At 63.1% G+C, this 52,967-nt stretch carries 66 protein-coding genes and 3 tRNA genes (2 of these 69 running past the window's edge); 35 read left to right on the top strand and 34 right to left on the bottom strand.

Annotated features, from left to right (window positions below):
- From NKH16_RS02290 to NKH16_RS02395, 22 genes are all read right to left on the bottom strand, one after another.
- A protein-coding gene (locus NKH16_RS02290) for a hypothetical protein (protein ID WP_352828768.1) crosses the window boundary here: on the bottom strand, positions 1 to 204 show its 5' portion. The gene continues 84 nt to the left of window position 1, outside the view; 204 of the gene's 288 nt are visible here — the first part of the coding sequence; the start codon lies at positions 202 to 204; its stop codon lies off the left edge, out of view.
- Positions 204 to 1,811 (bottom strand): phage portal protein, encoded by a 1,608-nt coding sequence (locus NKH16_RS02295; RefSeq protein ID WP_352898164.1) that lies wholly within the window; start codon positions 1,809 to 1,811, stop codon positions 204 to 206. Before NKH16_RS02295 ends, NKH16_RS02290 begins: the two co-directional genes overlap by 1 nt.
- Positions 1,793 to 3,907 carry a phage terminase large subunit family protein gene (locus NKH16_RS02300; protein WP_352898167.1) on the bottom strand — a complete coding sequence of 705 codons (2,115 nt, stop codon included), beginning with the start codon at positions 3,905 to 3,907 and terminating at the stop codon, positions 1,793 to 1,795. Before NKH16_RS02300 ends, NKH16_RS02295 begins: the two co-directional genes overlap by 19 nt.
- Positions 3,904 to 4,533, bottom strand: coding sequence for a hypothetical protein (locus tag NKH16_RS02305; RefSeq protein WP_352898170.1), 630 nt, complete (start codon positions 4,531 to 4,533; stop codon positions 3,904 to 3,906). Before NKH16_RS02305 ends, NKH16_RS02300 begins: the two co-directional genes overlap by 4 nt.
- Positions 4,534 to 4,676: 143 nt before the next feature.
- Entirely contained in the window at positions 4,677 to 5,213 is a 537-nt protein-coding gene (locus tag NKH16_RS02310; RefSeq protein ID WP_352898172.1) for a phage tail protein, read from the bottom strand.
- 93 nt (positions 5,214 to 5,306) lie between these two features.
- The gene (locus NKH16_RS02315) at positions 5,307 to 6,143 is read right to left on the bottom strand and encodes a hypothetical protein (RefSeq protein ID WP_352898175.1); all 837 of its coding nucleotides are present in this window, start codon (positions 6,141 to 6,143) and stop codon (positions 5,307 to 5,309) included.
- Positions 6,144 to 6,502: 359 nt separating this feature from the next.
- Complete coding sequence (locus NKH16_RS02320; RefSeq protein ID WP_352898178.1) at positions 6,503 to 8,290, bottom strand: DNA primase family protein; 1,788 nt, start codon at positions 8,288 to 8,290, stop codon at positions 6,503 to 6,505.
- A gap of 20 nt (positions 8,291 to 8,310) precedes the next feature.
- Positions 8,311 to 9,546, bottom strand: coding sequence for a P4 alpha zinc-binding domain-containing protein (locus NKH16_RS02325; protein ID WP_352898181.1), 1,236 nt, complete (start codon positions 9,544 to 9,546; stop codon positions 8,311 to 8,313).
- On the bottom strand, positions 9,546 to 10,769 hold the full coding sequence (locus NKH16_RS02330; RefSeq protein WP_352898184.1) for a phosphoadenosine phosphosulfate reductase domain-containing protein: 1,224 nt from the start codon (positions 10,767 to 10,769) through the stop codon (positions 9,546 to 9,548). The genes NKH16_RS02325 and NKH16_RS02330 overlap by 1 nt, the downstream gene beginning before the upstream one ends.
- Positions 10,766 to 12,925: a DNA cytosine methyltransferase gene (locus NKH16_RS02335; protein WP_352898187.1), complete on the bottom strand. Its 2,160-nt coding sequence runs from the start codon at positions 12,923 to 12,925 to the stop codon at positions 10,766 to 10,768. The genes NKH16_RS02330 and NKH16_RS02335 overlap by 4 nt, the downstream gene beginning before the upstream one ends.
- On the bottom strand, positions 12,922 to 13,164 hold the full coding sequence (locus NKH16_RS02340; RefSeq protein WP_352898190.1) for a hypothetical protein: 243 nt from the start codon (positions 13,162 to 13,164) through the stop codon (positions 12,922 to 12,924). The genes NKH16_RS02335 and NKH16_RS02340 overlap by 4 nt, the downstream gene beginning before the upstream one ends.
- On the bottom strand, positions 13,164 to 13,412 hold the full coding sequence (locus NKH16_RS02345; protein ID WP_352898192.1) for an RNA polymerase sigma factor sigma-70 region 4 domain-containing protein: 249 nt from the start codon (positions 13,410 to 13,412) through the stop codon (positions 13,164 to 13,166). The genes NKH16_RS02340 and NKH16_RS02345 overlap by 1 nt, the downstream gene beginning before the upstream one ends.
- The gene (locus NKH16_RS02350) at positions 13,400 to 13,693 is read right to left on the bottom strand and encodes a hypothetical protein (protein ID WP_352898194.1); all 294 of its coding nucleotides are present in this window, start codon (positions 13,691 to 13,693) and stop codon (positions 13,400 to 13,402) included. The genes NKH16_RS02345 and NKH16_RS02350 overlap by 13 nt, the downstream gene beginning before the upstream one ends.
- Positions 13,686 to 13,985, bottom strand: coding sequence for a hypothetical protein (locus NKH16_RS02355; protein WP_352898196.1), 300 nt, complete (start codon positions 13,983 to 13,985; stop codon positions 13,686 to 13,688). The genes NKH16_RS02350 and NKH16_RS02355 overlap by 8 nt, the downstream gene beginning before the upstream one ends.
- Entirely contained in the window at positions 13,978 to 14,238 is a 261-nt protein-coding gene (locus tag NKH16_RS02360; protein ID WP_352898199.1) for a hypothetical protein, read from the bottom strand. Before NKH16_RS02360 ends, NKH16_RS02355 begins: the two co-directional genes overlap by 8 nt.
- Complete coding sequence (locus NKH16_RS02365; RefSeq protein WP_352898201.1) at positions 14,235 to 16,946, bottom strand: DNA methyltransferase; 2,712 nt, start codon at positions 16,944 to 16,946, stop codon at positions 14,235 to 14,237. Before NKH16_RS02365 ends, NKH16_RS02360 begins: the two co-directional genes overlap by 4 nt.
- A gap of 367 nt (positions 16,947 to 17,313) precedes the next feature.
- Positions 17,314 to 17,877, bottom strand: coding sequence for a hypothetical protein (locus tag NKH16_RS02370; RefSeq protein WP_352898203.1), 564 nt, complete (start codon positions 17,875 to 17,877; stop codon positions 17,314 to 17,316).
- Positions 17,874 to 18,410: a GcrA family cell cycle regulator gene (locus NKH16_RS02375; RefSeq protein WP_352828821.1), complete on the bottom strand. Its 537-nt coding sequence runs from the start codon at positions 18,408 to 18,410 to the stop codon at positions 17,874 to 17,876. Before NKH16_RS02375 ends, NKH16_RS02370 begins: the two co-directional genes overlap by 4 nt.
- Complete coding sequence (locus NKH16_RS02380; RefSeq protein ID WP_352898205.1) at positions 18,407 to 18,841, bottom strand: hypothetical protein; 435 nt, start codon at positions 18,839 to 18,841, stop codon at positions 18,407 to 18,409. The genes NKH16_RS02375 and NKH16_RS02380 overlap by 4 nt, the downstream gene beginning before the upstream one ends.
- Positions 18,838 to 19,329 carry a hypothetical protein gene (locus NKH16_RS02385; protein ID WP_352704971.1) on the bottom strand — a complete coding sequence of 164 codons (492 nt, stop codon included), beginning with the start codon at positions 19,327 to 19,329 and terminating at the stop codon, positions 18,838 to 18,840. The genes NKH16_RS02380 and NKH16_RS02385 overlap by 4 nt, the downstream gene beginning before the upstream one ends.
- A gap of 134 nt (positions 19,330 to 19,463) precedes the next feature.
- A complete protein-coding gene (locus NKH16_RS02390; protein ID WP_352704973.1) occupies positions 19,464 to 19,661 on the bottom strand; it encodes a hypothetical protein in 198 nt (65 codons plus the stop codon).
- Positions 19,658 to 19,978 carry a helix-turn-helix domain-containing protein gene (locus NKH16_RS02395; protein WP_352847454.1) on the bottom strand — a complete coding sequence of 107 codons (321 nt, stop codon included), beginning with the start codon at positions 19,976 to 19,978 and terminating at the stop codon, positions 19,658 to 19,660. The genes NKH16_RS02390 and NKH16_RS02395 overlap by 4 nt, the downstream gene beginning before the upstream one ends.
- Positions 19,979 to 20,015: 37 nt before the next feature.
- On the opposite strand from NKH16_RS02395, the gene NKH16_RS02400 reads away from it, so the two are divergent.
- From NKH16_RS02400 to NKH16_RS02495, 20 genes are all read left to right on the top strand, one after another.
- Positions 20,016 to 20,402, top strand: a complete 387-nt coding sequence (locus NKH16_RS02400; RefSeq protein WP_352898207.1) for a helix-turn-helix domain-containing protein — start codon at positions 20,016 to 20,018, stop codon at positions 20,400 to 20,402.
- Between the two features lie 420 nt (positions 20,403 to 20,822).
- A complete protein-coding gene (locus tag NKH16_RS02405; RefSeq protein WP_352898209.1) occupies positions 20,823 to 21,092 on the top strand; it encodes a hypothetical protein in 270 nt (89 codons plus the stop codon).
- A gap of 116 nt (positions 21,093 to 21,208) precedes the next feature.
- Complete coding sequence (locus NKH16_RS02410) at positions 21,209 to 21,703, top strand: hypothetical protein (protein WP_352898211.1); 495 nt, start codon at positions 21,209 to 21,211, stop codon at positions 21,701 to 21,703.
- A complete protein-coding gene (locus NKH16_RS02415) occupies positions 21,703 to 21,960 on the top strand; it encodes a hypothetical protein (RefSeq protein ID WP_352847444.1) in 258 nt (85 codons plus the stop codon). The genes NKH16_RS02410 and NKH16_RS02415 overlap by 1 nt, the downstream gene beginning before the upstream one ends.
- On the top strand, positions 21,953 to 22,471 hold the full coding sequence (locus tag NKH16_RS02420) for a hypothetical protein (RefSeq protein WP_352898213.1): 519 nt from the start codon (positions 21,953 to 21,955) through the stop codon (positions 22,469 to 22,471). The genes NKH16_RS02415 and NKH16_RS02420 overlap by 8 nt, the downstream gene beginning before the upstream one ends.
- Entirely contained in the window at positions 22,468 to 23,190 is a 723-nt protein-coding gene (locus NKH16_RS02425; RefSeq protein WP_352898215.1) for a hypothetical protein, read from the top strand. The genes NKH16_RS02420 and NKH16_RS02425 overlap by 4 nt, the downstream gene beginning before the upstream one ends.
- The gene (locus tag NKH16_RS02430) at positions 23,187 to 23,390 is read left to right on the top strand and encodes a hypothetical protein (protein WP_352898218.1); all 204 of its coding nucleotides are present in this window, start codon (positions 23,187 to 23,189) and stop codon (positions 23,388 to 23,390) included. The genes NKH16_RS02425 and NKH16_RS02430 overlap by 4 nt, the downstream gene beginning before the upstream one ends.
- A complete protein-coding gene (locus NKH16_RS02435; RefSeq protein WP_352898220.1) occupies positions 23,390 to 23,641 on the top strand; it encodes a hypothetical protein in 252 nt (83 codons plus the stop codon). Before NKH16_RS02430 ends, NKH16_RS02435 begins: the two co-directional genes overlap by 1 nt.
- 182 nt (positions 23,642 to 23,823) lie before the next feature.
- A complete protein-coding gene (gene ssb / locus NKH16_RS02440) occupies positions 23,824 to 24,303 on the top strand; it encodes a single-stranded DNA-binding protein (RefSeq protein ID WP_352898223.1) in 480 nt (159 codons plus the stop codon).
- Between the two features lie 16 nt (positions 24,304 to 24,319).
- Entirely contained in the window at positions 24,320 to 24,655 is a 336-nt protein-coding gene (locus NKH16_RS02445; RefSeq protein ID WP_352898225.1) for a hypothetical protein, read from the top strand.
- A 106-nt stretch (positions 24,656 to 24,761) separates the two neighbouring features.
- Positions 24,762 to 25,106, top strand: a complete 345-nt coding sequence (locus NKH16_RS02450) for a YfdP family phage-associated protein (protein ID WP_352704999.1) — start codon at positions 24,762 to 24,764, stop codon at positions 25,104 to 25,106.
- Positions 25,107 to 25,140: 34 nt separating this feature from the next.
- Positions 25,141 to 26,103, top strand: coding sequence for a DUF2303 family protein (locus NKH16_RS02455; protein WP_352898228.1), 963 nt, complete (start codon positions 25,141 to 25,143; stop codon positions 26,101 to 26,103).
- Complete coding sequence (gene dnaN, locus NKH16_RS02460) at positions 26,100 to 27,230, top strand: DNA polymerase III subunit beta (protein ID WP_352898231.1); 1,131 nt, start codon at positions 26,100 to 26,102, stop codon at positions 27,228 to 27,230. Before NKH16_RS02455 ends, dnaN begins: the two co-directional genes overlap by 4 nt.
- 4 nt (positions 27,231 to 27,234) lie before the next feature.
- On the top strand, positions 27,235 to 28,332 hold the full coding sequence (locus NKH16_RS02465) for a hypothetical protein (RefSeq protein ID WP_352898234.1): 1,098 nt from the start codon (positions 27,235 to 27,237) through the stop codon (positions 28,330 to 28,332).
- Complete coding sequence (locus tag NKH16_RS02470; RefSeq protein WP_352898236.1) at positions 28,325 to 29,482, top strand: DUF5131 family protein; 1,158 nt, start codon at positions 28,325 to 28,327, stop codon at positions 29,480 to 29,482. Before NKH16_RS02465 ends, NKH16_RS02470 begins: the two co-directional genes overlap by 8 nt.
- Complete coding sequence (locus NKH16_RS02475) at positions 29,479 to 29,757, top strand: hypothetical protein (RefSeq protein WP_352898239.1); 279 nt, start codon at positions 29,479 to 29,481, stop codon at positions 29,755 to 29,757. The genes NKH16_RS02470 and NKH16_RS02475 overlap by 4 nt, the downstream gene beginning before the upstream one ends.
- Positions 29,754 to 30,212 carry an ASCH domain-containing protein gene (locus NKH16_RS02480; RefSeq protein ID WP_352898240.1) on the top strand — a complete coding sequence of 153 codons (459 nt, stop codon included), beginning with the start codon at positions 29,754 to 29,756 and terminating at the stop codon, positions 30,210 to 30,212. The genes NKH16_RS02475 and NKH16_RS02480 overlap by 4 nt, the downstream gene beginning before the upstream one ends.
- Positions 30,213 to 30,428: a hypothetical protein gene (locus NKH16_RS02485; protein WP_352898242.1), complete on the top strand. Its 216-nt coding sequence runs from the start codon at positions 30,213 to 30,215 to the stop codon at positions 30,426 to 30,428.
- The gene (locus NKH16_RS02490) at positions 30,425 to 30,676 is read left to right on the top strand and encodes a hypothetical protein (protein ID WP_352859719.1); all 252 of its coding nucleotides are present in this window, start codon (positions 30,425 to 30,427) and stop codon (positions 30,674 to 30,676) included. Before NKH16_RS02485 ends, NKH16_RS02490 begins: the two co-directional genes overlap by 4 nt.
- Positions 30,669 to 31,883 carry a hypothetical protein gene (locus NKH16_RS02495; protein ID WP_352898244.1) on the top strand — a complete coding sequence of 405 codons (1,215 nt, stop codon included), beginning with the start codon at positions 30,669 to 30,671 and terminating at the stop codon, positions 31,881 to 31,883. The genes NKH16_RS02490 and NKH16_RS02495 overlap by 8 nt, the downstream gene beginning before the upstream one ends.
- Before the next feature lie 71 nt (positions 31,884 to 31,954).
- Here NKH16_RS02495 and NKH16_RS02500 read toward each other — a convergent pair.
- Together NKH16_RS02500 and NKH16_RS02505 are read right to left on the bottom strand one after the other, a co-directional pair.
- Positions 31,955 to 32,028, bottom strand: a tRNA-Gly gene (locus tag NKH16_RS02500).
- 67 nt (positions 32,029 to 32,095) lie between these two features.
- Positions 32,096 to 32,180: transfer RNA gene (locus NKH16_RS02505), tRNA-Tyr, on the bottom strand.
- Positions 32,181 to 32,382: 202 nt separating this feature from the next.
- Between NKH16_RS02505 and NKH16_RS02510 the strand changes: the two genes are divergently transcribed.
- Positions 32,383 to 33,234 carry a TrmH family RNA methyltransferase gene (locus NKH16_RS02510; RefSeq protein ID WP_352898247.1) on the top strand — a complete coding sequence of 284 codons (852 nt, stop codon included), beginning with the start codon at positions 32,383 to 32,385 and terminating at the stop codon, positions 33,232 to 33,234.
- A gap of 120 nt (positions 33,235 to 33,354) precedes the next feature.
- On the opposite strand, the gene NKH16_RS02515 is transcribed toward NKH16_RS02510, so the two are convergent.
- The 3 genes from NKH16_RS02515 to gcl all read right to left on the bottom strand — a co-directional run bounded on the left by NKH16_RS02515 (position 33,355) and on the right by gcl (position 37,091).
- Positions 33,355 to 34,245, bottom strand: coding sequence for a 2-hydroxy-3-oxopropionate reductase (locus tag NKH16_RS02515; protein WP_352746798.1), 891 nt, complete (start codon positions 34,243 to 34,245; stop codon positions 33,355 to 33,357).
- 243 nt (positions 34,246 to 34,488) lie between these two features.
- A complete protein-coding gene (gene hyi / locus NKH16_RS02520) occupies positions 34,489 to 35,286 on the bottom strand; it encodes a hydroxypyruvate isomerase (RefSeq protein ID WP_352746796.1) in 798 nt (265 codons plus the stop codon).
- Between the two features lie 23 nt (positions 35,287 to 35,309).
- Positions 35,310 to 37,091, bottom strand: a complete 1,782-nt coding sequence (gene gcl / locus NKH16_RS02525; protein WP_352746794.1) for a glyoxylate carboligase — start codon at positions 37,089 to 37,091, stop codon at positions 35,310 to 35,312.
- 202 nt (positions 37,092 to 37,293) lie between these two features.
- Between gcl and bhcR the strand changes: the two genes are divergently transcribed.
- Complete coding sequence (gene bhcR / locus NKH16_RS02530; protein ID WP_352746792.1) at positions 37,294 to 38,142, top strand: HTH-type transcriptional regulator BhcR; 849 nt, start codon at positions 37,294 to 37,296, stop codon at positions 38,140 to 38,142.
- A gap of 49 nt (positions 38,143 to 38,191) precedes the next feature.
- Here the strand turns inward: bhcR and NKH16_RS02535 are convergent, their stop codons facing one another.
- From NKH16_RS02535 to NKH16_RS02545, 3 genes are all read right to left on the bottom strand, one after another.
- Complete coding sequence (locus NKH16_RS02535) at positions 38,192 to 38,548, bottom strand: hypothetical protein (protein WP_352451067.1); 357 nt, start codon at positions 38,546 to 38,548, stop codon at positions 38,192 to 38,194.
- 427 nt (positions 38,549 to 38,975) lie between these two features.
- Complete coding sequence (locus tag NKH16_RS02540) at positions 38,976 to 39,275, bottom strand: BA14K family protein (RefSeq protein ID WP_352746790.1); 300 nt, start codon at positions 39,273 to 39,275, stop codon at positions 38,976 to 38,978.
- Between the two features lie 176 nt (positions 39,276 to 39,451).
- Positions 39,452 to 39,619, bottom strand: a complete 168-nt coding sequence (locus NKH16_RS02545) for a hypothetical protein (RefSeq protein WP_352492505.1) — start codon at positions 39,617 to 39,619, stop codon at positions 39,452 to 39,454.
- 156 nt (positions 39,620 to 39,775) lie between these two features.
- Here NKH16_RS02545 and NKH16_RS02550 point away from each other — a divergent pair.
- From NKH16_RS02550 to NKH16_RS02570, 5 genes are all read left to right on the top strand, one after another.
- Positions 39,776 to 39,851: transfer RNA gene (locus NKH16_RS02550), tRNA-Thr, on the top strand.
- Positions 39,852 to 40,004: 153 nt separating this feature from the next.
- A complete protein-coding gene (locus tag NKH16_RS02555; protein WP_156937488.1) occupies positions 40,005 to 40,244 on the top strand; it encodes a hypothetical protein in 240 nt (79 codons plus the stop codon).
- Positions 40,245 to 40,519: 275 nt separating this feature from the next.
- Entirely contained in the window at positions 40,520 to 40,717 is a 198-nt protein-coding gene (locus NKH16_RS02560; RefSeq protein ID WP_084641813.1) for a hypothetical protein, read from the top strand.
- Positions 40,718 to 40,852: 135 nt separating this feature from the next.
- Complete coding sequence (locus NKH16_RS02565; RefSeq protein WP_352746788.1) at positions 40,853 to 41,218, top strand: cupin domain-containing protein; 366 nt, start codon at positions 40,853 to 40,855, stop codon at positions 41,216 to 41,218.
- Positions 41,219 to 41,223: 5 nt separating this feature from the next.
- A complete protein-coding gene (locus NKH16_RS02570; RefSeq protein WP_352746786.1) occupies positions 41,224 to 41,490 on the top strand; it encodes a hypothetical protein in 267 nt (88 codons plus the stop codon).
- Between the two features lie 64 nt (positions 41,491 to 41,554).
- On the opposite strand, the gene NKH16_RS02575 is transcribed toward NKH16_RS02570, so the two are convergent.
- On the bottom strand, positions 41,555 to 42,121 hold the full coding sequence (locus NKH16_RS02575; RefSeq protein ID WP_352746784.1) for a DUF2569 family protein: 567 nt from the start codon (positions 42,119 to 42,121) through the stop codon (positions 41,555 to 41,557).
- Between the two features lie 130 nt (positions 42,122 to 42,251).
- Between NKH16_RS02575 and NKH16_RS02580 the strand changes: the two genes are divergently transcribed.
- Positions 42,252 to 42,452, top strand: a complete 201-nt coding sequence (locus tag NKH16_RS02580) for a DUF2905 domain-containing protein (RefSeq protein WP_352746781.1) — start codon at positions 42,252 to 42,254, stop codon at positions 42,450 to 42,452.
- 31 nt (positions 42,453 to 42,483) lie between these two features.
- Here NKH16_RS02580 and NKH16_RS02585 read toward each other — a convergent pair whose 3' ends face one another.
- Positions 42,484 to 43,098, bottom strand: coding sequence for a TetR/AcrR family transcriptional regulator (locus tag NKH16_RS02585; RefSeq protein WP_352746778.1), 615 nt, complete (start codon positions 43,096 to 43,098; stop codon positions 42,484 to 42,486).
- Positions 43,099 to 43,189: 91 nt separating this feature from the next.
- Between NKH16_RS02585 and NKH16_RS02590 the strand changes: the two genes are divergently transcribed.
- The 6 genes from NKH16_RS02590 (at position 43,190) to NKH16_RS02615 (ending at position 48,997) form a co-directional block, all read left to right on the top strand.
- Entirely contained in the window at positions 43,190 to 44,296 is a 1,107-nt protein-coding gene (locus NKH16_RS02590; protein WP_352746775.1) for a polyamine ABC transporter substrate-binding protein, read from the top strand.
- A gap of 13 nt (positions 44,297 to 44,309) precedes the next feature.
- Positions 44,310 to 45,152 (top strand): ABC transporter permease, encoded by an 843-nt coding sequence (locus tag NKH16_RS02595; protein ID WP_502894982.1) that lies wholly within the window; start codon positions 44,310 to 44,312, stop codon positions 45,150 to 45,152.
- Positions 45,153 to 45,154: 2 nt separating this feature from the next.
- A complete protein-coding gene (locus NKH16_RS02600) occupies positions 45,155 to 45,937 on the top strand; it encodes an ABC transporter permease (protein WP_352746773.1) in 783 nt (260 codons plus the stop codon).
- Entirely contained in the window at positions 45,934 to 47,004 is a 1,071-nt protein-coding gene (locus tag NKH16_RS02605) for an ABC transporter ATP-binding protein (protein WP_352746771.1), read from the top strand. The genes NKH16_RS02600 and NKH16_RS02605 overlap by 4 nt, the downstream gene beginning before the upstream one ends.
- The gene (locus NKH16_RS02610; protein ID WP_352746770.1) at positions 47,001 to 47,762 is read left to right on the top strand and encodes an MBL fold metallo-hydrolase; all 762 of its coding nucleotides are present in this window, start codon (positions 47,001 to 47,003) and stop codon (positions 47,760 to 47,762) included. Before NKH16_RS02605 ends, NKH16_RS02610 begins: the two co-directional genes overlap by 4 nt.
- Positions 47,763 to 48,223: 461 nt before the next feature.
- Entirely contained in the window at positions 48,224 to 48,997 is a 774-nt protein-coding gene (locus tag NKH16_RS02615) for an NAD kinase (protein WP_023679915.1), read from the top strand.
- A gap of 81 nt (positions 48,998 to 49,078) precedes the next feature.
- Here the strand turns inward: NKH16_RS02615 and NKH16_RS02620 are convergent, their stop codons facing one another.
- Positions 49,079 to 49,732, bottom strand: coding sequence for an outer membrane protein (locus NKH16_RS02620; protein WP_352472772.1), 654 nt, complete (start codon positions 49,730 to 49,732; stop codon positions 49,079 to 49,081).
- A gap of 347 nt (positions 49,733 to 50,079) precedes the next feature.
- Between NKH16_RS02620 and NKH16_RS02625 the strand changes: the two genes are divergently transcribed.
- Positions 50,080 to 51,675, top strand: a complete 1,596-nt coding sequence (locus NKH16_RS02625) for a DEAD/DEAH box helicase (RefSeq protein WP_352746768.1) — start codon at positions 50,080 to 50,082, stop codon at positions 51,673 to 51,675.
- Between the two features lie 46 nt (positions 51,676 to 51,721).
- Here the strand turns inward: NKH16_RS02625 and NKH16_RS02630 are convergent, their stop codons facing one another.
- Positions 51,722 to 52,967, bottom strand: partial view of a BTAD domain-containing putative transcriptional regulator gene (locus NKH16_RS02630; RefSeq protein ID WP_352746767.1) — the 3' portion only. The gene runs 758 nt beyond the window's last position; only the last 1,246 of its 2,004 coding nucleotides appear in the window; its start codon lies off the right edge, out of view — the gene reads right to left on this strand; it ends in the stop codon at positions 51,722 to 51,724.

A 52,967-nucleotide genomic window follows, 5' to 3' on the forward strand; every position in this document is an offset into this window, starting at 1 on the left:
TAACCGCATCAGCTCGGCGTCGAGCGCCGCGACGCTGCCGACCGATATGCGGACGCGCTGGTGGGTGACCGGCGAGCGCACTTCAGTCTCTTCGACTCGCTCGCCGGCGATCAGTTTCAGCTTTGCCGCATAGAGCGCTTGGTAAAGCGCGCATGGGTCTTCCGCGTCGACCGAGACGCCGGCGATCTTGATCAGGGTTGGCATCAAGCGGCAGCCTTCTTGGTCGGCTCTTCTTCAGCCGCGCCTGGCGCGCCACCATTGCGAGGCACGAAGGGCGAAGGCATGCCGGCAGCGATATATTTCTGGTGCTCGCGCACGCGCTGCTCGAAGACTTCATCCGGATCATAGCCGAGTTCGGCGCATTCGCTGGCAAGCGTCGAGGTGCCGTTGACCAGACGTTCGGTGGACGCCTTTGCGCTCTTGCCATCGTCGGCGGAGGGTTTTGCAGGACCCTGCCACAGGGCCCAGCAGACTCGCTCACGATTGGCAGCAAAGGCTTCGTAGCCGCCCTTGAATGGAATGCGGCCTTCGCCGATCTCTTCATCGAGCCATGGCTCGTAGATCGACTGGCAAATCGGCGCGGCAATACGCTCTCGGCGACGCGTGACGACGGGCCAAATCGAGGAGTTCTCCATGCGAACGCTCGAATAGGTTGCCGCCGTATGGTTCATCGTCAGGCCGCCGAAGGTGATGCCGATGGCGCGCGCCATATCACGCGACAGCTCGTCCGACACCGGAAGGAACTCCGGACCAGGCGTCTGCGTGGTCAGCAGCTTCAACTCTTCGCCAGGAGCGAGATGAGAGACCTGCGGATCACCGCTGATCGAAATCTTGCCTTCTGCCGCACGGCTCAAGGCGCCGGCGAAATAGTCGTGGAAGTCGGCCTGCAGATCACTGTCGTCCGGCAGTGCCTCGATCGCCTCGAATGCCTCCTTCGACGGATTGGGGCTGGTCAGGGCAGCGGCGAAAACCGTCTGCAGGATGCCGGTCTGGATCTTCGCATCGACCAGGATCTCATGCTGTATGTGCTTGCGGAACGCCGGCGCAATCCGCGAGATGCCGCGGACGTCGGTCGCATCCCACGGATCGAAGACATGCATCACCTGCAGCCTGCCGGCCGCGTCATAGGCGCGATAGTCGCGCCTGGTCCGGATGCCGGCTTCCTTTTCCTCGAATCGGTAGGCGATCGGCCGCCCGTTTGCCTCATGTATGACGCCTTGATAGAGGCCCTCATACTCGCTTGTGTCCTGGACCAGAGCGGTCGGCGGCACCATGCAGATCTTGGTTCCGGTCGTAATGCCGTAGCCGCGGCGTTGCGCGCGAGGCATGTATGAGATCAGGCCGGTCGCCTCGCCGTAGGCCATGTCCCAGCGCAAGGCGATGTCGACCATCTGCGGCACGGTGAACTTGCCGCGCATATCGCATTCGCGCGGGTTCCAGGCATAGCGCTTCCAGCGGCGCTTGATGATCTTGATCAGTTCCGCAGTCTCGGCCTCGCTGTAGCCGAGGCCGGACAGGTCCGGCTGCGGGTTGAGCACCAACTCGACGCCGACCGTGTCGGCAAGCACCTGGTCGGCGGCGCCCTTCAGTCGCCCGGAATTCTGGATCAGATCGATGGCAAGCCCGGCGGCGCGGCGCCAGGCAAGCCGGATTTCGTCGCGGCTGTCGCGCAGGATGGCCGGGCGCGTGTTGATGATGGCCGAGCGCGAATCGCGCAGGAACGCGGCGCCGGGAAGCGGACGCGCGGAAACATCCGTGCCCGCCTTTCGTCCCAGGAGCCGGTCGATCAGTTTCACGTTCGCTTCGCCCATTTTTCACGATTTGCCTTGCGGCGCGCGTCGCGCTCCGGATCGGCTTTTCTGGTCTTGCCCTTGAACGGCCCGTCCTCGGCCGCCTCGAACAGGTCCGGTTCGGCCGGCTTGCCGTGCAGTTCGGTCAACAGGTCGGCCCAGCGCTCGGCATTGAGCCGGCGCTTGTGCTTCAGGTGCCAGGCCAGCGCGAAGGCGTAGACCGTGGTGTCGAACCAGTCATTGGCGCGGCCTAAAATCTTCTTCCACTCGCGCGGCGCCTTGGGACTGATCAGATTGCGGGCTCGCCGCGAGACGGTGGCGCGCGCTTCCTCGTCCGGATCGACCAGCCGCTCGGCCGTCATCTCCTTGGCGAACTCGTCGTCGCAAAGCTCGTTCGACAAATGGATGGTGTTGCGCGGCCAGCTGCCCTTCTCGTCGGGACCGAGCACGAAATTGGCAAGTGCTGCCATCACCGAGGTCTTGATGTCGTAGAGCCCGACCGGATAGAGCATGACCTTGGCGATGATGCGCTTGCGCTGGTCGCGAATATCCTTCTTCACCGGTGTGCCGAGCCATGGCAGGCCGATCTGGTGGCGGCCATCGAGCGCGTAGACATTCGGCCGCGAGGCGCAGAAGCGGTAGACGCGGTCGGTGGCGAAGCCCGAATCGACCCCGGAAATATCGATGCCCTTCTCGCCGCCGCCGGCCGTCCGGTAGGTCTTGCCGAGCGCGTCGGCGAGTTCGATCCAGGCGTCGTCGACCTGGTCCGGCGCGCCCATGAAGACCTGTCGGTCGATCAGCCAGGCGCGGTCGCGCGGCCCGACCGCCCAGACCGACCATTTGATGCCGTAGCCCTGGACGTCGGCCGCCGAGACGATGAGACCGGCTTCGGCTGGGATGGTCCCTTGCGGGAACGGAAACTTGCGCGCCGCCTCGACGATCTTTTCCCATTCGACGGCGACGCCGCCCGGATCGTAGGGCAGCGCCAGATCCTGCTGGTAGAAGGTGCGCAGCTTCGTCGTGTCGCCTTCAGCATCCTTGAAGCGGTGCCATATGTCGGCGAAGCGTTCGCGCGGCGCGTAGGCGGCCCACAGATGATAGCTCGGCTGCCAGTCGCGGCAGCGGCCCTCGCAAGGGTCGCAGCGCCAGCGGACGATGTCTTCAGGCGCGAGCGCGTCCGGCACCTTCTCCTCGCCGTCATGGACGCGGCGGGCGATCCAGTGCGCCCGGGCATTCATCTCGGCCTTGTGGCCGTCGAGAATAGCGCCGTTGCAGGCGATGCAGGCCATGTGCACCGGCAGATTGGCCGCCGGGTCGGCCTCGCGCATCTGGTCGAATTCCAGCACCTGGTAGATGCCGCAATGCGGACAGGGCACGTAGCTGTAGCGCTGGTCGCCGGCCTCGAAGTCGCCGGAAATTGCGCACTCGCCGGTGACGCCGGGCGTCGATCCTTCCCATTCCTTGGCGAGGTCGCCATACATTTTCTGCCGGGCACGCGCCTGGTCGCGCGGGCTGCCGCGGCCGTCGACATCGCGCGGGTAGCCGGTGACCTCGTCCATGGCGAGATATTTTATCGACACCATCTGCAGGCCCTTGGAAGAGCCCGCATTGACGATCTGGCAGAAGCCGCCGGCATAGCGCTTGAACGAGGTGGTCGAGCCCTGCTCGTCGCGGCTGTTGACCGGCATCACCTTGTGGGCAATGCGTGGGCTGGCCTCGATGGTCGGCTGCAGCTTGACCCGGTTGAACTTGGTCGCTTCCTCGAGCGTCGGCAGCACGATCATCATCGAGCCCGGCGCCTGGTCGACGATGAAGCCGAACCAGTTCTCGATCGCGGTCGACTTGCCGAGCTGCGCCGCCCAGCGGCAGGTGACACGGCGCGCCGGATGGTCGGGATGCAGGCAATCCTGCGGCTCGCGCAGGTAGGGAACACGGTCGGTCTTGAACGGGCCGGGCCAGGGCGACCCCGATTCCGGCGAGACGACGCGGTAGCGGTCGGCCCATTCCGAGATGGTCAAGTCGGCGACGGGCCGGCTGGCGGCCTCGAGGCCTGTGAACAGGATTTCGGCGCCATGCGGCAGTTCCGGAAAGGACAGCCGCGCGTCGTGATAGCTCATTGCAGGCCGGCCTGGTCGAATGGGCCGGTGTCGCCGGCGGCGCGCTCGCGCTCGTGCTGGTCGAGGCGCTCGCGGATCTCGCGGTTGAAGTCGTCGAGGCCGACGCGGACGAAACCTTTCAGCGCAATGCGCGCGACGCGCTCGTCCCAGCCATACTTGACCGAAAGGCTCGCTGCCTCGCTCTCGATCGCCCGGTCGAAGGCGCTTTGCATCAGCGCGATGGCGTCGCGGCCGGCCTTGTCGACCTCGGCCGTCGGCGTCAGTTCGCCGCGGCGCTTGGCGAGATCCATCTCGCGCATCTCGGCATCGGCCTGCGCCTTGCGGGCAAAGCCGTCAGACTGGCTGCCGGCGAACCGTGAAGGCTGCGCCTTGGCCTTTATCCCGAGGCCAGGAGCTTGCCCCGAGACCGGCGGCACAGTGCGCAGTCGAATGTTCTCGCCACGATGGGCAACCAGCGCGCCGAACTCGACCAGGTGGGACTTACCCTTCTCGCGCGTCGGCAACGCTTGCGCGTGCTGTTTCAGGTAGCGCGACAAGGTCGAGCGGTCGATCCGGTCGCCGGCCGCGCTCAACCGCGCCGCGGCATCCGTGATCGAAATCCACTCGGCGTCGGTTTCGATGAGCATCTCGTGCAGTGTCCCGTGCAGCACGCGTGCATCACACGTTGTTGCGTGTACCGCTTTCCGACGCGCCTACTAGAAAAATCCCGGGCTCCCCCGGGCCCGTATGGGTTGGAAACGCTGATACGGTCCCTACACCGGGGGTGGGGTCAGCGGGGCAGGAGGTTCTCGACCTCATGCAGATACCGAGGCATCAGGCTCTGCTCGATCAGCTCGGTCAGCACCTGGAGGTAGACCTCCGGGTTGTTCGTGATGTCGTGCGCCGGGTTCGGCCCGAACAGCTCGCGGATAGGAAGCCTGTCCTTGCCCTGTCGCCTGAACACGCCAGCATGGCCGCTCTTCATCTCAGCGATGAAGGCAGAGCGATATGATCCTCTCAATCGGACGCGCACACCCTTGGCAGTCTGGGTTGCGCCGAGCTTGTAGAGGGGCAGCCAGCCCGATCTCAGGATAACATCGGACGTGTTGCCGCCCGCATTGAACTGCGCCGTGGTCACCGCCCGCACCCGCGATGGCGGGATGTCGATGCGCTCGGCATTGCGCTTGACGATGCGGCTGCGCGCCATCTCGGTGATGCGGCGCATCGCCCGCGCTGCGGCCTTGGCCTTGATCTGATCGGGCAGGCGCGCAATCGCGCGGCCGAGGTGCTCGAAGTCGGACGCATCGACATAGAGTTCGACGGTCACGCGCTTTTCCCAATGAAAAACCCCGGTCGCTTGGGGCGCCGGGGTGATTTCTTTTTTACCGTGTTCAGATGTATGTCAAGTTTCTCCCGCACGTCAACAAGCAACGGCAGTTTTTTTCGCGGGCCGATCTGCTGCCCTTTCGACGATGGCGACGCCAGGCCTGTCGGCCTCAAGCCATGGCGTCATCGAGCGATCCGAATAGACCAGCCTGTGCCCGGTCAGCTGCGTGGCGATCTCGACCTCGAGCCTGCGCAGGGCCGCGACCCATATCTGGTAATCGAGCCGGCCGAGGATGTCGCCGGTCGGATCGGTCGAGAATTCGTATTTGCGATAGGCGCCCTTCACCGGCCTTTGCTTGCGCTCGTCATAGCCGTGAACCTCCAGGTCATAGGTCTGCCCATGGATGTCGGTCAGCCGCTTCATGACGAACCATGCCGGCTTGCCGCTGCGCTCCATCATGCGCGTCTTGGACGGCTCGGCCGCAAAGTCCGGCTCGCGGCCGAGAATGGCCGTGCCGACGACGAGGCTGACGATGCCGGCCGCCCGCCGTTGCGGCGTGCGCACCATGTAGCGCTCAACGGCCTTCTTGACCGCCGCTTCGGCCATGCCTTCGGTATCGGGCCAGTCGGCCAGCGCATGCCAATTGGCCGGGATCGCCACGTCGCAGCGCGACAGCCCGGCAACCGCACGCCCGACTGCAACCGCGTCGTCATGCGGCTCGCCCTGCTCGATCCAGTAATTCTCGGTATCGCCCCTTCCCCTGTCGATGATCGCGCCAAGCTCGGCAAAGCTCGTGATCTTGCCCCATGATGACGCCTCCAGCATCCGCCAGGCCGAGTTGGCGTTGTCCAGCCCATCAACCCCGCCGCCCTTCGGCAATTCATTGACGAAGGCCCAGGTCAGCAATTCCTCAATGGTCACGGTCTTCATCTTCTTATCCTTGCGACAGTTTGCGATAGTTTGCGGGAGTTTAGCGATAGTTATGAAGCGACAGTTTGTTTAGCGATTTCAACGTTTTGGGGTGTCGTTGCGGGAGTTGCGATAGTTATTCGATGCCCTATACGCATAAAACTTTTTTCCCCCGGACCCCTCTTCACACCTATAGCCCTCGCCAAAGTGGTGCAGACTGTCGCAACCCTTTGTTTTCGCTGTCTTATTCACCGCGAAGCGAGTAGCGCGAACTGGCGCGACTGTCGCCAAGTGTCGCCATGGAAAAGCCAATGAATTCAAGGCGCGCATGGGTTTGCGGGCCAAAATGCAAGCCAAACGAGGGGTCACGGGGAGACGCGTCATGAGCGGAGATGCTCCTCGAAATCATGCTGGCCGGAGCCGCCTTCGCGCTTGGGCGGCGGCACGTCGACCAGGCGGATGCCGTGGTAGTGGACGATCCGGCCATCCTCGCGCCGGTACTTCTTCTGCATGATCAGGCCGAAGCGGGTCAGCGAGACCGGCTTGCCGCCCTGGTCGACCGTGAAGTCGACATACGCCTGATAGAACTGCTTGGCCGTCACCGGCTCGCCCTCCTCGCGCACCACGCAGCGCGCCACGAAGGCCGCCGTCGGGTCCATCTGGTCGCGATACTCCTGCGTCTTCGCCAGCACCGCATCGGGCACGACGAGGCCTTCGCGCAGGAAGATCATCACGCCCTCGACCAGCCAGTTCAGGATGCCGGGGTGCTCCGGCAGGAATTCGGAAACGACCTCCTCGAACTCGCGCTGCTCACTCGCCTCGAGGACGACCGGCCAGTGGACGACGGCCATGCGCCGCCAGATGCCGTTGTCGGTGCCGGAGATCTTCGGATAGCCGTTGCCGGACATGTGGCCGGTGAAGATCGGCTTGAAATCGAAATAGCCCTGGAACAGGTCACGCACGGCAAAGTGCTCGCCGCCGGTCAGGTCCTTGACCAGGTTCTCGCGCAGATCCTCGCCCTCCGGCATTTCCTTGACGCGCAGGAAACGGCGGCCATAGAGCCGCGCCATATCCGGATTGGCCGAACCGCCGGCCTTGCCCTCGCCGGTGAACGATTCTGACGGCAGCGTGACCGAGACCTCGCCGAGCAGGCGGCAAAGCACCTCGAGAAACACCGACTTGCCGTTGGCGCCGAAGCCATAGTGGAAGAACAGCTTTTGCACGGTCAGCCCGATCAGGCCGAGCCCGGCCGCCACCTGGACCATGCGCCGAACCTCTTCGTGCGGCAGCATGCGCGTCATGAAGGCGAGCCATTTCGGGCAGTCGGCCTTTGCGTCGTAATCGACCGGCACGACCTGTGTGATCAGATCCTGCCGGCGATGGCCCTTGACCACCTTCAGTTCGGCAACGGGCGCCACGATGAATTCAGGCAGGTTTTCGCGGTTGTCGTCGGGATCGTCGAAGGCCGGATTGCGCACCGTCTTGATCACTTTGCGGAAGCACAGTGTATGGCCGCGCAGCGCGACCTTCAGCGGGTCGGCGTTGAATTCGTCAGGCCCGCGCATGACGTGGGGTGCTGCACAGGCGAGCATCGCCTCGAGCCGCCCCTTGTTCTTCGAGGAGACGGCGTGCGACATGCGCCGGCTGATGCGCGCAGCGAGGTTCTTTTGGGCCGCCTCCGCCATCTTGGCGACTTTCTTCTCGCCAGGAGAACGCTCTTGCTCCAGCTTCTTCAGCGCCTCATGGCCGCGCTCGATCGCGATCTTCTCAGCCGGTGTGTGATCGATGTATTCGATCTCCAGCGCGATGCGCCCGCCGAGGTTCTGTGCCACCGCCAGCGAGCGCGGATCGCCGGTGTCGATATCCCAATGCGTGCCAGTCCAAACCGCATAGGCGGCCTTGCGCGCCTTCGCCTGGGCCAGCACAAGCAGATCTTCGCCGAAGTGGGCAAGCAGACGCTCGGCATTGTCGGTGTCGGAATGGTCGAGGCCTGCACAAGCCTTGACCGCCTCCATATCGACCTTGCTGCCCCGGCGCGGCCCGGTGCCCGGCTCACCATCATCCAGTTCGTCGACAGTCACATCGACATCGAGCGGGGTGCGGGGCAGCCCGGCTGCTTCGGCCTGGCGCGTCGCTTCGTCGAGAATGGTGGCCACCTCTTCAGGCATGCCAGTCCTTTTCTTGCCCACTATTCCCCCGTCTCGACTGCCATGCGTGAAAAGTCATATCCGGCGCGAGGCCAGACGATCGGGATGATGCGCCCCGGCCGGGCATGCCTTGCACGGACCCGAGCCATTGCGGCAGCCGTCATCACCCGCTCAGAATCGCCGTCGGCCAGCAGCACCAGCTCGTCGACGTGATCGGCCACCCACATGGCGTCATCGGCGTTCTGGTCGCGCTTCGGTATAGGCCCGGCGACCATCACCGGCCTCGCCACGCCCTTGGCGTCCGGCTTCTTCAACGCAGGATGGGCGAAGCGCGACGAGGGCTCGGCCGGGCCCGATAGATTGCCGAGATCACCGGCGGCGAAATAGAACGTGTCGGCGCGAAAACCTTCCCAGACACCGAAGGCAACGCCGTTCTCGATGCCTTCGCCGCCGACCCAGCGGCTGCAGTCAGGATGGCCGGCAATCGGGATCAGGCCGCCCTTCTTCGAGCCGCGCATCTTCTTGGCCGGCAGCAATTCGCCGGTGGTCGGGTCGACCAGTTGCGGCCGAAACTTCGGCGGCCGATCAAGGTCGATCCAGGTGATGTGACAGCCAATCGGCGCCAGGTCTGGCATGATGAAGGGCGCGACCATGGCCGGCCCGGAATAGAGCGCGAGCGGGCTGCCGCGCTCATCCTGCCCGTGCCAGTACGTCACGTCGCCGCCGACGCGCAGCCATGTGGCGTCGGGATAGCCGCCACAACGATACTGCAGATAGAACCGGCCATGCATCTGTGCGGCCGTGCGCAGGGCCGTCAGCGACTGATAGATGCCGCGCGCCTTCTGCCGCTCGCGCTCGCGAAACTCGTCCTGGCTGGCCGCGCGCTCGGCGAAGGCGCAATCGTTCTGCAGCCGCCGTTCTTCCAGCCGCTTCTTGCGCGCCGCGCGATCTTCGTCGCTCTCGCGCTCGCCCTCCTCCGGAATGTCCCGGTCGAGCACGATCGAGCAGGCCTCGAGGAGGCCTTCGCGGCTCTTGACGTCCAGCCCTTCGCAATGGGCGGCCATGCCGATCGCGTCGTTGCCGCCAATGCCGCCGGCGCGGCAGTTCCACTTTTCCTTCTTCGTGTTGAACGAAAACGTGTCCGTGCCGAAGCAATGCGGGCAAGGCTGCGGATGCTCGACGCCGGACCTCTTGAAAGTAAGGCGCATGATCTTGGCCGCGTCCTCGATCTTCACGGCACGGGCGTCTTCGATGAAGAGTTTGATTGCCTCGCTCATCACCACACCAGCAATGGCTGCACCGAGCCGTCCCGAAAGATACTGTCCATGGGCGTATCGGCAGTCGGTTCGTCACCATCCCACCCGTTGGGCCATGTCCCAGCCGCGATCAGCTCCCGAATGCGTGCTTCTTCCTCAGGATTGAGGATGTCGATTTCTGGCCGGCCAAGCTCACGGGCCGACGCGTTGCAAGCACCCTGAATAGCCAGAATGCGCTCCAGGGCGTCCAACCGTGCGGCGAATGTCAAAGGCCCTTTGCGCTGCTTGTTCTTGCCGCTGGACAGCGTGCCATCTTCCTCCAGCCCTGTCTTCTTCAGCCTCTTGCTGTCGTCTTCGCGAAGCTCGCGATAGATTAGCTTAAGGCCGCGCAATGGAGCGAGATACGACCAGACCGCGCTCTTTAGGACGGTTTCCAGCCCAAGATCCTGACTGGCCAGCGGACAGCCGATGCAGCCGGTTCTGGCATTGATTTCATTCGCCTCATCGCCGCCATAGGCATCAGCGATCGCCGCAGTTGCCCAGCCACCATACTCAGGCATCGGCGCATAGATACGAAGCCAGTCCCAGACGTTGCAGACGCGCCAGTGCAGGAGCGGCGCCAAGGTCGCGATCCGGCCGCGCACGCCTTTCGATTGCGGTAGAACCTCCTGATACCAGCCCTGCCCGCATTCCGCGCCATCCTTGCCGCACGACATGCGGATGCGCTCGTCACGGATGGCACTCTCGCCTTCGCGCACGCCGGTGATCATAAGGACGTTGCCGTCCAGAGCGTCGAGCCTCGCCTCGATCGCATCCGCCATCGGGTCGACCTTGATCTGGCGCGTGCACCAACGGAATGTTCTGTTGTTTGGCGGCGGAACGCCTCGGCCGAGCATGTAGACCAGAAAACGCTTATCGAGAGGCGCCCGCACGACCTCGCAGGCAATGCCGCGGGCTGCGAGCTGCTCCATCATGCTCGCCGCCGCGATCGCCAGCGGCGGCAGCTCCTGCCTCGTGTCGGCGTAGAAGACGGTCAGTGACTTCGGTGGCGCAAGGCGGCCAACGTCGATCAGATGAACAATTAGGGTCAGTGTCGCCGAGCTATCCTTGCCACCGGACCAAGCGAGGCCCCAATGATCATGCGTCGGCCCATAGGCCTGCATTGATTGCAGCGTCAGATCGACAGCCTCGTCATAGACGAGGCGCTTTGATCCTTCGAAAAGCGTTGGCTGAAAGGGCTTCACTCCGCCGCCTCCAGGAACGCCTGACGGCCCCATTCCAGCGGCGGCCGGTAGTTCGCCTCGATGAAGGCGGCAGCGGGCAACTTGCACACTGAGTTGCCGATCTTGTGCCGCTGCTCGGTTTCGGTCAGCGGCTTGCCCTTGTAGATCGGGTTCAGGATGTAGCTGTCGGGGAAGCCTTGAGCACGGGCGAGCTCGCGCGGCGTCAGCATCCGCATACCGATGTCGATGATGATGAACACCGTTGCGCCGATGGTGATGGTCACCACATCGCCGCCGTCCCAGCATCCATGTGCCCTCAGAAACGCCGCTACCTGGCGCGCCCGGGCCATCTGACGATCCGAGAGCGGCCGCGGTGCCGCGTCGACGTGCGTCAGGCCGAAGCGATCTCTCGTCGTCGCCGCAGGCAGCGGGTAGTCAATCGAACTCGCTTGGCTGCCGTCGCCAGCGCTGTTCGAATAGTACGCGGTCATCAGCGGTAGCGTGACCACAGCCGAATGATTGCCGCCCGCGCACGCCGACGGCGCCGGATCCTCGCAAGACCCGTCACGGCGGTCGCTGCCATGCAGCGACAGCATATGGGCCGCCACGACTCCTTGCGTGCAGCCCTTCTGCACGATGGTCGACACCGGCCGGAGAGCGCCGTGACCCTCCTCGCCAGTGTTATGCTGCGCTAGGTAGACCGCCGCCAAGCTACCCTGATTTCCGTCTGGAACTGGTGTCGGCAACGGACGCTCTACGCTAGCCGTCCGCGGCTCCTGGCTATCGCGCTCCCCGTAGCGGGGCACCAGGTAAGGGACAACAAGTTGGTTCTGGTCGCCGTCGGACGCCGCGATGGTATGAAGCGGATCGCCTGATGGCCTGTTGCCGCCACCGTGCTGGCCACGGCTGACGAAGGGTGCCAGCATCGTTTCGGTCACACCAAGCGGCGCGGCTCCGCCCGGCCGCTTGATGAAGCTGTTCGCCGTCACCGCCGGCAGGGGGGCACCGGCCGGCCTACCGATGCTGTCGCCGCGAAACACCGCGACATGCGGCACGACTAGCCCATGCGCGTCGCGCGTCGCAGCGACCGTGTTGAACGGCTCCGATAGCCCTTGTCCTCGGAAGCCGTCGCCGCTGTGATTACAGGTGACTATGAATGCTTCGCCCTTTTCGGCCGCATCGATCACGTGACGCTTGACCCCCTTGGCGAGCCTCGCATCGGTCTTGGTCGCCAGCGGCCGGATGATCTTGCGACCGGTCGCCTTGGCATATTCGCGCGCCTCTTCCCTGGTCAGGAAGATGGACGGGCAGTCCAGCCCGAAATCGATGATGTCGGCAGCCACCGGCCACGGCTTCAGCGCGCCTTTTCGCACCGTGTCCGATTTCGGCTCGCCATGCGTCGGCTTCGGAATCTCAATGCGGTCGGCGTCGCGGCGGGCGCAGAGATAGAGCCGCTTGCGGATGGTCGGATCGCCGTAATCGCAGGCCGCCATCTTGCCCCAGCCGACCGAATAGCCATGGCGGGAAAGCTCATAGACGAACTGATGGAACGTGTGGCCTATGCGCTCGGGATCGCGCATGAAGCCGGTGCCGTCCGGCAGTTCGATCAGCGGTGACCATTTCGCGAAGGCATCGACGTTTTCAAGGCAGATAGTCCAAGGCTTTTGCCAGTCCGGCAGCTCCTTCAACCATTTCAGCAGCACCCAGGCGAGGTCGCGCACGGCGCGCGAAGTGATTGGGCCGCCCTTGGCTGCGGAATGGTCGCGGCAGTCCGGCGATAGCCAAAGGAAGCCGAACAGATCGTCGCCCAGCGTTTCTCGCATCGATACCTGCCAGACATTGTGCGGCAGGTGAATGGTGTCGCGATGGTTGGCCTCGTGCATCGCAAGCGCCGCCTCATCGTGGTTGACGGCATAGTCGACGGTGAGCGAATGCCCTTCCGGCAGAAGGCCGGCGGCAGCGAGGCGCCGCAACGCCTCCTCGATCCCGTTCGAAGCGCCGCCACCGCCGGCGAAGCTGTCGACGACACGCACGCGCCGCTCACCTCGCCGGGGCGGCGGGAGAACAGGCAGCGGCACCTTGGCCGCCCGCATGAAGCCGGGAACCGGAAGGCAACGCCATTTTTGCTTTTTGGCCGGGGTCAGTGTCACATCGCCGAAATCGAACTGAATGGTCATCCCTCAGCCCTCGCATCCGCTCGCGCGCCGTCGCGGGCCATTGCCAGGGTGCGGCAAACGGCGTCCTCTCGAACGGTCAGGACGGCGGCGATGGCATTGGTGTCGAACTGGCCGCTGGACCAAAGCACGATCGCCGCCAAAGCGGCGTCGCCGGTCAGCCATCCCCCGCCCAGCCGCATCAGCGCTTGCCGGAGTTCGACCTCGGAAAAGTCGGGTGGGGAAAGCTTGTGGCGCAGCATCACATGCCCTCCGCGACGACATTGACGTCGCCGCCGCGCGTGAACGGACGCGCCTTGTCGAGGATCTGGTTGATTGTCCCCGACGACAGGCCGAGGCGAGCGTTCACCTGGCTCGCGGTCAGGCCCATTTCGAACAGCAGCCTGATACCTTCGGCCTGCATGGCGAGCGGCAGCTTGAACAGCCGGGCCGGGTCGATGCTGCCCGGCTTGCCAAAGCCGGGTGCGGCAGATTTCTTCATAGCGGCCATGCTTCGGGCTCCCAGCAAGGTTTGTGATAGGATTGGATGGAGACGAGGCCGGCGACGCCGAACATGAAATCGGCGCGGCTGCGGATCAGCCGCCCGCCCTTGCCGTCGTCGACCGTGTCGAGCCGCGAGCCGTTGACGACGCCGTGCTGGCGCATCTCCCGCTCGATGTCGGCCGTGGTGGCGTGCGGGCATTCGAAGACGACAACGAAGGCTCTTGATTTGGGCCCGAAGCCGTTGACCAGCTGCACCCAGTAGACGTAGCGCTTGGGATCATCAGCCATCGGCCCGCCCCTCTGTTTCAGTGCTCTTCCCGTGAAGCATTTTTTGTGTTTCACACTCCGGAGCAGCGGTATCAGGCGGGTCGTAGAAGGCGCGGAACGACAGTTTCAGCCAGTCGCAGACGGCGATCGCCTTCGGCGCCGACACGCTCTGGCCGTTGCAGATGCGCGACAGGTCTGACGCGCAGACGCCGATTTCGGCGGCACAGACGCGCCAGCCGCGCCCGTCATCTTCCAGCCTGGCGCGCAGCAGCCTGCCAAGCCCGCGATAGTCGTAGGTTGCGAGCCTAGCCATGCCTGAATTCCTTCTTCAGGAAGAGCGCCGGCTCCTCGCCGATCCAGTCGCAAAGCGCGAAGAACTCATAGCTGCCGGGGTTGCGCCCGCGGGCGGCGCGCAGCACGGCGTCAAGATCGACTTCGGCTTCTTTCGCGACGCGCCGCTGCGTCTTGCGGCGATGAACGCGGCGCGCCTCGAGGAACATGGCGAACACGTCGAAATCGACATGGCTGGGATCGAAGGCGTCGGTGACGATCGGGGCGAGGTTCATTCCGCCGCCTCGTCCATTTCAGCCGCCGCCTGTTCGGCCGCCATCAGATCGAACAAGCCGGGCCCCTGCCCGCCGCCGGCGGCGATCTCGGCATAGGTGACGCCGTCGGCGAAATAGTCAGGGTTGAGTTCGACCGCGACCGCCTTGCGGCCCATGCGCAGCGCGCAATAGGGCACGGTCATGATGCCGCCGAACGGGTCGAACACCGTCTCGCCAGGCATCGAATGCTGCTCGATCGCCCGCTCGACGATGTCGAACTGCAGCGGGCAGAGATGCATTTCGCGGCCCTTGCGCTGCTGCAGCATGTTGAGCGTGCGCATACGCGCCACGTCGGTCCAGATCTCGGGATGGTCGCTATGCGGCGGCGCGATCATGAAGGTCGGCGGCAGCCTGCCTTCGGCGTCGAGCACCTCGGCAAATTCGACGTGCAGTGCGTGGTCGTAGACGTTTTCCTCCGCCCATTTCTTCCAGCCGCGATAGATCAGCTTGGCGTCGAGTTTCACCAGGCGGCGCAGCTCGTCGGGCAGCAGCGGCCGGTCGCCGCTCGACCGGCGCACGCCATGCGCGTCGATCTGCCAGCGGCCGCGCGAATAGCCAGTGCCGGGCACGCTGCGCAGCGCGCGTTCGAACGTCTGAGTGCGCACGCCGTCGCCCAGCGGCAGCGCCTTGTCGGGCTGCTCGGTGTGATCGGTGAAGGACAGCGGCTTCTGCTTGGCCACTGGCTGATCGGCGTAGCCGTTCGACCGATCGGTCGGCGGCTTGCGGAATGTCAGCGTGTATTCCGGCATGCCATTGCCCTGCCGGGTGCCATCCTTGCATTGCTCGCTCCAGCCGAGGCGATAGGTGCCGTTGTTCTCGCGCACGACGTCGGTGCCGATGGTGACGCGCGACATGAAGGCGAAGCCGTGGCGACGGAAATGCGAACAGCAATCGTCGGAGAACGGGTTGACCGTCTGGAAGCCAAAACCGTTGACGCCGCCCGGCACGATCCGGTCCTTGACGTGGATGACGGCGAGCCGGCCGGGCTTCAGCACGCGCAGTAGCTGCGGCGTCAAAAAATCCATCTGCGCCCAGAAGTGCGCGTCGTCGTCGGTGTGGCCGAAATCGTTGAAGGACGGGGTGTATTCGTATTGCGTCGAGAACGGGATCGAGGTGACGATCAGGTCGACGCTGTTTTCAGCCATCGACCGCGTTTCCTCGACCGTGTCGTTGTGCACGACCAGGTAGTTTTCGCCGCGCACCTCGCGCCTGGTCACACCCATCGAGCGCTTCAGCGCGCCCTCGATCGCCTGCTCCGCCAGGCCGAAACGGCGGATGATTTCCGCCATCTTTTCCGACTGCGCCTCGAACTGGCGCCAGCGCCGTTCCAGCGTGCGGCGCATCTCGCGCTCGGCCTCGGTGTAGATCAGGTCGAGGCGCACGGTATGCGTCTGTCCGAATCTCTGGATGCGGAACACCGACTGGATGAAGTCGTGAAACTTGAAGCCGATGCCGGTGTAGATCGCCAACCAGCAATAGTCCTGGAAATTACAGCCCGAGCCGTTGATGACCGGCTTGGTCGCCAGCTCTTCGAATTCGCCCCTGGCGAAGCCGACGACGCGCTTTTCCTTGGTGTCGTCGTCGAGCGTACCCCATACCGATTTGACGGTTGGGATCGCCTTCTCCAGCGCGTGCCGCTCGGCCTCCAGATCGTGCCAGAGGATGCGATGCGCGCCAGGATCCTCGGCGCGGATTTCCATGACCTTGGCGATGCGAGCGTCAAGGCTGCGCTTCTTCTCGCGCGCGGCCTCGGTCACACCATGCGCCGAATTGGCGAACAGCCTGCCCTGCCCGTCGCGCTCCTCGCCGGCAGCGCTATGGTCGGACGGGATTTCGTGCCAGCGGATATCGAGCGGCGGCAGGTCGTAGCCTTCGTCGGAATAACCGAGATCTGACGGCTTCTGGACGAACAGCGCCCAGCTCGCGACCCACAGCCAGAACTCTTCCTCCTTGTGCGGATGCAGCGTGAGCGCATCGGCCTTCTCGCTGTCGCGCTTGAAGAAGCGGGTTTTTGCCTCACCGACATCCATGACGCCGAGAAAGGCGGCATAGGCGAGCAGCTCGATATATTCGTTCGGATCGGGCACGGCGGTGGCGACGAAGCGATAGCGCACGCCGGCATGCTTGCGGCCGGTCTTGCGATCGTCGCCGGCAAAGGTCGCCATGAACTCGCGAAAGGTCTTGGTGCCGCCGAAGCCGCGCAGCACGGCAGCCTCGTCGAGCGACGCTGCGGTGAACAGGCAAGGGTCGAGCTTGCCGTCGCGGATCGTCTCGTAATTGGTAAGGTGGATCAGCACGCTCTCGGCGCCGATCTCGTTCGGCGCTTCCATCTGCCCGGGCCGGTTGATGAACTTCAGCCGGATGTTCGGATGGCGCTTCTCGACCTCGAGGAAGAATTCATGGCGCACGCCAAGCGGCACGACGATCAGCCCATGGCCGCCGGCATGCACCAGGCATTGCCGGATCACCTCGAGCTGCGTCGATGTCTTATGCAGGCCGAAACGCAGGAACAGCGCGCGGCGGCCGCCACGGCAGGCCCATGGCACGATCGCCTGCGTCATCGGCTTCAGCAGCGGGTTGACCGTTGCCGGGTCGACGTCGAAGCCGAGCGCCGGCGCCAGGCGCACCTTGGCCTTCAGGAATTCGGCATAGGCGGGATGCGCCGTCATGCGGCAGCACCGTCGACCGATGTCGTGGGCGCAAACAGCCACTCGACGGCCTTACCCTGGGATACTGCATATGCAATCTCCCGCCTTGTCGAAGAGCCGATGTATCCGCCTACGTTAATCACGAAAATCGCATCAGCGAGATCGATCTTCCGGAAATGAAGCTGATCCAAGTTCCTCTTCTCGGGCGAGGCTTCGTTACCGTCTGATGTCAGGAATCGAGAGCCGCGCGGTTCATCAGCGTGGCCAAACAGGCCTAACGAAATAACGATGTGGCCGCACATGCTGAGGTGAGCATTTGCCAAGTGGAAAGCTTCAGGGAAGCGGCTACTCCCACAAAGCGTGTAAACTCGTGGCCGATCAGAGAGTGTCATTGCGCGCCCCCATCGCGTGGCTCACAGGGCGCATGCTTGCCGCCGCCGAAGATGTAGTCGCGCCAAGGCGTCCAGCACCATTTGCCGTCATGGTAGCGGAGGAAGCCCCACTTTCTGGACTGCCGGCCGACCCAAACGATGGTGACGATCTTGCGTCCATCGAAACATGGCAAAGGTGGATGACCGCGCAATCGACCTGGCCAGTCGTGCCACCAATTTCCAGAAAATCGGCCAAGCACCCTATGTAGATAATTCGCCCGGCGATGGTGGATACGAAAAGCGCGCACTAGTCTGCGCTTTGTCACCCAGCCCATTTTCAGGGCGACCATCGGCAACGCATCATGGCTGCGATCACTGTCGAGAATGCGTAGTGTGAAGTCCTCGACATAGCTCGTTAGCGGGAAGGTCCAGAAATCCCACGGATGATCGTGCGGATCGGGGTCGGCGTCGCCGCGATGGAAGATGTGCAACCGTAGGCGGCCAACCCAGACGCGCGTCATGTAGGGCGTCTGGTACTCGCCATCGGTGCCGTAGATAGTTTGGATGCCAAGCGCCTTCATGCCGCAACCTGCCGTTTCGCGATCAGGTGACGCCGGCAGTACCGCGTATGCAGCGGTTCCGCCGCCCGCTCGGCGCCGCAGACCGGCATATCCGGCCCGTCAGGATCGTAGGGCGCGCCGGCATAGTGAAGGCACCGGTCGGTCATCACCGCTTGCAGGAAGGTGATTGGCAGCGTCGCCGGCAGGTTCGGAACGGCCTCGATCGGCTTGGAAAAGTGCACGCAATCCGGAGAAGTGAACAGAAGCTCGACTGGCGAGGCCGGCGTGATCGGCCGCGTGACCGCCATGACCGGGCGCACGGGACGATACTTCCGCTTTGGCGGCGTCTCGGTCTTGGGCGTGGCCCGGCCGATCGCCTGGTTCTTCGGCTGGCCGAGCAACTGGCCGAGCTTGCCGTTGCCGCGCTTCAGCTTGCCGATGACGGCATTGCGGCTGCGATCACCCGGCAGGCGAGCGGCAATCTGCGCGGCTGAAAGGCCTTGGCCGGTCAGATCGCGCAGCGCCTGCAGGTCGTCGGCGGACCAGTCGCTCATACCGGATACCCCTTCAGGGGCAACACCAGCCATTCGACCCAGAACTGGCCAACATCGGTCGGGCCGACGATGCCGCTTTCATCAAGCGACGGATCGTGGACGATGCGATCGTCGCGGGCGATCACCACGTGATTGGTGCCGTTGCGGCTTTGGCCGGAGAAGAGGTAGGGCAGCCCGTCGCTCAGCGTCGCGGCGACGGCAAGTGCGCCGTCGACATCGCCGCCATTCAGCGCGATGCGGATCGTGTGGACCCCTCTATCCCGCAGGAAGGCGTCCATCGAGCCGCACTGCTCTTCATTGCTCAGCACTTCGTGCCGATGCGGCACATGGTCATGATCGAGGTCGAGCAGGCAGGCGACGACGGTGCGGTAGCAGTCGCCATAGACACCATTGGCCGGATCGTGCCGGAACAGCTGCTTGACGAACCTCATGCCGCACCGCTGACCAGGCTGAGGCCGCCGGCGCCGCGGGCTGCGGCCGCCGCCTTGCGCAGTTCGGCAAGTGCAACTTCCAGTTTCGCCGCACCCCGGTCGATGCCGGCAAGCTCGGCTGGCGTCAGCCTGCCGTCGGCGAAAGCCATGGCGGCCGACGCGATCAGTTCACCGAACTGCACGACGACATCAGCATGCGCCGCCATCATCGTGGCGTTGGCGGCACCTGGCGCGTCGGCATCGGCAAGGCGCCGGCCGTTCAGTTCGGCCATGACACTGGTGACCAGCGGCGTGCCGCACTCGGCTTCGAGCAAAAGCACCGCCGACAGCGGCATCAGCTCGGGATCGCCGGCATTGTTGAAGCGGCCCATCTGGCTCTTCGACAGCGAGGCGATGGAAGCGGCGCGCTCGATCGTGCCGCAGCGTTCGATCAGGTCGCGCTGGGCTGCCTTGAGGCGGTAAAACCACTGACTGGAAATTTCGGCCATCTCGGCCCTCTTTCTCATTCAAACAAAATGCGGGCACAGTTTTCCCGGCGCGGGAAATGCGGTCTGCATTTCCCATGGCGGGACGAGGTGGAAAGCGGTTCAACTCGCGGGCATGAAAACCCCCATTCACAGCCTCACGGCGGTTCCCTCGGCAAACGCAGCGTCCGCCGCGCCTCGTCACGTAACAGGCGCGCCAGAAGGTCGGCAGGATGCTCGCGGGCAAAGGCGGCTAGCAGCTTCAACAGCCGCAGCGTCTTTGGCGGCAACCGGCGCACCGGCTCAGCCGGCGGCGGCAACAAGGTCAACGAAGGCGAGCAGCGGAGCGCGGTCATTCGGCCGCCTCGCTAGAAAGAGGGTGGCCGGTCCCGGCTTGGGGGAATTTTTCGGGACCGGCCGCGACGCCGCCGGGGCGAGCAGCATCGGAAAGCGACGCCTGGAGTTGGCGCAACAGGATCAGCGCCGGCCCCTTGGTCGGCGGCCTCGTCTCCCAGGTGGAGACCGTCGAGCGGTCGACGCCGCAATGGTCGGCGAGCTGCTGCTGCGTCCAGCCGAGCTCGCCTCGCAGGGCGACCACGTCGACAACCGTCTCTAGTTCGAACGAATGATCCATCATGACCGATAGTGTGAGAAAGTCACATCGATCTGTCAAGTAGAAACTCACATCAGAAATGTGAAAAAGTCACGCCATGACGGATGTAACCCGAGTAGACGAGCAGGCGGCGCGGCTGCGCCATGCGCGCGAGATGCGCGGCTTCGACAATGCGAAGGCCGCCGCGAAGCGTTTCGGCTTTAACTACAACACCTACATCCAGCACGAAAGCGGCCGGACCGGCATCACCCGCGCGGTCAAGGACTATGCCCGCGCCTACAGGGTCAGGGAAGCCTGGCTCATCACCGGCGAAGGCTCACCGCAGGATATAGACGGCAGCGACGAGCTGCGCGAGATTTTCATGCGCTTGGCGGCGGCGCCACGGGAGGTCCAGGCCGCCGTGCTGACCTATGCCAGATTCGCGCTGGGCGAGCCGAGCGGCACCGAAAAATCCCGCGAAACCGCGACCACGCCAACATCGTGATCGATAAGCACGCGCCAGTGCCCGCCATGGATTTCCTTCATCGCCTCTGCGATTGATCGCGTGTCCCTGGCAATGCGCTCGGAGATCGTCGCTGCTCTTGATTGAGGCGATGTCGCGATCGCTCGCAATTTGTCCATTGCCTGATCGCCCGCAGCTTCGCGCGATTCGTACTGGATCACTTGTCTCTTCTCCCAAACCGAACGGGCAGTGAAATTAGGAACAATTTCCTCTAGGCTGTCAAATCAGTTTTTTCACGCCGTCCAGTGTCCCATTTCGGTACGCATACAACCATTGCTGAATGATCACCAGATTGTTTCAACCTGTAACGATGCCCTGTGAATAGCGGGGAAAGTAGTACCAGTTTTCCGCAAAATCTGGAACCATTTCGAACACTTGACCTTTCGGCGATAAGTCGGGGTCATGTCCCGACCGTCACGCCCCAGCTTCCATGTCCGCCTGCCGCCCGAACTCAAAGCACGGCTCGAGGCGGTTCGCGGCGGCAAGAGCCTCAACCGGGAGGTGGTCGACAGGCTGGAGCGGTCGTTCGGAGAGGATCTGGCCTCGCAGTTCGGAGAGGTCATCGCCGCCTACCTTGCGCCGCTCGACGATGAGGAGCGCGCCAAGGTCGTCGATCTGGCGAGCGAACTGGCGGCAGTGCTAATGGCCAAGCCGCGCAAACGGGCCCGGTAAAACCCGCATGATTCTCACTCCCGCATTTTGAAGTGTGAGTTTATCACATTTAGGCTTGACACTGTGATGTGAGTAATTCACACTTTGCACCATCGTCAAACCGATGGAGCGTTTCAGTGTCATCGCAATCCAAGATCCTCGTCGGTCACAAAACCGCGACAGCCCTTTTGGGCGCCGTCAATGACGAGGATGGTCTTTGCCGCAAGGGAAGGACGCCCGATGACAACCGCGTGGTCGCCCTTGCTGGCAACGCACGCCATCAGGCGAAGGACCATTTGCGGGTCGGTCTCGTGCACACCGGCCCGAATGAGCGCCAGCCCTTCGCTCCACGATTCGTAGTCCAGCCAAACGTACACTTGTTCCATGCCAGACCGGCCGAGAACGGAAGGATCGTCTGCTCGCCCCTGTCCGGCCCAAGCCGCCACCAGCGTTGCCGCCAGTATCAATCGTCGCATCCTGCCCCCCCGCGCAATCTCGGCGTCATCGAAGGTGAGCGCCTGCAGCGCGCACGAGGCTATCATGAGGATTACTCGCTGGCCAAGAACCTCGCCTCGCTGGCGGCGGTCACAGCGATCCTGTTCTGCGCCGCCCTGATCTTCGGTGCCGTCTGATGAACGTCGGCGAGCATCCTGAGGGTATGTCGGCCGAAAGGCGCGATCTGATCGAGACGCTCGAATGCCTCGGCTACGACACCATGCCCGGCGTTCAACGCGACTGGGCCGACTGGCGCGACCGCCTGTCCGACGACCAGCTCCGGACGATCATCACCGGCATCGAGGGCCGGTTCGAAGACCAGGCTGCGCTTGCCCGGCAGGCAGAACTTCTTTCCGCAATGGCACGTACCCAGGAGGCCAACTGTTATGCTTAACCAAGCCGACTTTCGCTCGACGCAGACGCGGCCAGTATTCCCCGAACAGGCTGACGACGCGCATCCGCGCTGCCGCGAAATGGCCGAGGCGATGCGCGAGCTGTTCTCGGTCGGCGGCGGCGTCCGCTCAAAGGACCTGGTCGGCGCCGGCTTCAGCTGGGCCGAGATCGTTGAGTTCAAAGATGCGGCGGCCAAGCTCGCGGCCGATGCCAGCGTGCGGCAGATCACCAGCCGGCCCGACCTGTTGGCCGACATCATCGAGAAGGCGCGCTCGCCGATTCCAAACCGGCCACCACTGCCGCGCGACACAAAGGAAACGCAAGCGCTGCTGGTCGCCTGGGGCGGCTACTGCACGGCACGCGCTGCCCTCTGGCTCGACCCTTGGTCCGGCCAGCGCGAGCGCTGCCTCAGTCTCCTGTCTCTCTACCTCAACCGCCTGCCGATCTTCCCGGCCAACCGCGAGACGGTGATGCGCGCGGTCGAGCAGACGCTGCCGCAGGTGGCGCAATGAATCAGGAGGTGCGGCACATCTCGAAAGACGCGCGGCGGGCCGACCAGCAATCGGCCCGTCGCGCCCCGTCAATCGTTCCGGCGTTCCGGCCGGACGGCTCCGCCTTCGACCTGGTCAATCCGACCGCAGCCGACATCGACTTCGCCGACATGGCCAACGCGCTGTCGAAAATCGCGCGCTTCAATGGCATCTATCGCTGCGCAGCCTATTCGGTGGCGCAGCATTCAGTGATGGGCGCCGACGCCATCTTCCGGGAGACCGGCGACAGCGTGCTGGCCGGCTACTTCGTGCTGCATGACGGCCACGAATACCCGTTCGGTGACGTGACCCGGCCGGCGGTCGACCTGATCCAGCATTGGGTGGCCAAGCTCGCCGCAGCGGCCAAGCTCGACCGGCCGGAGTTCATCGACAAGCTCGTGCATCGCGCCATCGGCGAGGTGAAGCGATGCATTGATCTCGCGATATACGAGGCGGCGCAGCTGCCCGACATCACCCGCATGCCGCTTTATGTCCGCCAGGTGAAGGATATGGACGACCGGATGCTGGTCGCCGAAGCGCTTGCCCTGTTCGGGCCGAATGCCGACCCACGCTGCATCCCGAAAGGGCTCAAGCCGCCGAGGCTGACCGGGACGATCGAGCCATGGGGCGCGATGAAGGCCGAGATCGCCTTCCTCGACCGGCTGGAGCGCTATCTCGGCATCGTCGTGAGGGCGGCATGACCAGCGGCCGTTCCGAGCTGATTGACTTGACGCTGGCGCTGCACGCCACAACCAGCAAGGCCGTGCGCGTCTCCGAAACCGGGGACGACGCCAAGGCGGTCTGGGTGCCGGTTTCCGAAATCGAGATGGTCAAGAAGCCGGGCGGCCTCGTTGTCGTCACCATGCCCGAATGGCTGGCGCTGTCGAAGGGCCTAATATGATGAGCGAGCCCGCCATCCGCCATTGGCACGACACCATCGAGCGGTTGCGCGGCGGCGAGCCGCTGCGGTTGCTGATCGGGGAAAAACTCTACAATTCGAGCGAGATCATGCTCGCCGCGCCGTTCGCAGCCAGCCTGCGCAAGGATCTGATCGCCGATATCGAGGCGCAGATCGCAGCCCTGATGCCATCCGGCCCGAACGCACCAGCCGGCCATGCGCTCATCACCCTACCCGACGAAAGGACCGCCTGACATGGGCATTCTCGACTTGTTTCGCAGCAAGCGTCATCCATTTCTTGACCCTCGGCATATCGATCTGACGCGCCGCCTCGGGCGCATGCCGGGCAGGCGCTACTTCCACCGCAGTCGCTGGTTGCCGCATCAGGGCTTGCGGGAATGTGCCCGACGGCTCCGCCAAGTCGGGAGCCGCTGACATGGCTGGCAGCGTCAACAAGGTCATTCTGATCGGCCACCTCGGCGCCGACCCGGAAATCCGCCGCCTCAACAGCGGCGACAGCGTGGTCAATTTCCGCGTCGCGACGTCGGAAAGCTGGCGCGACAAGACTAGCGGTGAACGCAAGGAAAAAACCGAGTGGCACACCATCGTCGTCTTCAATGAGAACCTCTGCAAGGTCGCCGAGCAATATCTGAAGAAGGGTATGAAGGTCTATGTCGAGGGCCAGCTGGCGACCCGCAAATGGGAAGACCAGGCCGGCGCGGCGCGCTATTCGACCGAGATCGTGCTGCAGAAATTCCGCGGCGAGCTCCAGATGCTCGACAAATCAGACCACCCCGCCCGCAGCCCCGACGATTACGGCACGCAGCGCGGCGGCTCAAGCCGCCAGGAGCGCGGGCCGGACCAGCAGCAATCGCCCGGCATGCGCGAAGCGCTCGACGACGAAATCCCGTTCTAACCAAAGGAGCATGACCATGGCGCAAGCCAGGAAGAAGCCTGTCGTCGCGAAGGCGCGAAACACACTGCAGAACCGTCTGGCCGCCAAGGCGGCAGCAAAGCCGGTCAAGCATGCCGTCGAGGCGAGGGACCAGACCGAAACGCCGGAGGTGACCATCAGGCGCCTAGCTGGAGAGGTGAAGAAGTTTTCAGACTGGTGGCATGAGGACAGACGAAAAGTAGAGCGTCTGGAGCATCAGTTGAAAGCTCTTCAGGGCACCCTTCGCTCGATTTCAAATCTGGCACGCGTCGACATCGGAGGCTTTGTCGAGCGCAGCGATCGCGGCCCATACGACGACCATATCCCCTTCTAGCCCGCGACTGCGGGCCGGCGATCGTTCGCCGCCCCGTCCGGAGGCCAGCGCCCGGGCGCTTCCGGATCGGACAAGCTCAAGACGGGCGCGGAACGGCCGCGAGGACATGAAGAAAATCAGAGACGCACAGACCATCATTGGCATGCTGGAAGGCGGCGAAGTCGCCGCCGCCATGTCGACCGAGATCACCGAGACGCTGGCCAAGCTCAAGGAGCTCTCCGGCGACCGGCCGAAGACCAAGATCAAGGGCAACGTCACCCTCAAGCTCAATCTCGAGGTCGAGGCCGGCACGGCGACGATCTCGTGCGAGATCGATTCGAAGCGGCCGAAGCCGGCGCGCGGCTCGTCCTTCTACTGGGTGCTGGATGACGGCTCGCTGTCGACCGAACACCCGCAACAGACCGACATGTTCGGCGGCCCGCGCGCGGCATCCGAACGCCAGCAGTCTTGACCCCCAAACCCTCAAACCTGAAGGAAACTTCCCAATGGCCGACAAGACCTCTAACGTTGTAGGCGAAGCGCTGCTTTCGCCCTCGCCCTTCACCGTCGACCTCAACGTCGCGGCATGGCTCGGCGCCAAGGCGGAAGGTGTCGAAATCGCGACGCTGACCAACACCGCCAAGGCTCCCGGCCTGCCCGATGCTGTCCCGGTCCTGCTCAAGCGCGGCACGGCACCCGGCGTCGAAGGTCTTGAACGCCTGCTCGAACCTTACCGCCAGTTCCCCGCCCGCAAGACCGGCCAGGCGACGGCCCAGACCTTCGAGGCCTTCTGCAACCTGACGCTGCGCCATCTGACCGATCACAGCGCCATCTTCGCCAATATGGACTGGAAGAAGCCGACGCTGACAGCCGTCATCGACTATCACGAGCTTGCCGAAGGCCATGCCAATTTCGGCAAGCACCGCGTGCACTATGCCTTCCCGCTGTCGGAAGAATGGCAGAAATGGGTTGCCGGCGACGGCGTGAAGATGGACCAGGGCGACTTCGCCTGGTTCCTCGAGGATCGCGTCGCCGAATTGTCGTCGCCTACCGAGGAGGAGAAGCTCCAATACGAGCGCGACTTCGCCACCACGATCGCGACGCCGGCGCAGCTGGTCGAGCTGTCGCGCGGCCTGCAGGTCAACGTCGAGAGCAAGGTCAAGGCCTCGACCACGCTGCAGAGTGGCGAAGGCCAGATCGCTTGGGAAGAGACGCATAGCGGCGCCGACGGCAAGGCGCTGAAGGTGCCGGGCATCTTCATGCTGAACATCGCGCCGTTCTTCATGGGCGACAAGGTGCGCATTCCGGTGCGGCTGCGCTACCGGCCGGCGGGCGGCAAGGTCACCTGGTTCTATCAGATCTACAGGCCCGACCAGTTCATCACCGAGCACGTCCGCGACGTGCTCGCCGCAGCGCGCGACCAGACCGGCCTGCCGACCTATGAAGGCACGCCGGAGATGTCGGCGTGAAGACGCCCAACACCATCATCACGGCGCGGGAGGCTTTGCTTCCCGCGCTCGGGCTCGTCAACAAGGCGGTCGAGCGGCGCACCACGATCCCGGTGCTGGCCAACGTCCTGCTCACCGTCGACGCCGCGGCGGGCAAACTGACCATCACCGGCAGCGACCTGGATTGCGAGCTGCGCGCCACACTCGCCTGCCAGGCCGGCCGGGACGAGGCTTTCACGCTGCCGTCGGCGATCCTGCATGATGCCGTGCGCAAGATGCCGGAGGGCGCCGAGATCGCGCTTGTCGCCGAGAAGGATTTCGCCACGCTGACCGCCGGCAGGTCGCGGTTCAAAATTCAGGTGCTGCCGTCGACCGATTTCCCGACGATGAGCGAGGGCACCTTCAGCCACAGTTTCGACCTGGATGCCGGTCTTTTCGAGCGCATGCTCGACACCGTATCCTTCGCCATTTCGAGCGAGGAGACGCGCTATTACCTCAACGGCATCTACTGGCATGGCGGCGAAACGCTCAACGCAGTCGCCACCGATGGCCACAGGCTGGCCAAGTTCGCCGCGCCCCTGCCAGAGGGTGCTGCGGGCATGCCGGCCATCATCATCCCGCGCCGCGCGGTCGGGCTGATCCGCCAGTTGATCGGCGAGAAGGGCGCAGTCAAGGTCAGCATGTCGGACACCAAGATCCGCGTCGAGACCGGCCAAGGCACGCTACTGTCGAAGCTGATCGACGGCAGCTTCCCCGACTATGTCAGGGTCATCCCGACCGGCAATTCGAACCATTTCACCGTCGAACGCGAAGCACTGGCCAGCGCCGTCGACCGGGTCGGCACCGTGTCGAGCGGGCGCGGCAGCGCGGTGAAGTTCGCCTTCGAGGCCGGCGGCAACCTGACGCTGACCACCAACAATCCCGACGCCGGCAGCGCCAATGACGAGGTGACGATCGAGCACGGCGAAGGCGACAGCGTCGAGATCGGCTTCAACGGCCGCTACTGCCTCGACCTGCTCAACGCCGCCGAAGGCAAGCGACTGGTGTTCAGCCTGGGTGAAGCAGGCTCGCCGACGCTGATCCAGCCGGAAACCGCCGACGAGACCGGTCTCAAGCCGCTCTTCGTGCTGATGCCAATGAGGGTGTGAGGAAATGACGCTGATAGCCGAATCGCCAGCCGCACAGGTGGGGGAAGACCAGATCAAGCACATGGTTGCCCGCTTTCTTGGATGGAAGCTGCCGGAGAATTTCAATCCTGATGCAGGGATTAGCTTCAAGGCGGCTTTCAACGAGCACACTAATCATCCGATGAAGCATGAGCCTTCCGGCACCAATCTCTTCGATGCCGTGCAGGCAGAAGCGATGGTACGCTACATGACTGATGGGATGCCGTCAGGCGCCACCCCGCCGGCCCTGCTGAAAGAGCGAGATGAGGCCATCAGCCAAGCGTTGCAGTGGAAGGCCGAGGCTGAGCGCCTTCGGGCCGCCCATCGAGTCGACGTCAACCACCCAATAATGATGCTAGAAGACGTCATCACTTGGCTAAAACACCATCGGTTCACGCACAGCGATTGGGCGTCATGGTTCGAGGCACATCCTGACGATCCCCGCATCAAAAGCGGCATTGGGACGGCTGACTTTCATCGGAAGGTAGAGGCACGCTACAATGAAATGATCCGATGTCTCACCGCTCTCGCAACCACCCAGGCGGCGGATGGGGGACGCACCGTGATTGAGGAACTACAGTTCGCGCTGCATTCGAATGACCTTGGCATCCGAGACCGCGCCGATCAAACAGCACGCTTGTATCTCGCCGCCCTCAAGGCCCAAGCCGCCCCTGCCACGCTGGACGTGCCCATGGTGGATACGGCTATCGAGAATATGCGGGAAGATCCGTTCATTGACGACGCTAGCCTGCTCGGAACAACCCAGCAAGACCTTCGCATGGAACACTACGCTAAGGTCGTCATCGCGTCCCTCGCCCCTGCCACTCTCAAGAAAAACGAATACATTCGCGGCTATGTCGACGGGTACAAGGAAGGAACGTTGATCGATATCGATACAGCATCAACAACATCAGATCTTGGCGACGGCCAAGAGGGCGGAGCCTTAGTAGCGTCAGATCAGAACGTCGATGCGAATGAAGCTCCGCCCGCCCCAACGTCGGCGGTGGAAACGTGGCTGGATGCTGACGGCGGCGCCGACATCGTCATGCGGCATACCAATATCGATGGAGTGGAAAATGGCTGACCATTCCTCGATCGAGTGGACCGACGCGACCTGGAACCCGATCACCGGCTGCTCGATCGTCTCGCCCGGCTGCATCAACTGCTACGCTATGAAGCTCGCCGGCACCCGGCTGAAGCACCTCGACAGCCGCAAGGGCCTGACGCGCGACACCAAGGCCGGCCCTGTCTGGACCGGCGAAGTGCGGCTCAACCGGCAATGGCTTCATCAGCCGCTCGATTGGAAGAAGCCGCGCAGGATCTTCGTCTGCGCCCATGGCGACCTGTTCGCCGAAAACGTCCCGGACGAATGGATCCTAGACGTGTTCACCGTCATGGCCGCCGCCGACCATCACACCTACCAGGTGCTGACCAAGCGTGCCGACCGCATGCGCGAGTTCCTGTCGCGCCGTGACCTGCTCGAGGACATCTACGTCAACTGGTACACTTTCACCGGCAAGCCGGCCGAGGTCTATTCCTGGCCGCTGCACAACGTCTGGTGCGGCGTCTCGGCCGAGGATCAGAAGCGCGCCGACGAGCGCGTGCCCGAACTGCTGGCGACTCCAGCCGCGATCCGCTTCGTCTCGGCCGAGCCGCTGCTTGGACCAATCAGGTTCGACCGGATTGGGGAGTTCACCGACACCTTCGAAGACTGCGGCGGTCATCCCGATCCGCACTGGCCGGCGAATGCCCAGGATGCGACTTGGTTGAATGCGCCTGCCGGAAAGATGCAGGCGGAAGCGCGTGATCCCTCCGGAAATCGCCTGGGCGACATCGACGTCGGGCTTCGGCATGATGGCGGAAAGCTCGACTGGATCATCGTTGGCGGCGAGAGCGGCCCGGGCGCGCGGCCGATGCATCCTGCCTGGGCGCGATCGATCCGCGACCAGTGTGCCGCTTCAGGGACGGCGTTCTTTTTCAAACAATGGGGCGAGTGGGCACCGCAAATCGGCGCTGTCGACGGGTGGACGCTCGACGACAATCCGGAAATCAGCCGGTTCGAACACCGTGAATGGGAAGACGGTCGCTGGAGTGAGCCCTTCTGGCCCATGTGGTGCGATTGGCAGGATGGCAACTACGACGAAGAACAATGCGTCTCGCGGATCGGCAAGAAACGTGCCGGCCGGCTGCTCGACGGCGTCGAACACAACGCCATGCCGGGGGTCAGCGCATGACCATCAAGCATCAAGGCATTTGCGGCGTCGTGACGGCACCTGACGGGCACGTGGTCGCCACCCACTCGGATTTTGAACGCCAGGGCTACGGCGGCTTCAGTCTTAAGGAGGCGCAGACCATCCGTGTCCGGGAAGGTCTCAAGCGAGCGTTCCTGCGCGTGTTTCTGTTCCAAGGTCTCACCAGTAAGACGAGCGGCTATTTCTGCGATCAGTTCTGGGAGAACGCCATGGAGCATGGCTACCGCATGGAAACCTTCTACGAGGTGGCGGCATGAAAGCGCTGACAATCTGGCAGCCATGGGCGACGCTGATCATCGCCGGCGTCAAACCCTACGAGTTTCGCGGCTGGCCGGCGCCGAAGGCGCTGCGCGGCACAAGGATCGCCATTCATGCCGGCGCGCGGCCGGTCAGGAAAGCCGAGTTGGCGGACCTGATAATCCGCCTGCGCTCCACCGAATCGTGGTCAACCGCGCTGAAGCCGGAGGCGCTGGCCATGCTCGAGCGCTGGCATTCCAACCCGTTCGCGCTGCCGTTGGCCTCGATCATCGGCACGGCAATGCTGGGCGAGCCGAAGCTCGCCCACGATATCGTCGCCGAATTCGGCGCGAAGCTGAATGACAGCGATCGCGACGAGCATACCAACTGGGCTTGGCCTCTGTCCGACATCGTGCCGCTGGAGCCGATCCAGCCGGCGAAGGGTTTGCAGGGCTTCTGGGATTGGAGGGCATAGGTGCACGCCCTGCACTACATCTATCGCTGGGATCGCCACGGCCGCAAAGGCCAGCCCTGCGCCGCGACGGCACGCAGCAAGCCAGGCGCGGCCTCATTCGCGCTGCCGGGCTTCGGACTGCCCAAGCCGGCCCGCTTCAACTCGATCCGCGTCGAGTTCGCCAACGGCTACAAGATGGTCACCAGCGGCAACGCCATCCGAAAGGCAAAGCCATGAAGCGGGACGAGCGATTCGTACCGCGCTTCATGACCGACCAGGAGCTGCGCGCCTGGTTCGGCCTGTCCGAGCGCGCGCTCGACCGGCTGCGCGCCACGCGCCATTTTCCACGCCGCGACGAGCTTGTGAACAAGACCGATCGCCGTTCCGTCGAAGTTTTCTTTGACCGCCGCGCCGGTTTGGACTCTCCTTCCCGTGCCGGCGGCATTCCCGCCGCCGTGGACGGAGAGGAAAATTTTAATGACTGAACAGCGAAAGGACCGGCCGGGCTACAAATACCGGCCGAGGACGGATGGCAGCCGCGCCCACTACTGGGTGCCGCAGCGGGCTTGCAAGAAGGCGCCGAAGGCGCTCGACCCGCGGCCGATCACCGATGAAGCGATCGCCAAAGCCATCCTTGAACATCCAGATGTCACAACTGACGACCAGGCCATCTCGAAAATCTGCCAGACCTGGACGGATGAATTGCTCGCCGATCTGGAAGACCACGGCAAGAGCCCGGAATATGACGGTTCCGTCGCGTCGGCGGTGATGGTCTACAAGACGCATCCGCAATCGCCCTATAAGGCGCTGAAGCACCCGACGCGCATTCGTGACTATGATCCCTCGCTGAGGCTCATCATCGACACCGTCGGCAAGCGCCTGGTGCGCAACCTGGTCGGCTCGGATTTCCGCCGCTGGTTCGAGCAATGGGGATCGAAGGGCCGCACGCGCCGTGCCCATGGCGCCATCCGCAAGCTGCGATCGGTCCTGTCCTTCGGAACGACAGAACGCCTGGCTGGCTGCGCCCAGGCGCGCGAGATCCTGTCCTTGATGGAATTCGCCACACCGGACCCGCGCCGCGTCAAGATGGAATACAGGCACGCGCTCGCCATCTGCGCCACGGCGATCAAGCTGAAGCGGCCGTCGATCGCGCTGACACAGGCGCTGCAATGGGACACCGCGCTGCGCCGCATCCACATCATCGGCGAATGGCTTCCACTCGAGGCCGGCGATGCCGGCGGCATTGTGCGCGGCAACACCAAGTGGCGCGGCCTGACGGTGGCCGACATCTCGGCCGACCATGTCCTTACCGTACCGATCACCGCCAAGAACAAGGCGGCGACCGAGCACGATCTGAGCAAATGCCCATTGGTGCAGATGGTGCTGAGGCGCATCAAGCTGCCCGCCTTCGGGCCGTTGATCGTCTCGGAAGCGACCGGCCTGCCCTACCGGGAAAACTATTATGCCACCGACTGGCGCGAGGTGGCGACCGCGGCGAAGGTGCCGGCAAGCGTCTGGTCGATGGACACCCGCGCTGGCGCGATTTCGGAAGCCGAGATCGCCACCGATCTCGAATCTGCCCGCAAGATGGCCGGCCACACCACCACCAAGACGACGCAAGGCTACGTCCGCAACGGCGACCTCGACAACAACCGCAAGGTAGCCGAGGCGCGAGCCAAACTAAGACAGTGACACGCCAGTGACACGCGTGACACGGCGCACTTTTCAGAAAGCGATTTCATCAATAATTTCAAGTGGATGGCTGGAGCGGGTAGCGGGAATCGAACCCGCATATTCAGCTTGGAAGGCTGCTGCTCTACCACTGAGCTATACCCGCGCCTTTCAGTCAAGCATCGGATCCGCTCCGACGCTCGCTCTGCGTTTCAGGGCTTCCGGGCCGGCAGTGGTGGAGAGGGTTGGATTTGAACCAACGTAGGCATAGCCAACGGATTTACAGTCCGTCCCCTTTAACCACTCGGGCACCTCTCCAGTCTGCCGCCGGAGCCATGCAACGAGGCATCGACGCGTCGCGGCTGCCTGAGCAGCCCTTCCGCGAAGCGCCTTATGGCGGCAGCGCCCAAAACTGTCAACCGCAACAGTCCGGCAAAAAGCGCTGAATTTCGCACCTCGCCCGACAAGCAGCTTATGCAGCTGTATCCATGGCCGGACGACACGGCTATAGAAGCCGGCCATGAGCAACGATAACAAATTGAAGACCCCGAAAGACACCCACTACGCCAAGCTGCGGCGCGCGCATCGCGACGAGAAGAGCGGCGGCGCGCCGGCGTTCAGGCCGCGCCAGCCGGTGCCGGCCGGCGAGAACGCCGCGGACGGGCTGGTGCGGCTTTACGGGCTGCACACGGTGCGGGCCGCACTCGACAATCCGCGCCGAAAAATCAAGAAGATGCTGGTGACGCGCAACGCTGCCGAGCGGCTGGCAATCGCCGACCTTGGCGCTTTGCCCTTCAAGGCGGAACTGGTCGAACCCAGGGACATCGACAAGGTCACCGGCTCGGATGCCGTGCACCAGGGCGTGCTGATCGAGGCCGAGCCGCTGAAACCGAAACGCCTCGATGCGCTCGGCGACACCAGTCTGGTGCTGGTGCTCGACCAGATCACCGATCCGCACAATGTCGGTGCGATCCTGCGCTCGGCCGTGGCTTTCGGCGCCGGTGCACTGATCACCACGGCGCGCCACAGCCCGCAGGAATCCGGCGTGCTGGCGAAATCGGCCTCCGGCGCGCTCGAGCATATCGATCAGATCGAGGTGAAGAACCTCGCCGACGCGCTGGGGCAGCTGCACGAGGCCGGATTCCAGACGATCGGCCTGGATTCGGACGGGCCGGCCGAGCTCGAAACGAGCTTTGCCGGAGAAAAGATCGCGTTGGTACTTGGCGCCGAGGGCAAAGGCCTGCGCCAGAAAACGCGCGAAACGGTGACGACGCTCGCCCGCCTCGACATGCCGGGCGCCATCCGCTCGCTCAACGTGTCGAATGCCGCGGCGGTGGCGCTTTATGCGGCGAGGAAATTTTTGAAAGAGTGAATGGTGAATGGTGAATGGTGAGACTGTCCGTAAGTCGTGACCAATTCACTACCAACTACTCACCTATCTGCAACTGACTACCTATTCACCATTCACCATTCACCATTCACCATTCACTATTCACTTTTGACCCACTTCACATCCCGCCATCCGCTCCAGCGCCCGAACCAGCGCCGAATGATCCTCCTTTGACCCGCCATTCGCCGCGCACGAGTTGAACAATTGCTGCGTCGTTGAAGTGTTGGGTAGTGCTACCCCAAGCGCCTTCGCGCCTTCCAGCGCCAGATTGAGATCCTTCTGGTGGAGTTCGATGCGGAAGCCGGGCGCGAAAGTGCGCTTGATCATGCGCTCGCCATGCACTTCCAGGATGCGCGAGTTTGCGAGCCCGCCCATCAGCGCCTGCCGGACCTTGGCCGGGTCGGCGCCGGCTTTTGAAGCAAAGACAAGCGCTTCGGCGACGGCCTCGATAGTCAGCGCGACGACGATCTGATTGGCGACCTTGGTGGTCTGGCCGACGCCGTTAGGCCCGACCAAAGTGATGTTCTTGCCCAACTTCTCGAAGATAGGCCTGACGCGTTCGTAGGCATTTTTTTCGCCGCCGACCATGATCGTCAGCGATGCCGCTTTGGCCCCGACCTCGCCGCCCGACACCGGCGCGTCGAGGTAGTCGCAGCCGAGATCGTTGATCTTTTTTGCAAAGGCCTTGGTCTCGATCGGCGAGATCGAGCTCATGTCGATGACCAGCTTGCCTTTAGTGAGGCCTGACGCGACGCCGTTCTCACCGAACAGCACGTCGGCGACCTGCGGCGTATCCGGAACCATGGTGATGACGATGTCGGCGGCACGCGCGACGGCATCATGGCCGGTGACGGCCTTCAGGCCCTTGGCGACGAGGTCGGCCGGCGGTTTCGAGCGGTGGTCGCTGGCGACGACCTGATAACCGGCGTCTAGCAAATGCCCCGCCATCGGCGCGCCCATGATGCCGAGACCGATGAAGCCGATTGTGTCCATGTTTTTCTCCGTTTCTTGTTAAGGGGGCTTTCCTGCGGGCCCCCCTCTGGCCTGCCGGCCATCTCCCCCACGAGTGGGGAGATCGGCAGTTGCCGCGCCGGCCCTTAAACTTTCCCGACCTCGAAAATTGGCGAAAGCGGCGGTGACATCCAATCTCCCTCCTTGTGGGGGAGATGCCAAGTTTTGGCAAAGAGGGCAGGCCAGAGGGGGGCGCGCAGGAACGCGACGTGCGATGCGTAGCGTCTACGCCGCCGCGCTGCCCTTCCCGGCCGCGTCCCGAAACCAGCCAAGCCCGGCTTCTGTTCCAGCCTTCGGCTTGTACTCCGCCCCGATCCAGCCGGAATAGCCGATGCGGTCGATGTGGTTGTACAGGAAGGGAAAATTGATCTCGCCCGTCCCCGGCTCATGACGGCCGGGATTATCCGCAAGCTGGATATGCGCGATGCGGTTGAGGTGTGCCTCGATGGTACGGGCGAGATCCCCCTCCATGATCTGCATGTGATAGATATCGTATTGCAGGAACAGGTTCTTCGAGCCGACGCGGTCGATCAGCGCCAGGGCCTGATCCGAGTAATTCAGGAAAAAACCCGGAATGTCGCGGGTGTTGATCGGCTCGATCAGCAGCCTGATGCCGGCCTGCTCCAGCTTTTCGGCCGCGAAAGCCAGATTTTCGGCGAAGACGTCTTCCAGCGCGGAGCGATCGACGCCTTGCGGCGCGATACCGGCGAGGCAGTTGACCTGCTCGCAGCCGAGCGCATGGGCATAGGTGACGACCTTGGCAATGCCCTGCCGGAACTCCGGCACGCGGTCGGGCAGGATCGCGATGCCGCGCTCGCCCTTGGCCCAGTCGCCGGCAGGCAGGTTGAACAGGACCTGCGTCAGCCCGTTCTTCTTCAACCTGGCCGCGACGACATCCGGCGCATGGTCATAGGGGCCGATATACTCGACGCCCTTGAAGCCGGCGCGGGCGGCGGCATCGAAGCGGTCGAGGAAGTCATGCTCGCCAAAGAGCATCGAAAGATTGGCTGAGAACCGTGGCATGGCAGTAGTTCCTCATGTGCGGCTTAATCGAGCATGACGATCGCCGTGGGGGCATCTTCATGGCGTTCGGCAAGCTCCTCGAATTCGGTGACCTTGTCGATTTCGGTACCCATCGAAACGTTGGTGACGCGCTCGAGGATGAATTCGAGCACCACCGGAACCTGGTGCTCGTCCATCAGGCGCTTTGCCTCTTCGAAGGCACCGGCGAATTCCTCCGGCCGGCGCACCCTGACGGCCTTGCAGCCCATCGCCTCGGCAACGGCGACGTGGTCGACGCCGTAGCCCGCCTCTGGATCGCCCTGTCGATTGACGTTCTCGAAGGCGAGGCTGACTTCGAAATCCATCGAAAAGCCGCGCTGCGCCTGGCGGATCAGGCCGAGATAGGCATTGTTCACGACGACATGGATGTAGGGCAATTTGTGCTGTGCGCCGGCCGCCAGTTCCTCGATCATGAACTGGAAATCATAGTCGCCGGACAATGCCACAATTGTGCGGTCCGGATCAGCGGCCCGAACGCCGAGGGCTGCCGGCAATGTCCAGCCGAGCGGGCCGGCCTGGCCGCAATTGATCCAGTTGCGTGGCTTGTAGACGTGCAGGAATTGCGCCCCGGCGATCTGGGACAGGCCGATCGTGGTGACATAGGTGGTGTCGCGGCCGAACGCCTTGTTCATCTCCTCGTAGACGCGCTGCGGCTTCAGCGGCACCTGGTCGAAATGCGTCTTGCGTTTCATCGTCTTCTTGCGCTGCCGGCATTCGCCGGCCCAGCCCGACCAGTCGCGCAATTTCCCGGCCGTCCTCCATTCGGTTGCGACGTCGAGCAGCATTTTCAGCGCCGCACCGGCGTCCGAGACGACGCCAAGGTCTGGTGCGAAGACCCGGCCGATCTGCGTCGGCTCGATATCGACGTGGATGAATTTCTTGCCCTTGGTGTAGACGTCGACCGAACCGGTGTGGCGGTTGGCCCAGCGGTTGCCGATGCCGAAAACGAAATCGGCTTCGAGCATCGTGGCATTGCCATAGCGGTGCGAGGTCTGCAGCCCGCACATGCCGGCCATCAGGCGGTGGTCGTCGGGGATCGCGCCCCAGCCCATCAGCGTCGGAATGACAGGCACGCCGGCGACCTCGGCGAACTCGATCAGCAGATCGGACGCATCGGCGTTGATGATGCCGCCGCCGGCGACGATGACAGGCTTTTCCGCCGCATTCAGCATCGTCAACGCCTTCTCGGCCTGGGCGCGCGACATTGCCGGCTTGAACGGCACCAGCGGCTCGTAGGCATCGATGTCGAACTCGATCTCGGTCAGTTGCACATCGACAGGCAAATCGATCAGCACCGGCCCCGGCCGCGACGAGCGCATCAGATGGAACGCTTTCTGCAGCGCCATCGGCACGAGATAGGGTTCCATGACGGTGACCGCCCATTTGGCGACGGGTGCAGCGATCGCCGCAATGTCGACGGCCTGAAAATCCTCCTTGTTGAGACGCGCGCGCGGCGCCTGCCCGGTGATGCAGAGGATGGGAATTGAATCGGCAGCGGCCGAATAGAGGCCGGTGATCATGTCGGTGCCGGCAGGACCCGAGGTGCCGATGCACAGACCGATATTGCCCGATCTGGCGCGGGTAAACCCTTCGGCCATATGCGAGGCCGCCTCGACGTGACGCGCAAGGATGTGGCGGATACTGCCCCTCGCCTTCAGTGCCGAATAGAGCGGGTTGATCGCAGCACCCGGCACGCCGAAGGCACAGGAGATGCCTTCCTTTTCGAGAACGAGAACCGCTGCGTCGACTGCGCGCATCCTGGCCATGTCAGCCTCCACGGAATTGTTGATAGCCGATGATGCCAGCGCACCAATGATTTTTCAATTTTTTCAGAATATTTTTCCATTTCTAGAAAACAGCTCTTGTTGGTTGAATTGATTGGTCTTTCTGTTTTCCACGAATTCGCTTCGCAAATCGGTGAAAAACTTTTTCATTGCTTGTTGGGCGAACAGAGCGAAGAATGGCCCGATGGAAACCACCGAAAAACGCCAGCGCGGCCGGCCGCGCGCCTTCAACGGGCCGGCCGAGGCCGCCTCGGTGCAGTCGCTGGACCGGGCGCTGCGGATCCTGGCAATCGTCGCCGATGGCAGTGGCCTGTCGCTGAGCGAGATCGCCGCCAGTTCCGGTCTGCCGGCATCCACCGCCTACCGCATGCTGACGACGCTGGAAAACCACGGCATGGTCGAGTTCGACGGCCCTGACCAACTGTGGTCGATCGGCGTCGAGACCTATCGCATGGGGGCGGCGTTCCTGCGCCGCCGCAAGCTGGTCGACCGCGCCCGCATCGTCATGCAGGAATTGATGGAGAAGACCGGCGAGACCGCCAATCTCGGCGTCGCCGAGGACGATTGCGTCGTCTTCGTCAGTCAGGTCGAGACGCACCAGGCGATCCGCGCCTTTTTCCGGCCGGGCACGCGCAGCTCTTTCCATGCATCGGGCATCGGCAAGGCGGTGCTGGCGTATCTCGAGCCGGAGCGCGTCGCCACCATCCTGCGCCGGGCCGGGCTGGAGCGCTTCACCGAAAACACGCTGTCCGATATCTCGGCTCTCGCCCGCGACCTGGTGACGATCAAGCTGCGCGGCTGGTCGGTTGACGACGAGGAGCGGCATCCGGGCATGCGCTGCGTTGCCGCCGCCATCTTCAATGAATTCGGCGAGCCGATCGGCGGCGTTTCGGTCTCCGGGCCGACAGTACGGGTCACGCCGGAACGGCTGGCCGAGATCGGGCCGCTGGTGCACGATGCGGCGGCGGAGGTGACGAGGATGATCGGCGGACTGCCGACCCCTCCCGGCCTTGGCAGCGAGCCGAGCGCATAGCAGCGCTGACCAGCGCGGAATGGTGCGACATCTGCCAGGATGGCCAGAGCTAGGCCCCGGGCACCGCGCTCTTGGTCGATAGGTCGTAGAAATCAAGCAGCATCGCCAGCCCAACTCCGCAGGCGGTGAAGATGAGGCCGGCAATGAAGATACGATTGGCGCGTTCATAAACGCGCCGTTGTAGAGACGTTATGTCGAGCAGCAACCGCAGCGCTCGTATCTGCAGGGCAATGCCGATCAAAATCGGCACGACGGCGGCCAGGTGATAGATTTCCCATGGTATCGGGTTGGCGGCCCAATGCGTGATGAAGCCCAGCGAGAACGCCAGCAGGATGCCGACTGTGGTGATTGTGCCGTTGCGGAAAACCGTCTCGATCGGCTCTTCGTTCGGATCGTGCTCGCCCAAGCGCCCTCTCCCTGTTTCGGTATCGGTGCAGATTAGGCTGTTGGGAAATCGCTGTATACTGCCGGGTTCCTGGTGAAATCAGAGACAAAATGATAGCTCAATTGCTTGGAGACTGAAGCTGGCGCTGCCCCTCATTGCCCTGCCGGGCATTTCTCCCCGTATAGTGACGGGGAGAAAGAAGCTGACCGAGACCTTGGCGCCCTCTTGCAGCGCTGGAGACTGGCAAAATCATCGCCGAGAGCGTCCCTTCTCCCCGTCACTATACGGGGAGAAGATGCTGGCAGGCAGATGAGGGGCAGCGCCGACACTGATAGTCAGTCGATTTCGACAAGAAGCCTATCGCCGAACAACAGAAAAAGGGCCAGTGGGGCGCCCTTCTTCCGGTTGCATGAAACGGTCACCTCCTCCCAAGCTGGCATCGTGGCCCTCAAAGCCAGCAGCGATGGCGATAGCCGTCGTAGCCGACATAGGTGTCCGAGTACGGGTCGTAGCTCTGGTAGCGATTGAGGCAGCGCCGGACGTGCCACGAGCCGCCGCCTTCCTCGATATAGACAGTGCGCGGCTGGGCCAGCGCGCTGCCGAGCAGGAAGCCGCCGACACCTGCGGCAATGCCGATGCCGAGGTGCTTGTGCTTGTGATGGGCGGCCGACGGCTGAACGGTGCCGACCAGCATGGCGGCGGCGACAGTGGTGGCGACGAGGCCGGCAACGATGGTGCGCTTGAACATGACGATCTCCTTGTTGTGGGAGGCGATCCAACCGCCTCTTGACCATCAGTCGTCGCAACAAGGAAAAAGGTTCGAAGGTCTTTTTGGATTTTTTCTCGGCGGGAGAAATCGCGCGGTCTGATGCGCGAACACGAACGGTCGCGCCGTCGACAGTTCACCGAAACAGTCGGCAGGCCTCATCCCATGCCGGTGATATGCCGCAGCCAGAAGGCGAGCGCGATGAAACCGATGATGGTGGTGACGCCGGTCCAGTCGATATTGGCGCGCTTCAGGTCCTTGATGAGCTTCACCAGGAGAACCCAGGCCACGACGACGAGCGGGAGAATGATGACAAACCTGATCATGCGACTGCCTCGCTGATGCGATTGCATCTTCGATCAATATAGGAAGCGAATTGGCCGTTTTCAGGACGCCCTGGCGGCAGAACCGGCGCGTTCGCGGCAGCCGAAAACGGAGTTTTGTCTTTACTGGCGCGGCAGATATGGTAACCGGAGCGCCGTGCCCTTGTAGCTCAGCTGGTAGAGCAGCGGTTTTGTAAACCGAAGGTCGGCGGTTCGATTCCGTCCGGGGGCACCAGTACGGGCTTCTTGAGACCTCCGGGGCGCTTGATATCTGCTCATCCCCGATATCCACAGGCCGGGGCCGTCAGGATCGGTAGCACATCAGCTTCAACGCATATATTCCCTAGCGGAAACCATAGTTCCCTAGCGGAAAACCTAGGAGTCTTCGTTGGAGCAGAAACGCACGACCGCCCCCTTCATCAACGGCATATTTGGCGGATTTATCGTCTTCGCCTTCGCGTTCGGTTTCCGTTTCCTGCTAAGTCCCGATCCCGATCCAACATCAAGAGCAACGACAAGCCTTTCAGTACTGGCCTTCGCCATTTGTTTCGGCGCAGCCTTCCTCCGCGAGCACCGGCGCCAGATTGCCGCCGCCAGAGAATATATAAGCCGCCCAAGATCGTATTAGGGGCGTACGTGTCGGGACCGTCCTCGTCGGGTCACCAGAAACTTCCGTGAAATTGCTGGCAAAATCTGTCGCCAGACAACGAGTTAGCATCTCATATCTAGAGACGCTGAGCCCGGGCGTGACTTCGCGGTTGCAGAGCCGTCATTTCGGCCCTCTCTCCCGGCCTCGGCCATCTCGTACCATTCGATTAAATTGCTCCTGTGTATATTAGCACTCGCTCAATTAAGCGCGCCGACAATGTCGGTGCGGCGGGCCAAAAACCAAAGGGTGTTGTCATGCGAAGTGATTTCGCCGCGGCGCGCGAGCTTTTGGAGTGCGCACAAAACCGCCTCTGCGGCGCGGATGAAACGAGCCGACGCGTCAACGAGGCCCTCGACGCGCTGATTGAAGAAATAGCCATCGCGGAATTCCGCAAGGCGCCACTGACGGTCGTGCCGTTTCCGCGTGCGCGGCCGCCTAAGCATGTTCGGTAGAGCGCTGATCGCCCGCGTTGACGAAGAGCCGGCAACTGGTGTTTCCGCAATCGCCCGTTGGAGCGTCGTTGAACGACCAAGCCTTTGACGATAGAGTTGCCGAGCAGTGGTGCTCTGAAACTCCGGAGCCGATCCATGTCACGCTGTGGAGATGTCTACGAGAACAAGGTGACCGGCGAATATGCGGTCATCCTGCGTGGCACCGAAGACCGCGGCCAGGGACCTGGCATCGCTCATCTGACCGCCCGGCCGGGAGCCGCAGTGGTGGGCGAGCACTTCCACCCGAACCTGACGGGACGGTTTACCATCCTCCGTGGCCGTCTCGACGCTTGCATCGCCGGGAAAAGTTTGTCCCTGGGGCCTGGCCAATCCGCCATGGTCGAAGCAGGCGTCGCACATGATTGGTGGAACAGCAGCAAAACCGAAGAAGCGCATGTCCTGGTCGAAGTCGACCGGGCGCCAGGTGCGGACAATGTCGACCGAACCGTTTCGAGCTGCTGATCGGCATGCTCTTCGGCCTGGCCAATGCCGGCAAGGTGGACAGAAAAGGTAGACCTTCGCCGCTTCAGGCAGCAGTCATCGCCAGAGAATTTGCCGACGTGATCGTCTTCACGCACCCGCCACCTGCGATTCAGCGAGTGGCGCTGGGGTTCCTGGCGCCACTCGGCCATCTGCTTGGCTATCACGCGATCGACCCCGTCTACTGCAAGCCGCACGGGCATGTCATGCCGGCTCCTGAAATCCTCGCTCGAGCAGGCCTAGTAGCCGGATGATCCGGGTCCATATTGGGCGCCCGGCATTTTTGTCGGCAGCCATACGCAGGACTCGCGGCAAGCTCTATGAAGCACTCGCGACCTGACCGGATATGGCGGCCCTGTCGAACGTGTTTCTCACCCTGACCGACTTGTAGACGTAGGCGACCCAGATCCCGGTCAGTACAAAAGAAACTGCGGGCATTACCAGCGCATCCCATGCAAGCACCAAGCTCACGGGAGCGCTCATAACCGCTGAGATCCATACCGCGTCCAGAATAAACACGATTGGTATTGCAAACCACTGATACAGGAATAGCTGCTTGAAGCGGTAACTCCGCAGCAGCATCGCAAAGAGCACAACCACCTGGAACACCACAAACGCCAGCAAGAGGGCAATCTCTCCGTAGACCGCCAAGGTGCCATTCGGGAGCGTCATGAGCTGTCGGTAGCCTTCACTCGATGAGCCCAATGAGACGAGCGTGCGTAGCGGGGAGAAAGCCTGAAGGATCGCCAGCAGCATAAGCCAGCCTCCGAAACCTACGAGAGCCGAAGTATCCTGTAATGGCTTTGCGGCTGACCGAACGGCAAAGAAAACAGGCACGCCGATCAGCAGCAGCACCATAGCCCAATGCCAGATGGAAATCTGCATCCAATCCCTCCCTTGATACCCTTTTAGGTTGTATCAGATTTCAACCTCAACTCAAGAGGCAACATCGAAAGGAAGCGCTGCTTGCAACACTATATTTCTGGCACGATGCTATTTCCGGCAGGATGCTGCCATGTCGCGAACTCTGATCGTCGTTGGTCTCAGCATAGTTGCCTTAGCCCTGCTGTGGCCTTGGTTGGCTCGGACCGGCCTTGGCAGGCTGCCCGGCGATATCGTGATCGAGCGTGAGAACTTCAGGCTTTATGTCCCTATCACCACGGGGATACTGGTCAGCATCGTGCTCTCGGCCATTCTATGGCTGATCAACCGGTAGGCGATCCTCCGGCTGCGGGCCCTTGATCTTCTTACACTCCGATCGCCGCAACCAAAATCCGGTTCTGCCGTCGTATCGCCGCCCGCAACTCGGCAATCCTCGCCCCTTCGCGCTTCACGAATTCGATGAACATCATGTTCATGTTGTTGAAGATGAGTTCGCCGAGTGCCGGCCCGTCGATGTCGCGGCGCACCAGGCCGAGCGCCTGCAGGCGGACGATCAGCGCGCGGATCTGCTCTGTCAGGGCGCGGTCCAGCCCGGTATAGGCCTGGCCGAACGGGCTGTCGGGCAGTTGCGTCGAGATCGCCATCGCCTGTCGCCACATCTCCTTGCTGAGATAATGCAGCGAATGCTCGATATAGATGCCGAGCAGCGTATCCAGCGCGTCGCCGACATTTGCCGGCGGGTTGGCGACGACGCCGCGCCCGGCATTCAGCACCTCGTTGACCTCCATCGAGACGATGGCGCCGAGGATGTCGCCCTTGTTCTGGTAGTAATTGTAGATGGTGCCGACCGAGACTTCGGCCTGCGCCGCGATGGTCTCGATCTTGGCGCCTTCATAACCGGCATCGCGGAAAAGCGCCGCCGCTGCCTCGATGATGCGGCGGTGCCGATCCGCCTTCTGCCTTGCCCGCAATCCGCTCATATCGGCTGTTTGCCACAAAAACAGAATTGACTCAATTTTAGAATTGGTTCAATTTTTTCCTACAAGCCAAAAAGGCAAGGGAGAACACTCGATGTCCGTCAATCCAAAGACCCCCAATCCAACCGTCAGGAATCCTCTTTCCGTTCTAAAGAGCCATCTCCAAGGCGCCTGTGCCGCGGCAGCACTGCTGCTGGCGGCGGGCAGCCTCGCTCAGGCGCAGGATCTCAACGCACTGATCTGGTGCGATCACGCCGATCCGGCGCTGCTGCAGCCGTTCGAGGAGGCCAACGGCGTCAAGGTCAATGTCAAGGAGTTCGAAGGCACCGGCGCCGGCCTGGCGATCGTCGATCAATCACAGCCCGGCGATTGGGACGTGATGGTGATCGACAGCATCGACGTGCCACGCGGCGTCGAAAAAGGCCTGTTCGAGCCACTGCCGGAAGACAAGCTGCCGCTGGCCGACCTGTTTCCGCAGGTGAAGATGGACAGTTCCACCGTCGTCGACGGCAAGCGCTACGGCATCACCGAAAAGTTCGGCTACAACACGATCGGCTACAACAAGACCAAGGTCGATCCGGCCGACATGCAGTCGCTTGCCGCGCTGACCGGCGATAAATACAAGGGCAAGATCGCCATCTACGATTATTACCTGCCGGTCATCGGCATGGCCGCACTGGCGATCGGCAAAAAGACCGCCGACCTGACCGAAGCCGACCTTCCCGCCATCAAGGAAGAGCTGCTCAAAATGAAGGCCAACGCCAAGCTGGTCGGCGAAGTGACCGCCAGCCAGACGGCGCTGGCGACCGGCGAGGTCGACATTCTGGTCGGCGGCGGCGAATGGGTGACGGCGGGACTGGCCAAGGAAAACCCTGCCCTCGACTTCTCGATACCGAAAGAAGGGGCCGTGCTGTGGTCGCAGTCGCTGGCAATGTTCAAGGATTCCAAGAACAAGGAGCTGGCGCTTAAATTCATCCAGTACATTATGAGCCCCGAAGGCCAGGCGCGGCTCGCCACCTCGTCCTGCTATTGGGGCATGCCGGCAAACAGCAAGGCGGCGTTGAGCGACGAGCAGAAGAAGATCCTGCGCTTCGACGAGCAGCCGGAATTCCTCGCCCGCGCCCAGTCCTATCCGGCGCCGAACGCCGATCTCGACAAGAAGATGCAGGACGTCTGGACCGAAATGCTGCAGGCGCAATGACCGGCTGCCGGTCGTGAACGCCGCCAACAGCGGGCGTGCCCTGCCCTGGGCGCTGGTCACGCCGGCGCTCGGCTGGACGTTGCTGTTCTTCGTGCTGCCCTTCGTCGCCATGGCGGTATCCAGCCTGACGGCGCATGAAGGCGGCGGCTTCACGCTGTCCAACTACAGCCAGTTCTTTGCCAATCCTTCCTACTGGCAGGCAATGGTGAACTCGCTGCAGGTCACAGCAATCGTCACCGTGATCTCGGTGCTGCTCGCCTATCCTTTTGCCTGGATCCTGGCCGAACAGGTGCCGGAGCGCTGGCAGCGGCTGGCGCTGATGCTGGCGGTGCTGCCGTTCTGGACCTCCTATGTCGTGCGCTCCTATTCGTGGCTGCTGGTGCTGGCGCAAAACGGCGTCGTCAACCGCGCACTGACAGGCTCCGGCCTGTCCAGCGAACCGCTGCAGCTCGCCAATACTCGGCTGGCCACCGTCACCGGCTTCGTGCATTTCTTCGTCATGCTGTTGACGCTGACGATCTTCGCCAATCTGAAGCAGCTCAGCCCCAGCTACCGCAAGGCCGCCGCCGACCTCGGCGCCGGGCCGGTTCGGACTTTCCTGCATGTCGTTCTGCCGCTGACGCTCCCCGGTATCATGGTCGGCGCCTTCCTCACCTTTGTGCTGTGCATCGGCGACTACATCACGCCGCAGATCCTCGGCGGCAACAACGAGCTTTTGATGCCGCAACTCGTCATGATGCAGATCGGCCGGCGCGGCGACTTTCCGCTCGCCTCGGCGCTGTCGATCATCCTGATGGCGGTCGTCACCATTGCCTATCTCGCCTGCTCCCGCTGGCTGAAGATCGAGCGGGCCTGACCATGCGCGCGCTCATCCGCCTCGTCTCCGGCCTTTATGCCATCGCAATCTACGGCTTCATCTTTCTGCCGGTCATCGTTCTGGTGCTGTTTTCGCTGCAGGCGACGTCGTTTCCGATCCCGCCCTTCACCGGGCCGTCGCTGCGCTGGTACGAGGCCGTGCTCGCCGACACGCGGCTGACTTCGGCGCTGGTCAATTCGCTGCTGGTGGCGGTCGTCTCCTCGGCTGCCGCCGTCACGTTGGGCTTTCTCTCGGCCTGGGGTTTTGCGCGCTTCGCTTTGCCGGGCTCGGGGCTGATGCGCGGGCTGATCACCTTGCCCCTGACCGTCAGCTATCTCATCATCGGCATGGGGCTGCTGGTGCTGTTCAACTGGACCGGCGTACCGAAGTCTCTACTTGCCGCAGGCATCGGCCATGTCGTGATCAACCTACCGCTCTGCTTTGCCATCGTCTACAGCCAGATGGGCGACCACCAGATCAATATCGAGCGCGCCGCGCGCGACCTCGGCGCGCCCGAATGGAAGGTGCTGCTGCTGATCACCGTGCCTGTCATGGCACCGGCGATCTTCGCCGGCTTCTTCCTGTCGATGACTTTCTCCTGGGACGAGTTCGTCATCTCGTTCCTGTTGACGCGCTTCGACACGACGCTGCCGGTCGAGATCTGGAACCTGCTGCGCTCCGGCCTCAATCCCAAGACCAACGCTGTCGGCTCGCTGGTCTTCGCCGTCTCAATCGTACTGGTGGTATTGTTCGAGCTGATGCTGTTGCGGAGGAAGCCGGCATGACCGCGCCACTGGTCGATATAAGCTCTGTCTCGCATCGCTTCGGTCAGCATACCGTGCTGAAGAACGTCTCGCTGACGATCGAGCCTGGCAGCTACACGATCCTGCTCGGGCCGTCCGGCTCCGGCAAGACGACGCTTCTGTCCATCCTCGGAGGCTTCGTCACGCCGAGCGAGGGCAAGGTGCTGATCCGCGGCGAGGACTGCACTGCCGTGCCACCGGCGAAGCGGCCGACGACGACCGTGTTCCAGGATTATGCGCTGTTCCCGCATATGAGCGTCGGCAGCAATGTCGGCTTCGGCCTGCGCATGCGGGGTGTCGATGGCGCAACCCGGGCAGCAAGGGCGCGCGAGGCGCTGGCGCTGGTTGGGCTGGCCACTGCCTTCGACAAGAAGCCGCATCAGCTTTCGGGCGGTCAGCGGCAGCGCGTGGCGCTGGCGCGCGCCCTGGTGGTCGAGCCGGCGGTGCTGTTGCTCGACGAGCCCCTCGGCGCGCTCGACCTGAAATTGCGCCGGCAGATGCAGGACGAATTGAAGGCGATCCAGAAACGCGTCGGCACCGCCTTCATCCACGTCACTCACGATCAGGAAGAGGCGATGGCGCTGGCCGACCATTGCGTGGTGATGAATGACGGGCGCATCGAGGACGAGGGCCCGCCCGAGCGCGTCTATGCACGGCCGGCGACGCGCTTTTCCGCGACCTTCATGGGCGAAAGCACGCTAATATCGGGAACGGTGAGGGAGACGAAGAACGGTAGGAACACCGTCGCGACGAAGCTTGGACCACTATCGCTGCCTGGCACAATCCCGGCGGGCTCGAGGATTGCTTTGGCTGTCCGGCCTGAGCATCTCGTCCTCGGCGCTGCCGGCGGTGCTGTGGCGCTCGGTACGGCCAAGGTCAGCGACGTCGTCTTCCAGGGCAGCTTCAAGCGTGTGCTGGGGACCTCCACGACCGACCCGGCGCTGCACTTCATCGCCAAGGTCGCGGCAGCATCGGCCGTCCAGCCGGGCGACGTTGTCGCGGTATCGTGCGATGCTGGCGACATCATCCTGCTTGCGGACCAAACATGAGCACGCTTCCAATCATCGACGCTCCTGACTGGTACGAAACTATCCGCATGGGCGATGGCGTGACGCTGATCCACGAGCCGTGGATCAAGCCGTTCTTCCGCTGCAACATCTGGCATGTGCGCGGCCGCGACCGCGATCTTCTGTTCGACACCGGCCTCGGCCATTTCAGCCTGCGCCGCCACGTGCCGCTGGTCACGGAGCGCAAGCTCACCTGCGTGGCCAGCCACACGCATTTCGATCATATCGGCTGCCATCACGAATTTCCCGACCGCTGCGTGCACCCGGACGAGGCCGAAATCCTCGCCGACCCGCGCAACGAATGGACGGTTGCCGACCGCTATGCCACTGACGAGATGTTCGACGGCATGCCGCAAGGTTGGGACACCAAGCGCTACCGGATCCCGCCCGCACCAGCCGGCCGGTTGCTCGAGCAAGGCGACATCGTCGATCTCGGCGACCGTGCCTTCGAGGTCATCCACACGCCCGGCCATTCACCCGGCGGCATTGCGCTCTACGAAAACAGGACGGGCATCCTGTTTTCCGGCGACATCATCTATGACGGCCCGCTGATCGACGACGTCTATCACTCCGAGATCGACGATTATGTCGAAACGCTGCTGCGCATGCGCGATCTCGATGTCTCGGTCGTGCACGGCGGCCATTTCCCGAGTTTCGGCAAAGTTCGCTATCGCCAGCTTGTCGACGAGTATCTCGCGCAAAAGCGCCAGGCCGGCTGCCATCTGTTGCAAGCCCGATAAGCACTGGCGCTGTGGCGTCAAAGCGCCCTTTGCGGACAGGGTGTCCCCGCCGCGTCGCCGCAGCGTGAGGCCGTGGGCTCGGGTCTAAAGCTCTTTTCCTCCGACTGGCGCACCAGTTCCGCAAAAGCCAGGGCAAAACTTGCCAGCATCAGGAAGACAATAATCAAGCGTGCCAGCGGCAATAGATCGGCCTCGACTGGTTAGCCCCCACGCCGCCCGTCCGCTGCCGGCTAACATGATCGATCCGGCTTTACGAGAGTTTAAGGCGGGCCTTAACCATCACATCATTTTGTCCTCCGACATGATGCGCGAGTGCGGCTTGTTTGGTCGCCATCTCCAGGCACCTCCCTCCCTTTGCAGAAATGCCCACCCATGCTAACCCGGCGCTGGCGCGGCCCAGCAACCGGTCGCCGCCAATCGGTCGCCAGACGGTCGTCGCCAATCGGTTGTCGTTGAGAGCCATGAGCAAAACCGCCAGCCGTTTCGCCTTCGTCTCATCCGGTACAGCCGACGCCAATGCAGCGCTGGAAAGCCTTTCTGCGCGTTACGGCCAGGCATCCGTCGAAGAAGCCGGGATCGTCGTGGCGCTCGGCGGCGACGGCTTTCTGCTGCAGACCCTGCGTGAGACGATGAGCACGGGAAAGAAGGTCTACGGCATGAACCGTGGCACCATCGGTTTTCTGATGAACGAATACCGCGCCAGCGGCTTGACCGGGCGCATCGCGGCGGCCGTTGCCGAAACGATCCGTCCGCTGGAGATGCAGGCGGTGACGGCCGAAGGCGAGACGATTTCGGCGCTCGCGATCAACGAGGTCGCGCTTTGGCGCCAGTCGTATCAGACGGCCAAGATCCGCATCACCGTGGATGGGCAAGAGCGGCTGGAGGAATTGCACTGCGACGGCGTGATGATTGCGACGCCGGCCGGCTCGACCGCATATAATCTGTCGGCGCACGGGCCGATCCTGCCGCTCGACGCTCCGCTGCTGGCGCTGACCCCGGTCAGCCCGTTTCGTCCGCGCCGCTGGCGCGGCGCGCTGCTCTCCAACAAGGCGATCGTGCGTTTCGACATTCTGGAGCCGGAAAAGCGGCCGGTGAACGCCGCCGCCGACCACACCGAGGTCAAGGCGGTGACGACGGTCACGGTGAGGGAATCGCCGACGGCAACGGCGACGCTGCTGTTCGATCCCAACCATTCGTGGAACGAGCGCATTCTCGCCGAACAGTTCAGGTATTGAACAGACCGTGCAAATAAAAACCCGGCACGAGGCCGGGTTCCTATTTGACAACACAAGTGTTGCGGCGGCCGATCGTTGCGATCAGAACTTGTAATTCAAGCCGATGACTCCGGTGTGTATGCGGACCTTTGCTTCGACATTCAGGCCGGTGTCGACTGCATAATCGCTCTTGCCCAGATCGAAATATTTGTATTCGCCCTTGAGCGACCAGTGATCGGTAAAGGCATATTCCAGGCCCGCGCCCAGGGTCCAGCCTGCTCTGGTTTTCGAGGTGCCGTTGGTCCCGATCGGACCGCTTGTGCTAATCTCAACCCTGCCGAAGCCGAGACCGCCGGTACCGTAGATCAGCAGCCTATCCATCGCATAGCCAATTCGGCCACGCAGCGATCCGAGCATCTTTACATCGGAGTCGCAAGAGAAGGTGGGGTTCGGACAATCCGTGCCGCCATCGATATGGGCGGCCGAGATGTCCGCCTCGACGCCATAGACTATATTTCCGCTCTGGAAATTGTAACCGGCCTGGACGCCGCCCAGGGCGCCGCTGCCATCATGATCAGCCGTCCCGCCAACAGTATATTCCCAGTCTACTTTGCTGCTGCCACCGCCGACATGTGCGCCTAGATAGAGGCCCGTCCAGTTATACGTTGATGCGACCGGCAATTCCACGACATCGGCCGCGATCGCCGGAGTCAAGGCCGCTGCCAGAAACGCTGCGGAGAGAAAAGCTTTCTTCATAATGTGGCCCCCTTAGCCAAGAAAAATAGATGAATCATTTGTGGCTAGTTTCTGAGTTATTTCAAATCTCAAATGGCACTTTGGCGTGTGGTCAGAATGAATGCACCCTGGCGTTGCTGATCTGCAACACCTGCGCTGGTGCGAGAATGTCGCCTTGCTGAAGAGCGGGCCATCGACGAGCGGTAACCATCGCGATTAAGCTTACGGCTTCACAATCGCGCCAATGCCGCCCGTTTGTGTTGACAAATCGTGGGCTTGCGCCTACCTGCAATACCGATCTTGCAGGCGCGCGGCGCTTGCCGCGACTGCATATGTTGCGCCCCCGAACCAGCCAAAGACAGCCAAACTTGTCCTCAGACACCCAGATCGCTCAAGAAGCGTTGACCTTCGCAGACCTCGGCCTGTCGCCGAAGGTCCTTTCCGCAGTTACCGATGCCGGCTACACCGAGCCGACGCCGATCCAGGCTGGTGCTATCCCGCACGCCTTGCTCGGCAAGGACGTGCTGGGCATAGCCCAGACCGGCACCGGCAAGACAGCGTCCTTCGTCCTGCCGATGCTCACCCGGCTGGAAAAGGGCCGCGCCCGCGCCCGCATGCCGCGCACGCTGATCCTCGAGCCGACGCGCGAGCTCGCCGCGCAGGTCGAGGAAAACTTCGTCAAATACGGCAAGAACCACAAGCTCAATATCGCACTGCTGATCGGCGGCGTGTCCTTCGACGAGCAGGACAAGAAGCTCGAGCGCGGCGCCGATGTGCTGATCGCGACCCCCGGCCGCCTGCTCGACCATCGCGAGCGCGGCAAGCTCCTGCTCAACGGCGTCGAGATCCTCGTCATCGACGAGGCCGACCGCATGCTCGACATGGGCTTCATCCCCGACATCGAGCGTATCTGCGAGATGATCCCGTTCACCAGGCAGACGCTGTTCTTCTCGGCGACGATGCCGCCGGAAATCACCAAGCTCACCGAGAAATTCCTGCACGCACCGGTGCGCGTCGAAGTGTCGAAGGCAGCATCGGCCGCCACCAACATCATCCAGCGGCTGGTGAAATCCGGCCCGAAACCCTGGGACAAGCGCGAGACGCTGCGCAATCTGATGAAAGCCGAGGATGCCGAGCTGAAGAACGCCATCATCTTCTGCAACCGCAAGATCGAGGTATCGGAGCTGTTCCGCTCGCTGCTGAAATATGACTTCGACGCCGGCGCCCTGCACGGCGACATGGACCAGCGCGCGCGCATGCAGATGCTGGCCAATTTCCGTGACGGCAAGCTGCGCTACCTCGTTGCTTCGGATGTCGCGGCGCGCGGCCTCGACATTCCCGATGTCAGCCATGTCTTCAATTACGACGTGCCGATCCACGCGGAGGATTACGTCCACCGCATCGGCCGTACCGGCCGCGCCGGGCGCTCGGGCAAATCCTTCACCATCGCGACCAAGTCGGACACCAAATACATCGACGCCATCGAGCGGCTGATCGGCACGAAGATCGAGTGGCATGACGGCGATTTGTCGACGGTCGTTGCCAGCGAAGGCGGCGAGGATGAGGCCCCGCGCCGTGGCCGCGGTGCGCCACGCCGTGCCGGCCGCAAGGACGACGCCAAGGACAGGGGCGAGCGCAAACCGCGTGAACGCCACGCCAAGGGCAGCGAAGAAGCAGCGCCGGAAGCAGTTAGCGCGGAACAGCCGGTCGTGGCCGAAGCCACCGTCGCCGACATCGACGAGCGGCGTACCCGCAAAGAGGCGATCCGCTCGGAAAACAGCGAGCGCCAGGCTTCACCTGAACGCAAGGCTTCGCCCGATCGCAACGAACGGCGCGCGCCGGAACGGGGCGACACCAGGCCGCAGCGCGAGCGCCCTGCCCGCCAGCGCCAGGAAGACAATGACGCGACCGTCGGCTTCGGCGACGACATGCCGGCCTTCATGCGGATCGTGGCCAAGGTCTGACACGGCTCGCGCGCGGCCCCGCCGACGCGCGAAGCATTGTCGCCAGTCAATCCGGCAGGCCCGCCTTGCGAAGGCCTTCGATATATCTGATGCGATCGTCCGGTCGATAAAACGGCGGCAGCACCTCGGCGAGATTCGAAAGCCGCAGCGAAGGATCGAGCTCGCAGACCCGGGCCATCATCTGCTGCGCTTCCGACAGGCGCCCCGCAAGGGCATGACTCGCCGCCACTACACGCATCGCGCTCACGTAGTTTGGTTGGTACCGCAGCGACTTTCCCGCCCAAGCGGCGGCGTCATCGTAGTGGCCGGCACAAAAATGAGCGAGCCCGGTGTTGAATTGCCAAGCGAACAGGCGTGGATCCAATGGGCTTAGGCGCATGGCAAGCGCGGCGTGCTCGACGGCCTTGCCTGGCTCGCCAAAGCAAGCCCTGACCCAGCTGCTTAGGCCCCACGCGGCCGCTAGATTCGGGTTGAGAACGAGCGCGCGATCGATGCAAGCCGCACTGTCGTCAAGGTCGCCACCTACGTAGCCGAGCACGTATCCACCGAAGGAAAGCGCAATCGCATCGTCCCTTCCGAGTTCGACCGCTCTCCTAGCCAGTCGAGTAGCCTCGGCATTCTCTTTCGCGCGGTCGACCATCCAGCCGTTGCTTTTTCGGGTAGCGTAGCACCGCGCCGCCCGCGCATAGGCTGCGGCAAACTCCGGGTCACGATCGATCGCCTTCATGAAGAGGCGCAAGGCATCGTCAATGGCCGATCTACTAGTGATCGTCCGGTCAAAGGCCGCCAGCCCGCGGAGATAGTAGTCATAGGCGTCGAGGCTTTCTGTCGGTTTGCGTTTGGCACGCTCGATCTCAGCCTCCTCCATTTTCGGCGTGATTGCGCCGACAATGCTCGAGGCGACCTGGTCCTGCAGATCGAAGACTTCGGCGAGCGCTCCGTCAAAACGGTCGGCCCAGAGATAGGCCCCTGTGGAGGTGTCGATGAGCTGCCCGGCGATGCGCAGGCGGTCGCCCGCCCTGCGAACACTTCCCTCGACCACATAGCGCACGCCCAGCTCACGCCCGACCTGCTTTATGTCTACGGACCGTCCCCGGTAGGTGAAGCTCGAATTCCGTGCGACCACGAACAGGTGACGAAAGTGAGCCAAGGCGGTGACAATGTCTTCCACCATGCCGTCGGCAAAATATTCCTGCTCGACATCACCGCTTAGATTCTGAAACGGCAGCACTGCAATCGATGGCTGGTCGTCGCGCCTCGTCGGGGCTGCCAGAACCTGTGCCACTGATACG

This window comes from Mesorhizobium sp. M1307 (genome assembly GCF_040318155.1).
Lineage (GTDB): Bacteria > Pseudomonadota > Alphaproteobacteria > Rhizobiales > Rhizobiaceae > Mesorhizobium.

What these genes read in the sequence shown, in the direction of transcription:
- NKH16_RS02400 (WP_352898207.1), top strand. Translation starts at nt 20,016, where the DNA reads ATGACGGATGTAACCCGAGTAGACGAGCAGGCGGCGCGGCTGCGCCAT.
- NKH16_RS02510 (WP_352898247.1), top strand. Translation starts at nt 32,383, where the DNA reads ATGAGCAACGATAACAAATTGAAGACCCCGAAAGACACCCACTACGCC.
- NKH16_RS02580 (WP_352746781.1), top strand. Translation starts at nt 42,252, where the DNA reads ATGTCGCGAACTCTGATCGTCGTTGGTCTCAGCATAGTTGCCTTAGCC.
- NKH16_RS02570 (WP_352746786.1), top strand. Translation starts at nt 41,224, where the DNA reads ATGCTCTTCGGCCTGGCCAATGCCGGCAAGGTGGACAGAAAAGGTAGA.
- NKH16_RS02455 (WP_352898228.1), top strand. Translation starts at nt 25,141, where the DNA reads ATGGCCGACAAGACCTCTAACGTTGTAGGCGAAGCGCTGCTTTCGCCC.
- NKH16_RS02345 (WP_352898192.1), bottom strand. Translation starts at nt 13,412, where the DNA reads ATGGCCGCTATGAAGAAATCTGCCGCACCCGGCTTTGGCAAGCCGGGC.
- NKH16_RS02450 (WP_352704999.1), top strand. Translation starts at nt 24,762, where the DNA reads ATGAAGAAAATCAGAGACGCACAGACCATCATTGGCATGCTGGAAGGC.
- NKH16_RS02360 (WP_352898199.1), bottom strand. Translation starts at nt 14,238, where the DNA reads ATGAACCTCGCCCCGATCGTCACCGACGCCTTCGATCCCAGCCATGTC.
- NKH16_RS02600 (WP_352746773.1), top strand. Translation starts at nt 45,155, where the DNA reads ATGCGCGCGCTCATCCGCCTCGTCTCCGGCCTTTATGCCATCGCAATC.
- NKH16_RS02490 (WP_352859719.1), top strand. Translation starts at nt 30,425, where the DNA reads ATGAAGCGGGACGAGCGATTCGTACCGCGCTTCATGACCGACCAGGAG.
- NKH16_RS02365 (WP_352898201.1), bottom strand. Translation starts at nt 16,946, where the DNA reads ATGACGGCGCATCCCGCCTATGCCGAATTCCTGAAGGCCAAGGTGCGC.
- NKH16_RS02375 (WP_352828821.1), bottom strand. Translation starts at nt 18,410, where the DNA reads ATGAGCGACTGGTCCGCCGACGACCTGCAGGCGCTGCGCGATCTGACC.
- NKH16_RS02300 (WP_352898167.1), bottom strand. Translation starts at nt 3,907, where the DNA reads ATGAGCTATCACGACGCGCGGCTGTCCTTTCCGGAACTGCCGCATGGC.
- NKH16_RS02430 (WP_352898218.1), top strand. Translation starts at nt 23,187, where the DNA reads ATGACCAGCGGCCGTTCCGAGCTGATTGACTTGACGCTGGCGCTGCAC.
- NKH16_RS02540 (WP_352746790.1), bottom strand. Translation starts at nt 39,275, where the DNA reads ATGTTCAAGCGCACCATCGTTGCCGGCCTCGTCGCCACCACTGTCGCC.
- NKH16_RS02335 (WP_352898187.1), bottom strand. Translation starts at nt 12,925, where the DNA reads ATGACCATTCAGTTCGATTTCGGCGATGTGACACTGACCCCGGCCAAA.
- bhcR (WP_352746792.1), top strand. Translation starts at nt 37,294, where the DNA reads ATGGAAACCACCGAAAAACGCCAGCGCGGCCGGCCGCGCGCCTTCAAC.
- NKH16_RS02545 (WP_352492505.1), bottom strand. Translation starts at nt 39,619, where the DNA reads ATGATCAGGTTTGTCATCATTCTCCCGCTCGTCGTCGTGGCCTGGGTT.
- NKH16_RS02385 (WP_352704971.1), bottom strand. Translation starts at nt 19,329, where the DNA reads ATGGCCGAAATTTCCAGTCAGTGGTTTTACCGCCTCAAGGCAGCCCAG.
- NKH16_RS02615 (WP_023679915.1), top strand. Translation starts at nt 48,224, where the DNA reads ATGAGCAAAACCGCCAGCCGTTTCGCCTTCGTCTCATCCGGTACAGCC.
- NKH16_RS02590 (WP_352746775.1), top strand. Translation starts at nt 43,190, where the DNA reads ATGTCCGTCAATCCAAAGACCCCCAATCCAACCGTCAGGAATCCTCTT.
- NKH16_RS02305 (WP_352898170.1), bottom strand. Translation starts at nt 4,533, where the DNA reads ATGCTCATCGAAACCGACGCCGAGTGGATTTCGATCACGGATGCCGCG.
- NKH16_RS02560 (WP_084641813.1), top strand. Translation starts at nt 40,520, where the DNA reads ATGCGAAGTGATTTCGCCGCGGCGCGCGAGCTTTTGGAGTGCGCACAA.
- NKH16_RS02585 (WP_352746778.1), bottom strand. Translation starts at nt 43,098, where the DNA reads ATGAGCGGATTGCGGGCAAGGCAGAAGGCGGATCGGCACCGCCGCATC.
- NKH16_RS02465 (WP_352898234.1), top strand. Translation starts at nt 27,235, where the DNA reads ATGACGCTGATAGCCGAATCGCCAGCCGCACAGGTGGGGGAAGACCAG.
- NKH16_RS02605 (WP_352746771.1), top strand. Translation starts at nt 45,934, where the DNA reads ATGACCGCGCCACTGGTCGATATAAGCTCTGTCTCGCATCGCTTCGGT.
- NKH16_RS02350 (WP_352898194.1), bottom strand. Translation starts at nt 13,693, where the DNA reads ATGGCTGATGATCCCAAGCGCTACGTCTACTGGGTGCAGCTGGTCAAC.
- NKH16_RS02495 (WP_352898244.1), top strand. Translation starts at nt 30,669, where the DNA reads ATGACTGAACAGCGAAAGGACCGGCCGGGCTACAAATACCGGCCGAGG.
- NKH16_RS02515 (WP_352746798.1), bottom strand. Translation starts at nt 34,245, where the DNA reads ATGGACACAATCGGCTTCATCGGTCTCGGCATCATGGGCGCGCCGATG.
- NKH16_RS02475 (WP_352898239.1), top strand. Translation starts at nt 29,479, where the DNA reads ATGACCATCAAGCATCAAGGCATTTGCGGCGTCGTGACGGCACCTGAC.
- NKH16_RS02405 (WP_352898209.1), top strand. Translation starts at nt 20,823, where the DNA reads ATGTCCCGACCGTCACGCCCCAGCTTCCATGTCCGCCTGCCGCCCGAA.
- NKH16_RS02480 (WP_352898240.1), top strand. Translation starts at nt 29,754, where the DNA reads ATGAAAGCGCTGACAATCTGGCAGCCATGGGCGACGCTGATCATCGCC.
- NKH16_RS02380 (WP_352898205.1), bottom strand. Translation starts at nt 18,841, where the DNA reads ATGAGGTTCGTCAAGCAGCTGTTCCGGCACGATCCGGCCAATGGTGTC.
- NKH16_RS02355 (WP_352898196.1), bottom strand. Translation starts at nt 13,985, where the DNA reads ATGGCTAGGCTCGCAACCTACGACTATCGCGGGCTTGGCAGGCTGCTG.
- NKH16_RS02295 (WP_352898164.1), bottom strand. Translation starts at nt 1,811, where the DNA reads ATGGGCGAAGCGAACGTGAAACTGATCGACCGGCTCCTGGGACGAAAG.
- NKH16_RS02425 (WP_352898215.1), top strand. Translation starts at nt 22,468, where the DNA reads ATGAATCAGGAGGTGCGGCACATCTCGAAAGACGCGCGGCGGGCCGAC.
- NKH16_RS02610 (WP_352746770.1), top strand. Translation starts at nt 47,001, where the DNA reads ATGAGCACGCTTCCAATCATCGACGCTCCTGACTGGTACGAAACTATC.
- ssb (WP_352898223.1), top strand. Translation starts at nt 23,824, where the DNA reads ATGGCTGGCAGCGTCAACAAGGTCATTCTGATCGGCCACCTCGGCGCC.
- NKH16_RS02435 (WP_352898220.1), top strand. Translation starts at nt 23,390, where the DNA reads ATGAGCGAGCCCGCCATCCGCCATTGGCACGACACCATCGAGCGGTTG.
- NKH16_RS02620 (WP_352472772.1), bottom strand. Translation starts at nt 49,732, where the DNA reads ATGAAGAAAGCTTTTCTCTCCGCAGCGTTTCTGGCAGCGGCCTTGACT.
- NKH16_RS02390 (WP_352704973.1), bottom strand. Translation starts at nt 19,661, where the DNA reads ATGACCGCGCTCCGCTGCTCGCCTTCGTTGACCTTGTTGCCGCCGCCG.
- NKH16_RS02415 (WP_352847444.1), top strand. Translation starts at nt 21,703, where the DNA reads ATGAACGTCGGCGAGCATCCTGAGGGTATGTCGGCCGAAAGGCGCGAT.
- NKH16_RS02325 (WP_352898181.1), bottom strand. Translation starts at nt 9,546, where the DNA reads ATGAGCGAGGCAATCAAACTCTTCATCGAAGACGCCCGTGCCGTGAAG.
- NKH16_RS02320 (WP_352898178.1), bottom strand. Translation starts at nt 8,290, where the DNA reads ATGCCTGAAGAGGTGGCCACCATTCTCGACGAAGCGACGCGCCAGGCC.
- NKH16_RS02340 (WP_352898190.1), bottom strand. Translation starts at nt 13,164, where the DNA reads ATGCTGCGCCACAAGCTTTCCCCACCCGACTTTTCCGAGGTCGAACTC.
- NKH16_RS02370 (WP_352898203.1), bottom strand. Translation starts at nt 17,877, where the DNA reads ATGAAGGCGCTTGGCATCCAAACTATCTACGGCACCGATGGCGAGTAC.
- NKH16_RS02420 (WP_352898213.1), top strand. Translation starts at nt 21,953, where the DNA reads ATGCTTAACCAAGCCGACTTTCGCTCGACGCAGACGCGGCCAGTATTC.
- NKH16_RS02445 (WP_352898225.1), top strand. Translation starts at nt 24,320, where the DNA reads ATGGCGCAAGCCAGGAAGAAGCCTGTCGTCGCGAAGGCGCGAAACACA.
- hyi (WP_352746796.1), bottom strand. Translation starts at nt 35,286, where the DNA reads ATGCCACGGTTCTCAGCCAATCTTTCGATGCTCTTTGGCGAGCATGAC.
- NKH16_RS02470 (WP_352898236.1), top strand. Translation starts at nt 28,325, where the DNA reads ATGGCTGACCATTCCTCGATCGAGTGGACCGACGCGACCTGGAACCCG.
- gcl (WP_352746794.1), bottom strand. Translation starts at nt 37,091, where the DNA reads ATGGCCAGGATGCGCGCAGTCGACGCAGCGGTTCTCGTTCTCGAAAAG.
- NKH16_RS02315 (WP_352898175.1), bottom strand. Translation starts at nt 6,143, where the DNA reads ATGAAGACCGTGACCATTGAGGAATTGCTGACCTGGGCCTTCGTCAAT.
- NKH16_RS02575 (WP_352746784.1), bottom strand. Translation starts at nt 42,121, where the DNA reads ATGCAGATTTCCATCTGGCATTGGGCTATGGTGCTGCTGCTGATCGGC.
- NKH16_RS02565 (WP_352746788.1), top strand. Translation starts at nt 40,853, where the DNA reads ATGTCACGCTGTGGAGATGTCTACGAGAACAAGGTGACCGGCGAATAT.